The sequence below is a fragment of the Flavobacterium poyangense genome, assembly GCF_011751075.1.
GTDB classification, from domain to species: domain Bacteria; phylum Bacteroidota; class Bacteroidia; order Flavobacteriales; family Flavobacteriaceae; genus Flavobacterium; species Flavobacterium poyangense.
The window spans coordinates 288,357-346,027 of record NZ_JAALLN010000002.1 but is presented as its reverse complement, the minus strand read 5'-3'; the positions used below and the strand labels follow the sequence as shown (position 1 = coordinate 346,027).

Genomic DNA, 57,671 nt, shown 5'->3' with positions numbered 1-57,671 from the left:
ATCTAAACGGTTAATCAGTTGCTCTGATTTGATATGTTCTAACTGCTCCGCAATATCGTGAACTTCATCCCAGCTGAAATTTAGCTTTTCAACCAGAAAGACTTCCCACAAACGGTGTTTTCGAACAATCATTTTCGCAGCCAGTTTACCGTTTTCAGTCAAAGAAACACCTTGGTATTTTTTGTAATTTACTAAATCCTTTTCGGACAGCTTTTTAAGCATATCTGTAACCGATGAAGCTTTAGTTTCCATCATTTCGGCAATAGCATTGGTGCTTACTTCTGTTTCTGAGGAAGCAGTAAGATGGTATATCGCTTTTAAGTAGTTTTCTTCTGAGAAAGTCATTTTTTATTTTTTGAGGTTCAAAGCGACAAAGCGACAAAGGAGCAGAGGTTTTATTCTTTGTACTTTAATTGTTTAAAGACCTCTGCGCCTTTGTTACTTTGTGCCTCTGTACCTATTTTTTAACAATCAACAAAGGTATCGAAATTTTATGACGCAGTTTGTCTACTGTAGTGCCAAAAAGAATATCCTTTAGACCGGTGTGCCCGTGGGTTCCCATGACCAATATATCAAAGTTGCCCTCATTTATAATTTTTGCAATAACACTATTAGGTTTTCCAAAACCAAGCTCCGTTTTGATCTTTAATCCTTTGGCGGAAAGCATTTCTTTATATTCTAATAGTAGTTTCTCATCAATAGTAGTTTCATGATCTTGTATTTCAACGCCGTACATCAAAGCACCAACCGTTTCTACAATGTGAATTAAGGTATATTGCGTATCAATGCCACCCAACTCAAAGGCTTTGTTTAATGCAGGCTCATCAGCGTTAGAAAAATCGACTGAAATAGCGATGTTCTTAATCGTTTGACTTTCTTTTGGAGAAAACTGTAATTTTAAATGATGAGGGGAATGGTTAACAATCTTATTTTTAACCTTAGCAATAAATGGTCCGACAACAATATAAAGCAACAAAGCAAGGAATGCAAAAGCCAATGGCACAACGGTAAGCCATAGTACTATTGGATTACTGGAGTTCTCCAACCAGGAAGTAATTTCGTCATATACTAATTTTGCATTCAGAGAAACGATGATTGAGGCAATAATCCAGGAAATGATCTGTGTTGTTCTGGATATATGAAAGCCTTTCATTTTTGATTTGTCGCTTACAAAATGTATTAACGGTATAATGGCAAAACCTAATTGTAAACTTAAAATAACCTGGCTTAGAATCAACAGCTTTCCTGTAACACTTTCTCCGTATATTAAAATAACGATCACTGCAGGAACAATGGCAATCAAACGCGTAAGTATGCGTCGAACCCATGGCTGAATGCGCAAGTGAAGGTAACCTTCCATTACAATTTGTCCGGCGAGTGTTCCCGTGACAGTAGAACTTTGTCCGGCAGCAATTAACGCAACGGCAAATAAAATCGGAGCCCATTTGGTTCCTAAAAGAGGTTCTAAGAATTGATGCGCATCCTGAATTTCGGCCACTTCAAACATACCATTTTTGTGAAAAGTCGCTGCGGCAAGAATCAGAATTGCTGCATTTACAAAAAACGCCAGATTTAAGGCGATTGTAGAATCGATGAAATTGTATTTTAAAGCCTGTTTAATTCCGGCCGGAGTTCTGTCAAATTTTCTGGTTTGTACCAAAGAAGAGTGTAAGTATAAATTGTGAGGCATCACCGTTGCACCGATAATCCCAATGGCAATATACAAAGCGGCAGAATTGGGAATAGAAGGGATAAGACCTTCGAAAACTTTATGTATCTCCGGTTCTGCAAAAATCATTTCAAAAATAAAAGAGAAGCCGATTATAGCAACCAAAGCGATAATGAAGGCTTCCATTTTGCGAATACCTTTATTGATCAGGAAAAGCAATAAAAAGGTGTCTAAAACGGTAATTAAAACAGCTTCGAGTAGCGGAATCCCAAATAAGAGGTTAATTCCGATTGCCATTCCGAGAACTTCTGCCAGATCACAGGCGGCAATAGCAATTTCTGCCAGAAAGTATAAAATGTAATTGATGTATTTAGAATAGGTTTCTCTTGAAGCCTGTGCCAAATCGCGCTGTGTTACAATCCCAAGACGGGCACTTAGGCTTTGAAGCAATAAAGCCATTAGATTACTCATAAGTAAAACCCAAACCAAAGTGTAACCAAACTGACTTCCGCCAGCGATATCGGTTGCCCAGTTTCCGGGATCCATATATCCTACACTTACCAGGTAGGCCGGACCTAAAAAGGCTAATATTTTTCTGAATCCTGTTTTTTTATGCTCGGTGGGTACCGATTGGTTTACTTCTTCTAAAGATTTGGTCATTGTCAAAATATTGATTTTCCAAATATATAGAAAAATTACATTCGCTCAACAATATTTTTAGACAAGTCTAAAAGTTAAATGTTAGAATTTAAACAATTAGGGCATAAACCTGATAATGTAAAGTTTATATCATTTACCTTATAGTTGTGTGGGATGATATAACTAGGTTTTACATTTTCAAGACAAGTCACTTCATGGCAATTTTCACAGCTAAAGTGGGCATGATTATGAATTTGTACTGGATGCGAATGATGGCACTTGGCATACTTTACTGTTCCGTCAAGATTTACAATTTTATGAACAATATCATCATTTACGAGGCGATCCAGTATTCTGTAGATGGTAACACGATCACATAAATCTTCTGTCAATTTATGAATTTCTGTGTGTGACAATGCCGTTTTTGATGTGGTAAGTATCTCAGTAACGGCGGTCTTTGCGGTGGTATTTCGGGTATTTTTCATTATAAATCAATTAAATACATTAATGCAACATAGTTGCGTATTGAATTTTCTTGTATATTTGCAACTCAATTGCATTAACAAAGATACAAGAAATGAAGAAAACGACGACATCTATTTACGATATTTTAGGAATTTCAAGCGCAACCGTTTGTTTGGTACATTGTCTCATTTTTCCATTGCTTGCGATTATGCCATTGGGATTAAGCCATGATCCTTTTATTGATTTGGTTTTTGTTGTAATCGGACTTTATGCTGTCTTAAAAATAATAAAAAAAACTAGTCTTTTGGTTTCAGCTATTCTAATTGTTTCACTGACCTTGATTTGGATCAATGTTTTAACTGAAATTTTTCTCGAAATTCATCTTAATGTCATTTTTATTGGAGGAGTAGGAATGATTATCGGGCATTTTTTAAATTATAGAGCACATAAAAATTAGAAATTATGACAGAAAGGAAACATTTTGAAGTAATTGTTGTAGGCGGGAGTTACAGCGGACTCTCGGCTGCTATGAGCTTGGGACGTTCTTTGCGGCATGTTTTAGTTATCGACAGTGGTTGGCCTTGTAACAGACAAACGCCCCATTCGCACAATTTTATAACACAGGATGGAGAAAAACCGGCAGTTATTTCAGCTTTAGCCAAAGAACAAGTAGCGCTTTACGAAACAGTTCAGTTTTATAATGGTCTTGTAGTGCAGGTTTTGGAGAAGGAAAGTAAATTTGAAGTAAAAACAGAAGTAGGGACAGTTTTTACAGCTAAAAAAATACTTTTTGCAACAGGAGTAAAAGATTTAATTCCGGCTATTGATGGTTTTGCGGAATGCTGGGGAATCTCCGTTTTACATTGTCCGTATTGTCATGGTTACGAAGTGAAAGGAGAAAAAACAGCCGTTATTGCCAATGGCGATCTGGGCTTTGAATATGTAAAGTTGATTTCAAATTGGACTAGCGAGCTTAGTTTGCTGACAAATGGAGAATCTACTTTAAGTGCAGCACAAAATGAATTGCTTCAAAAGCATGAAATTAAGGTGATTGATGATGAAATTGATTTATTCCTTCATGTAAATGGAAGTATTCGGGAAATTGTTTTCAAAAACAAATCAAAAATGGAGGTGAAAGCAGTCTATTCTAAAGTTCCTGTTGTGCAGCATTGCCTTTTGCCTGAGGCTCTGGGATGCGAATTGACGGAGCAAGGTTTGCTAAAAGTAGATCTGTTTCAGCGAACCAACGTTCCCGGAATTTATGCCAGTGGAGATAACACCATTCAGGCGCGATCTGTTGCAATGGCAGTTTCTTCGGGTTCTTTTGCAGGAGCTTCGATTAATAGAGAGCTTATCGACGAAAGTTTTGTTTAAGTATCTCCTTATCTTTTAACGCATGGAATCATAATTTCCTTTAATTTATTTAAAAGGGGTTTTGTTTTTTAAAGGTTACAGAGTTAAATATACCAAATGATTAGGTTTAGCTCCGTTTTTTTTATGATTCTATGTGTTTTTTTGTCATTAAAAGTGCCATAAAAGATTTCATTATGAAGTTTTTAATGTGTAAAACTTTGTTTGTCAAATTTAATTTTTAGATTTGTCTAAAATTTAATTTATACGAAATGAAATATTTATTTTTAGTACTGTTCCTGTTTTCCGCTAAAGAGGCCTGTTCACAATCTATTTCCGGAAAAGTAAATAAGGATAGTGACACCCAATTGATTAAAATTGTATTGTTGAATACTACTTTTAAAACCGAAGCAGATAGTTTAGGGTATTATAAATTGGAGCAAATTCCTCAGGGAGAGTATAAAATTCAGGTTACTTCGAACGGATTTAAATCTATAACACAAAAAATCCTGGTTAGAGAGAATGAAAAGTTGAATCTTGATTTTGAATTAAAAGATACCGATAACGAACTTAATGAAGTGGTAGTTTCCGGAACTCTAAAGGCTGTTAAACGATTAGAAAGTGCCGTTCCTGTTGAGGTGTATTCCACCGTTTTCTTTAAGAAAAATCCAACTCCCAGTATTTATGAGGCACTTCAGAATATAAATGGCGTTCGGCCTCAGCTCAATTGCGGGGTTTGCAATACGGGAGATATACATATTAATGGTCTTGAAGGGCCGTACACTTTGATTCTTATTGACGGTATGCCTATTGTCAGTAGCCTTTCAACGGTTTATGGTTTATCTGGAATTCCGAATTCGTTGGTTGAACGAATTGAAATTGTAAAGGGTCCCGCTTCATCCCTGTATGGCAGTGAGGCAGTGGGAGGCTTGATTAATATTATTACCAAAAATCCGGTTAATGCGCCTTTGTTCTCCGCAGATGTTTTTACGACTTCTTATCTGGAAACCAATGTCGATTTAGGAATGAAATTCAATCCGTCAAAAAAAACAACATCACTTTTGGGGATAAATTACTTCAATTACAATCAGATTATCGATAAGGATCGTGATAATTTTACCGATGTTACTTTGTCAGAACGAATTTCGGTTTTTAATAAGTGGAGCTTTTTACGAGATAATAATCGTTTGTTTACTATTGCTGCAAGAGGAATGTACGAGGACCGCTGGGGTGGTGATGTACGTTGGGAGAAGAAGTTTCGCGGGGGCGATGAAATTTATGGAGAAAGTATTTACACCAAAAGAGGCGAATTAATAGGGAGTTATCAATTGCCTTTTGAAGAAAAACTGATGCTGTCTTTCTCCGGAAATGTACATTATCAGGACAGCCGTTACGGAACCACTTCATATATCGCCAATCAGAAAATTGGATTCCTGCAATTGACCTGGGACAAAAAGATCGGAAGAAATGATTTTTTGGCCGGAATTGCCAGTAGATATTCCTATTACGACGATAATACAACTGCAACAAAAGAAGCCGAAAGCACCTGGTTACCCGGAATTTTTGTTCAGGATGAAATTACACTTTCTCCAAAAAGTCAGGTTTTGCTGGGAATGCGATACGATTACAATTCGATTCACGGTTCTATTTATACACCCAGAGTAGCCTATCGATGGAAAAAGAATGAAAACACTATTTTTAGATTCAACGCCGGGACCGGATTTCGTGTGGTGAATTTGTTCACAGAAGACCATGCAGCTCTTACGGGTTCCAGAGATGTTATTATTAAAAACGACTTAAAACCCGAACGATCAGTAAATGCCAATCTGAATTACATTCAAAAGATAAATTTTAACAACGGAACTTTTATGGGTATTGAAACAACGGCATTTTATACCCGATTCAGCAATAAAATTGTTTCAGATTACGAAACAAATCCAAATGAAATTATTTACGATAATATTGATGGTTATGCATTAAGTCAGGGAATCAGCACTAATGTCGATCTTAATTTTCCTTCCGGATTAAAGTTTATTGTTGGCGCCACGCTTTTAGATAATAAGAATGTAGAAAATGGAGTTTCGGCAACGCCTTTTCTTACCGAAAAATTTACAGGTACGTGGAGTGTTTCGTATAAAATAGATTCACTAAATTTATTGTTAGATTATACAGGTAATGTGTACAGCCCAATGAAGTTACCTTTGTTGAGTGATACAGATCCCAGAAGTCCGGAATCGCCTTGGTACAGTATTCAGAACATACAGTTTACCTATTTTGGATGGAAGAATTTCGAAGTTTATGGTGGTATAAAAAATCTTTTGAATTTTACACCAAAACGAAATAACCCTTTTTTGATTTCGAGAACAAACGATCCATTTGATAAAAATGTGCAATATGATGCTGCCGGTAAAGTATTGGTAACACCGGATAACCCGTACGGATTGACTTTTGATACCACTTACGTTTACGGTCAAAACCAAACTATCCGTGGGTTTTTGGGATTGCGATATACTTTGAGATAATGGTTAACACAAATTGCACGAATTTGCACAAATTAATTCTGGGTAAGTTTTTGCCACGAATTGCACGAATTAACACAAATTAAATCGTGATAATTTGCACAATTCGCGACAAACAAAAAGCCACAGATTATGGGATTCAAGAGATTAAAAATCAGTGCAAATCATTCTAATCTGTGGCAAAAAAATCAATTCGTGTAAATTAGTGTAATTCGTGGCAAGTTTCTACGGTAAACTAAAACAAATGAAAAAGCTAGTCCTAATCATCTTCTTTTTAGGTTTGACTTCAACGGGGTACTGTCAGTTGAAAGACATTACGTTTGAGGCAATTGACAGTTTACAGCAAGTTCAAAAAAGAAATATAATTGTATTTATTCATACCGATTGGTGCCAGTTTTGCCAACGGATGAAAAGCACGACTTTCAAAAATCAGGAAATTATTGATAGGCTGAATTCCGATTTTTATTTTGTGGACTTAAATGCGGAAGAAAAAAGAGATATCTTGTTTAATAATCAGATTTTTAAATACCGCCCCACTGGGAATAATGTTGGTGTAAATGAGTTGGCGATTCAGTTAGGAACGATTAATAAACAAATCGCCTATCCGGTTATGTGTATTTTAAATGCTGATAATGAAATTATTATGCAATACAACAACTACTTAAGTGTGGCTGATTTTAAACTGCTTTTAGAAATAGCGAAAGAATAAAATTTCTTATTTTTGAATATGCATTCTTCACAAATCAAACACTTCGATTACATTTTTACCGGAACAGGTTTGTCGGCTTTAATGACGGTTTACAAAATGATTTTGTCGGGCAAATTTAACGATAAATCGATTTTGTTATTAGACGCAAATACAAAGCAAACCAATGACAGAACCTGGTGTTTTTGGTCGGAGAAGGAAACGATTTGGGATTCTATTGTTTCAAAAAAGTGGGATTCTGCTTTGTTTGCAGATCAGGATTTTAAACGAGATTTAGACATCCGGCCGTACCAATACAATCAAATTAAGGGATTGGATTTTTATCGTTTTGTTTTGAAAGCGCTTTTAAAACATTCAAATATTACTTTTTTAACAGATAAGGTAACTGATATCAATGAACTCGATACGCATGTCTACGTTGGTACAGAAGATAACAGGTACACTTGCAGTTACTTATTCAATAGTATTTACACTAAAGCTTTCGCTGAAAATCAATTCAGATATCCTGTTTTACAACAGCATTTTGTAGGTTGGTTGGTAAAGAGCAGAGTAGAGATTTTCAATCAGAACCAAGCAACTTTCATGGATTTTTCGGTGGAACAAAAGGGGAATACGCGTTTTATGTATGTGTTGCCAATGTCTAAAACGGAAGCATTGGTAGAGTATACGTTGTTTTCCGAAAAAGTTCTTCCAAATGATGTTTATGAAACGGAGATTCAGAATTATTTAAAGAACTTGGGCGCAACCGATTATGAGATTCTGGAAAAGGAGCAAGGAAGTATTCCAATGAGCTGTTTTCCTTTTTGGAAGCGAAATACCAAAAGGGTCCTGAATATTGGTACTGCCGGTGGATGGACAAAAGCAAGTACAGGTTATACGTTTAAAAATGCGGATAAAAAATCAACCAAGTTGGTAGCGTTTCTGCTGGAGAATCCTTCGACTTTATTGAAAATGAAAGATTTTCATAAAAAGAGCAGGTTTTGGTTTTACGATTTGTTGCTTCTGGATATTCTCTATCGCCACAACGAATCGGGGAATCGTATTTTTTCTTCTTTATTCCGAAAAGGAAACCCGGCATTGATTTTTAAATTTTTGGATGAAGAGACAACAGTTTTGCAAGATGTTAAAGTTGTTTTAAAATGCCCGAAAATTCCATTTTTAAACGCTTTGTTTGGAAGGGTTTTTCTTTCAAATAAATAAGCACTAACAAATTTGGCTTCATTTTTGAGAAGTCAAAGTGCGGCATAATTTTAACCAATAGATTTACGGTATTGATCATTTTGTTCATTATTGAGCAGGAAATGTTTTTTGGTCTGAAAAAATGAAAGAGAGAAATATTGTTAAAAAACCGTCAATTCAAATAGTCAATTCAAAAAAATAGAAGTATTCAAATGCAAATCTGTGTTTTAGGGTATTGTTCAATTAATTAAGTAGTAAATGAAAATTAAATTATGTATGTTAACTCTTGGGTTATGCCTTGGAGTAACAAATTTTGTAAATGCGCAGCGACTAGAAATAGAGAAAATCAAGAAAGAAGACTATATTGCCGATCTTAAATTGATAAAAGAAATTATAGAAACACAACATCCCGATCCATTTCGATTTGTAAGTAAGAAGCAATGGGATAATAATTTCAATACCAGTATTAAAAATCTTGAGAAGAAATATAGTTATTTAGATTTTTTAAATAATCTCCCTAAAATTAATGACGGTCACTTATCCGTTAGCGCTCCTGAAGAGTTTTACACGACTTATATTAAAGAAAAGTTATTGTACTTTCCTATCCCATTACTTTTGGAAGGAAATCGCCTTTTTGTTAATGTGAAATGTGCTGAAATTCCATATTTAAGTGAGGTAACAGCCATTAATGGTAAGATAACTTCTGATATTATAAAACAAATTTCCAGCCATTTTCAAGGGGAAGGAACAATAAAAACAGGAATTGAAAACCTCATATCAGATGATTTTGGTTCCTATTACTGTTTTTATATGGAGCCTTATGCAAATAAATTTGATGTAGAGTTTAAAGATCCATCGGGGCAGAAATCAGAGAAGGTAACCTTAAAGGCTTCAAATTACTATGATTTCTCGTATAAAAACTCACAAAAATCAAGTCCTGTTAATAGAGCTGAGATTAATAGTACAATTGATTATCAGTTTTATAAAGAGCAATTTACAGGAAAACTTACAATTAATACTTTTGATTTATCAGAGGATATAGTTTATCAGAATATTAGTGTTTTTTTTAAAAGGATTAATAAAGAGGGATATAAAAACGTGATCATTGATATTCGGAATAATGGTGGTGGAGATCCAAGAATGGCAGCAATATTGTATTCCTTTATTTCAAAGAATAATTTTGAAAATAAATTTAATTACAAAGCAAAATCAATTACTTTGACACATCCGGAGGCTTTGGTACGTAATGACGGAACCCGAATAAATGAAGGGGAAATTCGGGATTATGAGAATTTCTTATATCAAAGATTCAATGTCAGTGGTACTATGTTTGTTGGTAATGAAAGACTAAATGAAGGGGTGATTGCAAATTTTCCTGCAGATAAAGATACATTTTCAGGAAATGTTTACATTATAACTAGTGGAAAAACATATTCTGCTGCTGTTTATTTTGCCAAATTGGTGCAGGATAATAAAAGAGGCGTAATTATTGGCAAAGAAACGGGCGGTAATGCCAACAATACTTTTGCAGGTTATTTTTTAAATTATAAACTTCCTAATACAAAAGCAATTTTACGATTTTCGTTTACTGATCTTTATTTTGGTGACAACCCACCAAAAGTCGCTACCGGGATTCTTCCTGATATAGAACTTACTTCAGATCAAAGACTTGATTATTTTAGGCAGGAGAAAGATCCGGATGTAACTTATATTCTGGAGAAGCTGATAGGAAGTAAATAACAATCGAACTATAACAAAACTTTATACAACAAATTAAGTAGTTGCGAGTAAACTTCGTAACTTTGCATTTCAAAAGTTAAATTAAAAAGAAACAATATGTATCCAGAAGAAATGGTAAAACCAATGCAGGCAGAACTTACTGCTGCAGGTTTTCAAGATTTACATAGTGCTGAAGCTGTAGATAATGCTATCAAAGCTGAAGGTACCACTTTAGTTGTTGTAAACTCGGTTTGTGGTTGTGCTGCAAGAAATGCACGTCCGGGAGCAAAAATGAGTTTAGAAGGAGCTAAAAAACCAGATCATTTAATCACTGTTTTTGCTGGTGTTGACAAAGAAGCGGTTGATGCTGCGAGGCAACATATGTTTCCTTTTCCTCCATCATCGCCAAGTATGGCTTTGTTCAAAAACGGAGAATTGGTTCACATGTTAGAGCGTCACCACATTGAAGGTCGTCCGGCTGAGCTAATCGCTGAGAATCTGAAAGATGCTTTTAACGAATATTGTTAATTTTAGAGGCTGAGGTTCTTAGATTCTAAGGTTCTAAGATTTTATAAAAAGAGTCTGTTTCAAAATGAAACAGACTCTTTTTTTGTCTTAAAAGTTGCCGTGGCGCAAAGTTTTTTCACGCAGATTTTGCAGATTTTTTTGTTTTTAATGATGTCATTAAAAACGTTGCGTTTTTGAGATAAAACAATTCAAACAGTTCTGCATAATCTGCAAAATCTGCGTGAAAAACGGTTTTTTACAACACGCAACAATGTTGCGTTAATGTTGTTTTTTGCTATAAGATGTGTTTAATGAGTGTTTTAGGTAGTATTGTTTATTAAAACATTTCACATTTCACACCCCACATCTCACACCTCACATCCCACAACTTCTCAAAAAACAACATCTCAATTCCACCCGCCACCAAGTGCTTTGTACAATAAAATCATAGAGCTTAATTGTTTTTGGGTTAATTGAGAAAGGCTTAGTTGCGCTTCAAACAAGGAACGTTGGGCGTCCAGAACTTCAAGGTACGAAACATATCCGTTGTAATATCTGGCGTTAGATAAGTCGTAATTTTTTTGTGCGGCAAGGACTTGTCGGTTTCGTGCTGTCCATTCTTCTTTGTACATGGCTACATTTTGCAATGCATTCTCTACTTCGGAGATGGCAATTAAATATGTTTTCTGAAAAACAAGTTTGTTTTCTTCTGCTATTTGGCGGTTTACTTCAACGCGGCGTTTGTTTTTCCCAAAGTTAAAAAGTGGTCCGCCAACGTTTGCTCCAATATTCTGAAGGTAAGAAGCATCATTAAACAAATCACTAACGGTTGGACTTACAAAACCGGCAAGTGCTGCAATATTAAACGAGGGGTAGCGCATGGCTTGTGCAACACCAATCCGTTCGTTGGATGCGCGGTATAAAAGTTCTGTTCTTTTTACATCGGGACGGTTTTCCAATAAAGCTGAGGGTACCGAAGTTGGAAATGTCGACAAAATCAATAAATCATTGTTGGTTTTGCCTCTTTCGATAGGAGCAGGAACCTGACCGATTAATATGGAAATAGAGTTCTCCAGAGCCGTTATCTGTCTTTTGATTAATGGAATATTTGCTTCGGCGATGGTAACCTGTTGTTCGATTTGTACTTTGTCTAACTCCGCAACATAACCACTTTTGAATCTTTCGTTAATAATGTCATAGGCTTTTTGTCTGGTTTCTAAAGTATGTTGTGTGATTTCCAGCTGATTGTCGAAATCACGCAATTCAAAATACGAAACAGCAATAGTGCTGACAATATTAGAAAGTACTACTTTCCGGGCTTCATCGGTTGCCAAAAGTTCGCTTTGAAGTGCTTTGTTCTGATGGCGGAATTTTCCCCAAAAATCCAATTCCCAGGACATATTGGCGGTCAAAGAAGTTTGTTGCAGGAAAGTCTGAGCGCTGTTTACCTGACCTGAATATTGAAAGGAGGGGTACAAATCGGCTTTGGCTATGCCCAGATTAGCTTTTGCCTGCTCCAGACGCGTTAAAGCTATTTTTAAATCGAAATTATTCTGAATCCCTTTCTGAATCAATCCGATCAGGACCTCATCATTAAAAATCGTGGACCATTTTATGGTGGTTACATTGGCTGTAGTGTCTGTTGTTTTAGTTCCGAATTGAAAACTGTCAGCTTTGGGTTGTTCCGGTTTTGAATATTTCGGGCCCACCATACAGCTATAAGGAAAAACAGCTATTACAAGTAATACGAGTACTAATTTTAGATTTTTCATCATTCTTCCTTTTTAGTTTCATCAATTTCCTCCGAAGGTTTTTTACCAAAACTTTCAATAAATACAAATAAGACAGGAATCAAACAAACTCCCAAAATCGTGGCGACCAGCATTCCGCTGAAAACGGTTAGTCCCATTACCTTTCTGGCCTGAGCTCCGGCGCCGCTTGCTGTTAGAAGAGGCACAACACCTAAGATAAAAGCAAAGGCGGTCATTAGTATAGGGCGGAAACGTAATTTGGCCGCATATAATGCTGCTTCTTTTACCGGCATTCCTTTTTCATATTCTTCTTTGGCAAATTCTACAATCAAAATAGCATTTTTCGCTGCCAAACCAATTAACATTACTAAACCAATCTGGGCAAAAACATTATTGACATAATCGGGACTGATTAATCGGCAGAGGAATAATCCCAGGAAAGCACCAAAAACAGCAAAAGGAGTTCCTAAAAGCACACTAAACGGCAGTTTCCAGCTTTCGTATTGTGCCGCTAAAATTAAGAACACAAAAAGTAACGCCATCAGGAATACGGTATTCCCTTTTCCTTCGGCTTGTTTTTCCTGATAACTCATATTAGACCATTGATACCCCATTCCCTGTGGTAATACTTTGTCGGCAGTTTCCTGTAATGCATCCATAGCCTCCGCTGAGGTATATCCCGGTGCGGGAGTCCCGCCAACTTCGGCAGCACGGTATAAATTAAAACGAGTTGTAAATTCAGGGCCACTTTCTTTTCGGATCGTGGCGATACTCGAGATCGGAATCATTTTGTTGTCTTTGCTACGAACAAAAATCTTATTGATGTCTTCCGGATTTACGGTGTAATCCGGTGCCGCCTGAAGTAAAACAATATACTGTCGGCCAAACTTGTTGAACTCATTGATGTATTGTCCTCCCAAACTTGCTCCAATGGCAAGATTAACATCGGATAACGAAAGATTAAGCTCGCTGACTTTTTCGCGATCTATATCCAGACTAATCTGTGGCACATTTGGATTAAAAGTGGTTCGGATGGTTCCAATCTCGGGACGTTTTTTAGCTTCGGCCATAAAACGTTGTGAGTTTTCGTAGAGATATTGAGGTGTTTGTCCTTCTTTGTCCTGCAGCATAATGGTAAATCCGGCTGCGTTTCCAATTCCGGAAATCGGGGGAGGTCCGAAGGCAAAAACGGTAGCTTCGGGAATTCCGAAGACAACTTTTCCGTTTACCTCTTTCAGTATTTGAAAAACATCCTGCTCGCGTTCTTTCCATTCTTTTAGCGAAACAAAGAAGAATCCGTTATTGGTAGCGACGGAGTTTTTGATTAAACTAAATCCGGCAACGGAAGTATAGGAATCAATCCCTTCGTTTTTAGAAAGAATGTTTTCTACCTTTTCGATAACTTTATTGGTCCTGTCTAAGGAGGATGCACCGGGAAGTTCAATATTCACAAACATATACCCCTGATCTTCTTCGGGTACAAATCCACCCGGAATTCTTCCGCCTAAAAGGATAATGGCAACAATTAAAATTCCGATGAAGATAAAACTTCGTGCCATTTTTTTGATGAGATAGCCTGAGAAACCGGTGTATTTATCAGTAAATGCGCCAAATTTTTGGTTAAAGGCTTTAAAGAACCGACCCAACCATCCTTTTGATTCCTGATTCGGTTTTAATAGAATGGAACATAAAGCCGGACTTAAAGTCAAAGCGCTTAAAGCAGAGAAAATCACCGATATAGCAATCGTAATCGCAAATTGTTGGTACAATCGTCCCGTTATTCCGGGGGTCAAAGCTACGGGAATAAATACGGCCGTTAGTACTATTGCAATGGCAATTACGGGACCGGAAACTTCTTTCATGGCTTGGTTTGTGGCATCTCTTGGTGACAATCCATGCTCGATGTGATGCATAACGGCTTCGACGACGACAATGGCATCATCGACTACGATCCCGATCGCTAATACCAATCCTAAAAGAGAAAGCACGTTGACCGAAAACCCTAAAAGTGGAAACAGCATAAAGACACCAACCAGAGAAACCGGAACAGTTAACAGCGGAATCAAAGTGGCACGCCAGTTTTGCAAAAAGATAAAAACAACCAGAATTACCAAGATAATGGCTTCAAACAAAGTATGCAGGATCTCGTCGATTCCTTCTGAGATGGCAAGAGTTGTGTCTAAAGAAACTTTGTATTTTAAATCCTGAGGGAATCTTTTGCTTAATCCTTCGATCGTTTTTTTGACATTTTCGGCAACTTCCAAGGCATTTGAACCGGGCATTTGTTTGATTCCAATAGTCCCGGCAGGACTTCCGTTTAATTTGGCTACCGAGGCATAACTTTCAGTTCCTAACGAAACAGTAGCAACATCTTTTAATCGAACTTGCTGATTGCTTAGGTTAGATTTTAAAATGATATTTTCAAAATCTTCCGGATTTACCAAACGATCTTTAAGGGTTACATTATAAGTAAAATCGTTTTTGCCTTTTGCAGGCGGTGCTCCAAATTTTCCTCCCGGAGCAATCGCATTTTGTTCCTGAATTGATCGGACAATATCGGGAACAGTCAGATTGTATTTGGACATGATATCGGGTTTGACCCAAATTCGCATCGCATAACTGCTTCCTCCATAAAGCGTAACTTCTCCAACTCCTTTAATACGAGCCAATGCATCGACAATATTAATGTTGGCGTAATTGGTCAGGAAGTTATTGTCAAAGGTTTTGTTGGGCGAATACAAGGACAAAATCAACAGTGGCATGGCCAGTGATTTTTTGGTAGTTACCCCCGTGGTTTTTACATCTTGCGGAAGTTTGTTAGTGGCTTCGGCAACTCTGTTTTGGGTTAACATCGTGGCGATATCCAGATCGGTTCCCATATCGAAGGTGATTGAGAGGGACATGCTTCCGTCTCCGGTATTAGTCGATTGCATGTAAAGCATGTTTTCAACACCATTTACTTTCTGCTCAATTGGTGTCGCTACGGCTTGCTCAACATTTAAAGCATTGGCGCCACGATAACTTGTGGATACTTGTACCAAAGGCGGTGCAATTTCCGGATACTGAGCAATAGGGGTCGAGAGTATGGAGAGTCCACCAATTAGAACAATAAAAATGGACAATACTATAGCGACTATCGGTCTTCGTACAAAAAAATTATCCATAGTTTAGTTTTTTTGAGTTGAAGTAATCTGTTTAGGATCCGGCACATATGGAACCGGCGCTACAGTTGCTCCGGGTTGAATAAACTGATTTCCAATTATGGCTACTTTTTCATTTGCTTTTAGTCCTTTTTTAATGACCCAGTCAGTGCCGGTTTTTGGTCCAACTTCAACCACTCGTGTTTCGATTTTATTTTGTGCATCTATCACAGAAACCTGAAAAAGACCTTGAAGTTCTGTAACGGCTCTTTGCGGTATTACAATGGCATCTTTTTCGGTTCTGACCAGAACACGGACTTTGCCAAATTGCCCGGAACGCAAAGTTCCGTCGGGATTTGGAAATTGTGCTTCAATGGTCACGGTTCCGGTGGTTGGGTCTATTTTGGTATCAGAAAAGTTGAGTGTTCCTTTTTGAGGATGAAAACTTCCATCGGAAAGGATCAATTGAAGATCAGTGATTTCTTCACCCTGCTTTGTTTGTTTTTGATATCTGAGATAATCGGCCTCGCTTACCGTAAATTGCACTCTGACTTTTTCGAGTTTCGAAACCGTATTCAATCGGGAGGCATTGCCTAATTTTGTAATGTAATCTCCTAATCTCGCATTGGAAAGACCTATAACACCATCTATGGGAGATTTAATATTGCAATAACTTCTTTCGAGTTCCTGATTTTTTAAGCTTGCTTGTACGCTGGCATAATTAGATTTTGCTGCTTTGTCTTTGGCAACCGCAGCATCTAATTCTCTTTTACTTACCGCATTCATATCAGCAAGCGGTTTGATTCTTTTTAGCTCTTCATTAGCATTTACTAAACCACTCTGTGCAACGGCAACCTGTCCGCGAGCCTGCTCGACTTTGGTTTCGTACTCCAACGGATCTATCGTGTAGAGGAGTTGCCCTTTTTTAACTTTTTGACCTTCTTTAAAATGAATTCCGGTTAAGATTCCATCTACTCTGGCGATCAGTTCAATGTCTAAATCTCCAAAAGTCTGTCCGGCAAAATCTTTGTAGATTGGAACATCTTCACTTTTTACCGTTACAAAAGGCGCTTGCATGGGTGGAGGGGCTTTTGGCTGTTCTTTTTTACAAGAACTTAAAATGGTTAGAAGGATAAAGATTGGGAATAGGATTTTTGGAAGTTTTAAAGCATTCATAAGTCATAAATGTTAAAATTATTAACATAAATATAGTGAAAAAAGCTAAGTCTTTGATTTTTTGAGGTTTATATTTCGGTATTTTTGCTGGTTTCTCTTAATTTTAAGATAAGAGAGAAACAAGGATTTTAAAATTGTAAATAAAGTTCTACCTTTGCAACCGAATTCAAAATAGGAGTTCGTTATAATATTTATTTCTCAACTTAAATCTGTTTATAGCATGCAACTGTATAACACTTTGAGCGCAGAAGAAAGAGCCATCATGATTGATGATGCCGGTAAACAACGATTAACGTTGTCTTTCTATGCGTATGCCAAAATTCAAGACCCTAAAAAATTTCGCGATGATTTATTTGTAGCATGGAACGCACTCGATGCGCTTGGCCGTATTTACGTTGCTACAGAAGGAATAAATGCTCAAATGAGTATTCCGGCTGAAAATTTGGAAGCTTTTAGAGCAACTCTGGAAGTTTACGATTTTATGAAAGGCATACGATTGAACGAAGCGGTTGAACACGACGATCATTCTTTTTTAAAATTAACGATCAAAGTTCGGGAAAAAATTGTTGCAGACGGTCTTAATGACAGTACTTTTGATGTTACCAATATAGGTGTTCATTTAAAAGCTAAAGAGTTTAATGACATTCTTGAAGATCCAAATACTATTGTAGTCGATTTTAGAAATCATTATGAAAGCGAAGTTGGATATTTTAAAGGGGCTATTACTCCTGATGTTGAAACTTTTAGAGAGAGTTTGCCGATAATCAATGAACAGCTTCAAAATCATAAAGAAGACAAAAAACTTGTAATGTATTGCACAGGTGGAATTCGTTGCGAGAAAGCCAGTGCTTATTTTAAGCATCAAGGGTTTAAAAACGTTTATCAATTAGAAGGAGGGATAATTAATTATGCCAAACAAATTGCAGAAGAAGGTTTAGAAAGTAAATTCATTGGTAAAAACTTCGTGTTTGACCATCGTTTGGGTGAAAGAATTACAGACGATATTGTTTCGCAATGTCACCAATGCGGAAAACCTTGCGATGTACATACGAATTGCGCGAATGAAGGTTGTCACTTACTTTTTATTCAGTGTGAAGAATGTGCTCAGGCAATGGAAGGTTGCTGTTCTACCGATTGCGTTTCCGTAATTCACTTACCGGAAGAAGAACAAAAAGCAATCAGAAGAGGAATCAAAAACGGAAATATGATTTTCAAAAAAGGGAAATCAGCTGTTTTGACTTTCAAAAACAATTTAGATCCGTTGGCAGCTGTTCCTAACCTTACTGACTTGGTGAAAACTAAAACAGTTACTAAAAAACAGCCAAAAATAAAGAAACAATATATCGGAAAAGGAACTCACTTTTTCCCTAAACCTTCTATTGGTCAGTTTTTAATTGAAGAAAACGAAATCAAAATTGGAGATACTGTTTTAATCAAAGGTTCAACAACCGGAGAGCAAAAAGTGGTAATTGAAAAGATGTTTGTTAATGGTATTGAATCAGAAAAAGCTGTTTCGGGTGATAACTGTACATTTCAATTGCCATTTAGAATAAGATTATCAGATAAGATCTATAAAGTTTTGAACTAATAGTAGACTTGCTTAGGAAAGATTATTAGTGAAGAAGACTTTACTGTCTACGCTTAGCTATATGAAAAAAGGCCACTTCTTTTGAAGTGGCCTTATTAGTTTGTAATTACTCGATTTCAAAACCCGATTCTACCCGAATACATTCTTTTTTGGTGTCGTCAACTAAAAAGACAACATAATTATTAAGATATTCTGCAAGTTCATAGTCATTTAGTTTTTGCGTTTTGTCTTTATTATAAAACCTGGATGTCTGAACAAATTTTTCAAGAGACCGTATTTCTTTGGGTTTTAAATGGTTTGCAAATTCAATTGTTTTGAAAAAGAAGCTGCCATTATTTGCCCCACTGCTGTCATTCAAATAAATATGATTAGGAATTTGAGCATGTGTTCGGATGTATTTAGTGTCCATATTGAAATAAAGAGTATCTTTTACTTTGTTATAGATTCTTTCCTCTTTATTTCGAATTGGGTAATAAGAACGATATTCTAATACTCGTGGCTGTATAAATTCAGTGCCACTAACAAAAAATATAGTGTATTTGTTGGTTAACGAATCTTTTAACTTCCATTTATCCACTATTTTATTAGAGACTCCGTCAAAATAGAATTTTCTGTTTTCTATATAGTCTTTTAGAGAATATACTTTTCGGGGTTTTAGATTTTTTGTCAGATAACCATCACCAACAAAATAGATATACCCATTTGTCTTGGTGTGTTTCATCTGTTCTTTGTGTGCTTCTTGTAACTGCGAATAGGTTATTTTTGACATATTTGCAGTGATCGTAGGCGATATCGTATAGTATTTATCTATAGCAAAAAAAAGCGTGTCCTTTTCCTGAGCTTTTAGGGCAATTGTGGAGAAGAAACAGAATAATAGAATTGATAAATATCTTTTCATGCTGATAAACGTTTAAATTTTATTGGCAAGGTACGGATTTGCTTAACATGCGGGTTCTACTGGCAAGATTTTCGATTTCTGCTTTTTTAGCCGGTGAGAGATTGTTCCATTCCTTAACATTACTGTCTTTTAGGCCTCCCCATGACATGGCTTCATAAAAGGCATCGCTAGGTTCTTCTCCGAAATAGTCTTTGTATGCCTTATAATCATTAGGCAGTTGGTTTTTATGAAATTCTTTCAGTGCTTCTTTCATCGTTTGCAAGTATAGTGCAGCCATCGTTCCGTGTTGGCTTCCGTAAAGATCATACAAAGTTTTGAAATCTTCTCTTTCTGCCTTTGTGCCGGTTAAGGTGTACAATTTTCTTAGAATATCAGCATGTATGTATTCATGAAGAATAACTCTTGTAGTTTCAAGTGCTCCGTTTTGATCTGCGCGGGAAGTACTGATTTCAATGGTTATAAAATTATCACCGGGAGTATAGGAAGTCTCCCCGTTAATTTCCTGATTTGTAGTGTTGGATAAAACTTTGTCTTTAGATCCGATTCTGATATCAAATTCAGATTTTCCTTTAAAATTAGCCAACAGTTTTTGTGTAGAAGCGTTACCGTTTTTTTCTAATAAGGCATTAAGACATTTTGCTTTTCCGGTAAGCGCATCGATAATTTGTTTTGGAGAAGGGGCTGAAATACCGCCACCGCCAAAAATTGGTCCTGTCGGAGGGAATGTTGGGTTTGTGATCGGATTTGGCCATGGACTTCCTCCGGGACCGGTTACGACTACTTCTTTTAGTTTAATTGCTCCTTCATCTCCTGCAGAGTGGCAATTATTGCAAACTCCCGCTCCCGCTGTTTTTGAAAAAAGAATGTTATTGTTTGCTTTTCCTTGTTTGTAGATCTCTTTTCGGGTCTCCATGGTTTCTAGATCAGTGATTTTTAATTCACCGGTAAAAGATTCCAGTATTTTGTGTGTTGATACCGATTGTAGTTCAGATAAGGTTTGTGCTTCTTTGAAATTAAAAGACCATAATTTTCCGGTGATATTGTAATTGTTGATCTCCAGAACTATTTTTTGCAATTGAAGATCAGTAGAAGATTCCACCGGAATTATAGCTGCAAAAGAAGATCCTGTATTTCGCTGATAGAAAGTGGCGGAATTCCATTTTACATCATTGTTGTTTACAACATGTTTCGCATTTAACCATTCTTGCGAACGAGTTAATAAGGTTGATTCTTGTTTTTCAATACTGGTGTAATCATCATTGTGGGAGCAGGAAACGATTAGACTACTCAAAATGGCGATTGCCAGCACTTTAAAGGTGTGTTTTTGTAACATATTATTTTTATTAAAACTAAATAGATTTTGCGCGAAAGTATTTAGAATATTTTTTATAAGAAAAAAAATACTATTTGAAGTTTTAGAAATAAAATTGTAAAGAAAAGTCTTTATAATCGGGGGCTGAATTGTGGAGATATTGGCCTTTTATTTGTCAAATAAAGTCTTTTTGCTTAAAAAAGAACTATTTGTTGATTTAACAAGCCTTTAGTCTTAATCGATAAAAAGCAAACTAAAAAAAATACTATCTTTACCGATCGAATGTTTATGAACTTAAGTTGCTTTTGTGCAACACTACATATATAATTATGGCATGTACAAGTTGTTCAACCTCAGATGGCGGTGCGCCAAAAGGTTGTAAAAATAATGGGACTTGCGGCACCGATAGCTGCAATAAATTGACGGTTTTTGATTGGCTCGCAAACATGAGTCCGTCTAATGGAGAAGCGATTTTTGATTGTGTTGAGGTTCGTTTTAAAAACGGACGTAAGGAATTTTTTAGAAATTCAGAGAAATTAACTTTAAGTATGGGCGATATTGTAGCTACTGTTGCATCGCCGGGTCACGATATCGGAATTGTTACTTTGACAGGAGAATTGGTAAAAATTCAAATGAAGAAAAAAGGAGTTAATCCGAGTAGTAACGAAGTTCCAAAAATTTATAGAAAAGCATCTCAGAAAGATATTGATATTTGGTCAGTAGCACGTGAACGTGAGGAACCAATGAAGGTTCGTGCTCGTGAATTGGCAATTCAGCACAAATTGGAGATGAAAATTTCGGATATTGAGTTTCAGGGTGACGGATCAAAAGCTACTTTTTACTACACGGCAAACGACAGAGTTGATTTTAGACTTTTGATTAAAGATTTTGCCAAAGAATTCAGTACAAGAGTCGAGATGAAACAAGTTGGTTTCCGTCAGGAAGCAGCTCGTTTAGGTGGGATTGGTTCTTGCGGAAGAGAGCTTTGCTGTTCGACCTGGTTAACAGATTTTAGAAGTGTAAATACAGCGGCAGCGCGATATCAGCAACTTTCGTTAAATCCTCAAAAACTGGCAGGACAATGTGGTAAGTTAAAATGCTGTCTGAACTATGAGTTAGATACTTATATGGATGCATTGAAGGATTTTCCGGATTACGATACTAAATTAGTAACCGAAAAAGGGGATGCTATCTGCCAGAAACAAGATATTTTTAAAGGGTTAATGTGGTTTGCTTACACAAATAATTTTGCAAACTGGCATGTTTTAAAAATTGATCAGGTTAAAGAAATTATTGCCGAGAACAAACAGAAAAATAAAGTGTCTTCGCTTGAAGATTTTGCAATTGAAGTAACGCAGGAGCCTGAAAAGGATTTCAATAACGCAATGGGTCAGGAAAGTTTAACGCGCTTTGATCAGCCTAAAAGAAAGAAAAAGCCGGCTCGAAAACGTAAACCAAATGCTGAGAATGCCGTTGTTGCAACTCCTGAGAAACCAAAGCAAGGGAATAACAACAATAATAACAATAATAAAAACGTTAAGCCAGCGGGTGGAAACCAAAACAGAGGGAATAAGCCAAATAACAATAATAGGTCAAATCAGTCGAATAAGCCCAAATCGAATGATGGTAAACCTGCTGAGCCAAGAAAACCTATAATTATTACTAAAAATGAGAATAAAAAATAGCGGGATTCTACTTTTGGTTGCCATTCTTCTTTTTTCCTGTGATAAAAAAAGAGTATTTGATGAGTATAAATCTGTTGGTAGTGCATGGCATAAAGACAGTGTAGTTACCTTCGATTTACCGGTTTTAGATTCAACCAAAAAATACAATCTGTTTGTAAATTTGAGAGACAATAACAATTATCCTTTCAATAATTTGTTTTTAATTGTCGCTATAGAAACCCCAAGCGGATTCACAAAAGTGGATACCTTAGAGTATCAAATGGCAAATCCGGACGGGAGTTTGTTAGGAAACGGTTTTACGGACATAAAAGAAAGTAAACTGTACTACAAAGAGGATGTAAAGTTTAGAGGAAAATACAAAGTACATATCAAACAAGCGGTTAGAGAATCGGGTAAAATCCCTGGAGTTCAGGCTTTAGAAGGTATTACAGACGTAGGTTTTAGAATAGAACAAAAAGATTAGACGAATATATTTATGGCTACTAAAAAAAACAATTCAACCAACAACACTAAGGACATTAACTACTATAAAAAGAAATTCTGGCGAGTTTTTGCTTATAGTTTATTAGGTGTTTTGGCTTTTTTCCTATTTGCTTCATGGGGGTTATTTGGTTCAATGCCTTCTTTTGAAGATTTAGAGAATCCCGATTCTAATCTGGCGACAGAAATCATTTCGTCTGACGGAGTGGTGATCGGTAAGTATTTTAAAACCAACAGATCACAGCTTAAGTACTCTGATTTGCCAAAAAGTTTGGTAGAAGCTTTAGTGGCTACCGAAGATGCTCGTTTTTATGAGCACTCCGGGATTGACGGACGCGGAACTTTAAGAGCCGTTTTTAGTTTAGGAACAAACGGTGGGGCAAGTACATTAACACAACAATTGGCTAAACAATTGTTTCATGGTGAAGGGTCTAAGTTTTTGCCTTTCAGGATAGTACAAAAAATAAAAGAGTGGATTATCGCCATTCGTCTGGAAAGACAATATACCAAAAACGAAATTTTGGCAATGTATTGTAACGTTTATGACTTTGGAAATTATTCGGTTGGAGTAAGTTCTGCGGCACAAACCTATTTTTCTAAAGACCCTAAAGATTTAACGATGGACGAGTCGGCTATTTTGGTCGGAATGTTCAAAAACTCAGGGCTTTACAATCCGGTTAGAAACCCGGAAGGAGTAAAGAATCGTCGTAATGTGGTGCTTTCTCAGATGGAAAAAGCAAAGATGATTTCTTCTGCAGAAAAGGTAAGATTGCAGGCTTTACCAATTGCATTAAAATTTAAACTGGAAAGTCACCGCGAAGGAACGGCTACTTATTTTAGAGAATATCTTCGTGATTATATGAAGAAATGGGTTGCTGATAATAAAAAACCGGACGGATCAGATTATGATATTTACAAAGATGGTTTGAAAATTTACACGACTATTGATTCCAGAATGCAACAATATGCGGAAGAGGCAGTTTCGGCACATATGAAAAACCTTCAGGAGCAGTTTTTTATTGATATGAAAAACAATAAAAATGCGCCTTTTTTAAATATTACACAGGCCGAAACAGATCGAATTATGATGCAGGCCATGAAGAATTCAACACGTTGGGCGTTGCTGAAAGAGTTGGATAAAAGTGATGAGGATATTATCAGCTCATTCAAAGTAAAAACAAAAATGCGCGTATTTACCTGGAAAGGGGAGCGTGATACGATCATGACTCCGCTGGATTCTATTCGTTATTACAAGCATTTCTTGCAAGCCGGGGTAATGGCGATGGAGCCTCAAACCGGAAATATTAAAGCATGGGTTGGTGGAATTAATTATAAATATTTCCAATACGATCACGTAGGACAGGGAGCGAGACAAGTTGGGTCTACTTTTAAACCTTTTGTTTATGCTACCGCTATTGAGCAATTAAATATGTCTCCTTGTGATTCTATTCTTGATGGACCATTTATGATTCATAAAGGTCGTCATCACGTGACTGCAGACTGGGAACCAAGAAACTCAGACAACAGATACCGTGGAATGGTTACCTTAAAACAAGGTTTAGCAAATTCTATCAATACGGTTTCTGCAAAACTAATTGACAGAACCGGACCGGAAGCAGTTGTAGAATTGACAAAGAAACTGGGGGTAAAAACAGAGATTCCTGTACAGCCTTCAATCGCCTTAGGAGCGGTAGATATTACAGTTGAAGATATGGTTGCTGCTTACAGCACATTTGCCAATCAGGGAGTTTATGTAAAACCACAATTCTTAAGTCGTATTGAAAATAAAAGCGGAGAGGTTATTTATGAGCCGATTCCGGAATCACACGATGTTTTAAATAAAGATATTGCTTTTGCCGTAATCAAATTGCTTCAAGGGGTTACCGAAACCGGTTCTGGTGCACGTTTGCGTACAGAAGGAGGTGGAAGTGGTGATAACCGTTGGACAGGTTACCCATACATGTTCAGAAATGCCATTGCGGGTAAAACCGGAACAACGCAAAATCAGTCTGATGGTTGGTTTATGGGAATGGTTCCAAACTTAGTAACAGGAGTTTGGGTAGGTTGTGAAGACCGTTCGGCACGTTTTAAAAGTCTGACTTATGGACAAGGAGCGACAGCTGCATTGCCTGTTTGGGGTTATTTTATGAAACTTTGTTACGCTGATCCGACATTGCAGGTTTCTAAATCTGATTTTGAACGCCCGGCCAATCTTTCTATAAAAGTAGATTGTTATAGCGCTCCAAAAGTAAAAGATACTACACAAACAGAACAAAACACGGAGGAATTCGAATTGTAATCCGGTTTTTTCTTAAAATAAAAAGATCCTTTTGTGCTTTCCAAACCGGAAAGATTACAAAAGGATTTTTTTTGTTCTGTGGTTTTATTTTTTTACGAAATCGATATAATATGATTTGAAAATAGTATTTTTATCAAAATTATTTGTCAATAAAAGACTAATTATTATGATTACAAAAAAAGTAAATAATGTTCAGGAAGCGATAAAAGGAATCGAGAGCAGCATGACAATTATGTTTGGTGGTTTCGGTCTTTGCGGTATCCCTGAAAATACGATCGCCGCTTTGGTTGATACCACAATTTCTGATTTAACCTGTATTTCAAACAATGCAGGAGTTGATGATTTTGGCTTAGGATTGCTTTTGCAGAAAAAGCAAATCAAAAAAATGATTTCCTCTTATGTTGGAGAAAATGCAGAGTTCGAACGTCAGATGCTTTCGGGTGAATTAGACGTAGAGCTTATCCCACAAGGAACTCTTGCAGAGCGTTCTCGTGCAGCACAAGCCGGAATCCCTGCTTTTTTTACACCTGCCGGTTATGGAACAGAAGTAGCGGAAGGAAAAGAAGTTCGTGAGTTCAATGGTAAAATGCATATCATGGAAGAGGCTTTCAAAGCTGATTTTTCTATTGTAAAAGCCTGGAAAGGTGACGAAGCCGGAAATCTGATCTTCAAAGGAACAGCCAGAAACTTTAATGCCTGTATGGCCGGTGCCGGAAAAATTACCATTGCAGAGGTTGAAGAGCTAGTTCCAGTGGGGACTTTAGATCCAAATCAAATTCACATTCCGGGAATTATGGTCCAACGCATCTTTCAGGGAGAGAAATTTGAAAAGAGAATCGAGCAGAGAACAGTGAGACAAAGAGGGTAATTAGATAATTAGAAAATGGGATAATTAATTAAATGAAGGTATGCCATTATCTAATTGATGCATTTTCTAATTGACACATTAACAAATTGACACATTTAAGAGATATGTTAACAAAAGAAGATATAGCGAAGCGAATTGCTAAAGAAGTAAAAGACAGGTATTTTGTCAATCTTGGTATCGGGATTCCGACTTTGGTTGCCAATTATGTCAGAGAAGATATTGCAGTTGAGTTTCAGAGTGAAAACGGAGTGCTGGGTATGGGGCCTTTTCCTTTTGCAGGAGAGGAAGATGCTGATATTATCAATGCAGGAAAACAAACGATTACAACACTACCGGGAGCAAGTTTCTTTGATTCGGCTTTTAGTTTTGGAATGATTCGCAGCCAAAAAGTTGATTTAACTATTTTAGGAGCGATGGAAGTTTCTGAGAACGGAGATATTGCTAATTGGAAAATTCCGGGCAAGATGGTAAAAGGTATGGGAGGCGCTATGGACTTGGTAGCTTCTGCCGAGAATATCATTGTTGCCATGATGCATGTGAACAAAGCCGGAGAGTCTAAAATCTTAAAAAAATGTACTTTGCCATTAACGGGCGTAGGATGCGTTAAAAAGGTGGTTACAGAGCTCGCGGTTCTCGAAGTAACTCCAAATGGTTTTAAGCTCTTAGAACGCGCGCCAGGTGTCTCTGTGGAGCGTATCATTGCTTCAACCGAAGCAGAATTGATCATCGAGGGAGATATTCCCGAAATGGCGATTTAGTTTGGGTTTTAACCGCGAGGGGCGCAAAGATTTTATACGAAGCGTTTTTATTTCCCGCAAAAGCAAGGAATCGTAAAGTTTTTTACACGCAGATTTTGCAGATTAAGCTGATGTTTTTGTTATGTGGTTATGAAAAAAAATCGAATAAATCTGCAAAATCTGCGTGTAAAAAAAATCTTTTGAAGTTGCGTTAGTAATAGTTTTTATACATAATAAACAAAGAAACCGTCCAATTGGACGGTTTCTTTGTTTTAGAAATATAAGACTTTGCGCTTTTGCGACTTTGCGAGAAACAAACACGGGAGCTCAATAAAAATCTTTGCGCCCCTTGCGTAACTCTTTGCGCACTTAGCGGTTAAAAAAAACTTACAGATTAAAAGAAGCTCCTAAACTAAAAGTAGTCTGGTTATTTAAGTTGTAAAACGGATCATTGTTATTACCGTATTTTGCAATAGGAAATCCAATTTCTGTAAATACTCCAAATCCGTCCGTGAAGAAATAACGTCCTCCAACATGACCTCCAAAATTATGTAAACCTAAACTTAGTCCAGGATAAACGTCTAATTGCTCTACACCAATTACACTTGATAAGTTAGCGTTGATTCTTGCTTTAGCATCAAAACGATCTGCGAAATCCGGTTTTGAATCGTTGTATAATTTTGTATTGTTATGGTAAAATCCTGTAAAGTTGTCTACTCCCAATAAATAATTAGCAACAAAACCAAATGAGAAATTCTCTCCCAATCCAAAATCTACAGAACCCTGAATTCCAGAACCACCATTTTGTAAATTAGCACCAACATTAACTTTTACATCGCCTTTTCCTTTAAATGCCTGTTGTGCCTGAGTGATTCCAAATGTTACCAGAAACAAAAGTGTAATTACCTTTTTCATAAATTTATATATTAATTATTTTAAAGTGCAAAAATAGCCTTTTACAAAATTAATTCCTACCCTTTTCGTTAGAATACAGTTCGTTTAACGGATCACTTTGCCAGAATTCCTTGGTGTCAACATCCATTATTGTCAGGGAGCCTTTGAAGGCGGCACCTGTATCAATGTTCCATACACAGGCTCTTTGTACCGGAACGGTTTCTCCAATTCGGGTCACGGGTGTATGACCGATGTATACTTCTTTGTAAACGGTTAATCGTTTAGGGTAGTATAAATCGTCGGGTTTTAAATTTGGATCTAGTGATAGTGCGGTTTCCCAAAGTGTCCTGTCCCAATAGAATAATTTGGAGAAAAATTCATAGGTCACGCCACTTAGATTGGTATATCCGGCATGTATAAACAAACGGTTTTCAGCATCGAGATAAAAATCCTGCAGTGATGCTAAAAAAGCGATATGCTCCTGTTTTTGTTCTTCAGAAAGAATGGCATATCCTTCAACAGTAGCTTTTCCACCATGTTTATACCACATTTCTTCATCAAAATCTTCATGTCTGTTTTCCAGCCAGTCTAATGCCAGCTGATCATGATTGCCTCTAATGCAGATGCATTTTTGTTTCTTTTTAAGGTCAATTAAAAAATCGATTACCTGAGTGGAATGACTCCAGCCATCTACATAATCGCCTAAAAATATAAGAGTATCATTTTGAGTAACCTTGGCTTTGCTCAGCACCTGTTCAAGTGCAAGTAAACCTCCGTGTATGTCACCAATAACAAATGTTCGCATTTTATTCTCTTTGGGTAAAAGAACAAAAATAAAGAAGATAAACCGATAATCATCAGTAGGAGGAATAATTTTCTTTAAAACTTATTTTTAAATCGGGCATAAAAATGCTATGAGGTTTTGCTAATATTTCTTAGAAATAGACCTGTTTTGAAATTCATTTGTAGGTTTTATCGCATGTAAACTAGGTGTGAAATAAAAATGAAGGGTTTTTATGCTAAAAAATGTGCGAAAAAATGGAATTGTTTATTTTTCTTACGTATAAATACCTGACAAAGTACGTAAATTTTTACAAATATTTGATTTTTAGCAAATTATGTAATTATGCCTTAAGGAGTTAGTTTTGCTGGGTTTTTTTGATTTTTCATACTGTTAAATAATTTTGTTTTGGTAATAAAAATAAAAATTTATGATTTAATTAACACTGCTTGTGTATTTTTATTAGGTAAACAAAGTATTTGCTTACATATTTTGTTTATAGATTTTTAACCAAATTCAAATAACCAAACTCAAAATGTGCTTATGAGAAGTATTTTACCCAAAGTTATGGCAACAACTGTTGTCGTATTTTCATTTTCATTATCTGCAGTGGCTCAGGAGACAGATAAAAGTATCAGTCAGAAAAGTTTATCTGAAAACGGAGCGCCAAGTTTAATTACTTTCAATGAGAAGTCAACTTATAAAAGTTATAATTATGAGAAAGTATTTAAAGAACAATTAGCATTGAAGGACAATCAGTCTTTTGCAAAAGTTAAAACCGAATCAGATCGCGAAGGTTACACACATGAGAAATTTCAGTTGTACGAACAGGGAATTAAAGTAGAATTTGCCAATTATACATTGCATTCCAAAAATGGAAAATTGGAAGTGATGAATGGTGAGTTTTATAAAATTGTAAATGCAAAAAGTAAACCGACCCTTTCTGCGAAGGAAGCTTTTAACAGAGCAGTTGCGCATATCGGAGCAAAAGAGTATTTGTGGGATTCTCCGCAGGATGCTGCTGTAATGGATTATAAGAAACCAGAAGGAGAGTTGGTTTTCTTGCCGGATATGGAAAATCAGGGGGTAGAAAGAACTACAGATAAAGTTCGTCTTGCCTATAAATTTGACATTTATGCAACAAATCCGCTAAGTCGTGGTGATCTTTATATCGATGCGGTAACCGGACAAGCTTTATTTTATAATGCAACAATAAAACACCTTGGTGAACATAGCCATGGAAAATCAAAAGGAGCTGTAAAAACGAAAAGTTCAAGTTCAAAAATGGCGGTTGTCTCTGGTAATGCGGCGACACGTTACAGCGGGACACAAACTATTGAGACCACCTTAAGTGGGGGGGCTTATATCTTGCTTGACAGAACACGCGGCAAAGGAATCCAGACGTATAACTCTGCCAGAACGGCGACTTTTCCAGTTACCAATTTTACAGATGCGGATAATAACTGGACAGCAATTGAATACGATAATATAAACAAAGACAATGGAGCGCTTGATGCCCATTGGGGTGTTGAAATGACTTACGATTACTGGTCAGCTGTTCACGGAAGAAATAGTTACGATGATGCCGGAGCAAAACTTAATAGTTATGTGCATTTTAACCTGATTGCTGCAGGTAAGGCTGACAATAATAACGCATTCTGGGACGGAAATGTTATGATTTATGGGGATGGTTCAGGAGCTGGAGGGCTTGATATATTGACTTCTCTTGACATTACGGCTCATGAAGTTGGTCATGCTGTTTGTGCTAATACGGCTGCTTTGGCCTATCAGAGAGAATCGGGTGCGATGAATGAAGGTTTCTCTGATATCTGGGGAGCTTGTGTTGAATATCATGCGGGGCGATCAAAAGGCATATGGTTAATTGGCGAAGATATTGAAAGAAGACCAGGCTATACCGCTTTGCGTTCAATGAGTGATCCAAAATCTGCAGGACAACCGGATACGTATGGAGGAATCAATTGGAAGAACATAAATTGTGGTACACCAAGCTACAGTAATGATTATTGTGGGGTACACACCAATTCGGGCGTATTAAATCACTGGTTTTATATTCTTGCTGTTGGGAAATCAGGGACTAATGATATTGGAAGTGTTTATAATGTGGCCGGAATAACCATAGATAAAGCGGAAAAAATCGCTTATCGTTTAGAAAGTATTTATTTAACAGCCAACTCTACTTTTGCAAATGCAAGAACTTACGGAATTCAATCCGCTATTGATTTGTACGGAGAGGGTTCTGCGGAGGTGATTGCAACAACAAATGCGTTTTATGCAGTTGGGGTTGGAGCAGCGTATGTGGGATCGGGAGATACGATTGCTCCTACAGCACCAACTTCTTTGGCAGCTTTAGGAACAACAGGATCTACAGCCAGCTTAACCTGGACCGCTGCTACAGATAATGTTGCCGTTACCGAATATGAAATTTATGAAGGAACTAGGCTAAAAGGAACAACTACCGCAACAAGTTATACTGTAACCGGACTTCTAGCGTTAAAGGCTTACACTTTTTCTGTAAAAGCCAGAGATGCAGCGGGAAATGCTTCTGCAGCCAGTAATATGGTAAACGTTACTACATTAGCTGCGACATATTGTGCCTCTACAGGAAACGACGCCGCTGATATAAAAATTGGTAAAGTTGTATTTGGCACTATTAATAATACTTCTACCGGAACAGCGGGTTACGAAAACTTAACAGCGATTTCTACCGATGTTACTCAGGGAAGTACTTATACCATCAGCATCACACCAGTACGGACTTCTGTACTTTATACCGCAGGTTACGCTATGTTTATTGATTACAATCAAAATGGAGATTTTTCTGATGCGGGAGAAATGATAGGGAAAAACCTTTCTATATTGAATCTTATATCAGGACCCATTACAATTCCTGCAACGGCAACTTTAGGAACAACCAGATTGAGAGTTTCTATGAAATACAATGCAATCCCAACTTCTTGTGAGACTTTTATTTATGGGCAAGTTGAAGATTATTCTGTAAACATTACAGCTGTCGCAGGACCTATTGCTAGTAGTGAATTGATTGAAGATGCAACTACGATAAGTTCTGAATTTGCACTGTATCCGAATCCGACTGATAAGGAACTAAATGTTTCTTCATTAGGAGAAAAGGGATCTGCTTTTAAAATTACAAATGCTTTAGGACAACAGGTTGACTCTGGTCAATTGTCTGATAATCCGATCGATGTAAGTAAATTAAATGCCGGCATCTATGTTATCGAATGGAACAACGGTCAAGAAAGAATTACTAAAAAGTTTATTAAAAAATAATTTCTGTTTTTAAGAGGGTTAAAAGCTTCGCAAGTGAGTAATGCCAGCTGTGTTGGTGGTTAATTATTCTATTTTGCACTTGCAGTTTTTAATCAAGGAATTTTATCATATTATAGTATAAGAAACAACAACCTTCGGGTTGTTGTTTTTGTTTCAGCATGTTTTAAATTGAAAAAAAACGGTTTTAAATCATCGTGGTTTCAGAGTCTTAATTTTAAGATTTGTTTTACAAAATGGAAATTTTGGGGCAAGCCTCGACTTTTTTAATCCAAAAAATCACTTGAAAAGGACTTATTTTGGTTTTCTTACATTAAAATAGATGAAAAAAGGTGTTATTTTTTATAAATTGTTAGTTTTCAAATGAATATGTAATTATTCTGTAAGGTATTGTTAATGCTGGGATTTCTTGTTGGTTTTAGGTGTTTTTATTTGTAAAAGTGTTGTATTTTATCGATAAAACGCAAAATTCATCGTTTAATTAACAAAATTTATATATTTTTATTAAATAAATAAAGTATTTACTTACATGTTTTATTTATGGATTTTTAACCAAATTTAACTAACCAAAATTAAAATTTGCTTATGAAAAGTATTTTACCCAAAGTTGTAGCAACGACCGTTGTTGCGTTTTCTTTTTCATTATCTGCAGTCGCTCAGGAGACAGATAAAAGAATCAGTCAGAAAAGTTTATCTGAAAACGGCGAACCTAGTTTAATCACTTTCAACGAAAAATCGACCTATACTGGTTCTGATTATGAGAAAGTATTTAAAGAGCAATTGGCATTAAAAGACAACCAGTCTTTTGCTAAAATTAAAACCGAATCAGATCGGGAGGGTTTCACACACGAAAAATTTCAGTTGTACGAACAAGGAATTAAAGTAGAATTTGCTAATTATACTTTACACTCTAAAAATGGAAAACTGCAATCTATGAATGGTGAATTTTACAAAATTGTAAATGCAAAAATTAAACCGTCACTTTCTGCACAGGAAGCTTTTAACAGAGCAGTTGCACATACCGGTGCAAAAAAGTATTTGTGGGATTCTCCACAGGATGCAGCCGCAATGGACTACAAAAAGCCAAAAGGAGAGTTGGTTTTCTTACCGGATATGGAAAATCAGGGGGTAGAAAGAACTACAGATAAAGTTCGTCTGGCCTATAAATTTGACATTTATGCGACAAATCCGCTAAGTCGTGGTGATCTGTATATCGATGCAGTAACCGGACAGGCTTTGTTTTACAACGCAACAATAAAACACCTTGGTGAACATAGCCATGGAAAATCAAAAGGGGCTGTAAAAGCGACAAGTTCAAATTCAAAAATGGCGACAGTTTCTGCCAATGCGGCAACACGTTACAGCGGGACACAAACTATTGAGACTACCTTAAGCGGATCTTCGTATATCTTACTTGACGGAACACGTGGTAACGGAATCCAGACTTACAATTCTGCAAGAACGGCGAGTTATCCGACAACCAATTTTACAGACGCTGATAATAACTGGACAGCGGCTGAGTACAATAATGCAAACAAAGACAATGGTGCTCTTGATGCACATTGGGGCGCTGAGATGACTTATGATTACTTTTCACTCGTTCATGGAAGAAATAGTTTTGATAATGCCGGAGCAAAAATTAAAAGTTATGTACATTATAATCTGGTTGCTGCCGGTTATCCTGACAATAATAATGCATTCTGGAACGGAAGTGTTATGACGTACGGTGATGGTACAGGAACAGGAGGATTTGATATATTGACAGCTATGGACGTTGCGGGTCACGAAATTGGTCATGCCGTTTGTACCTACACGGCTAATTTGGCTTATCAAAAAGAATCGGGGGCTATGAACGAAGGTTTCTCTGATATCTGGGGAGCTTGTATCGAATATCGTGCTGCACCTACAAAAGGAACCTGGTTGGTTGGAGAAGATATTGAAAGAAGATCGGGACATGCCGCTTTGCGTTCAATGAGTGATCCAAATTCTGAAGGACAGCCGGATACATATGGTGGAACTTACTGGAAAAACGTGAACTGTACACCAAGTAACAGTAATGATTATTGTGGGGTGCATACCAATTCGGGTGTATTAAACCACTGGTTTTATATCCTTGCTGTAGGTAAATCAGGAACAAATGATATCGGAAGTGTTTACAATGTGACCGGAATAACCATAGATAAGGCTGCAAAAATTGCGTATCGTTTAGAAAGTGTTTATTTAACTGCGAACTCTACTTTTGCAAATGCAAGAACTTCAGGGATTCAATCGGCTATTGATTTATACGGAGCAGGTTCTGCAGAGGTGATTGCAACAACAAATGCGTTTTATGCGGTTGGGGTTGGAGCAGCTTATGTGGGATCGGGAGATACGATTGCTCCTACAGCACCAACTTCTTTGGCAGCTTCAGGAACAACAGGATCAACAACCAACTTAACCTGGACAGCGGCTACAGATAATGTTGCCGTTACGGGATATGATATCTATCAAGGAGCTACGCTAAAAGGAAGTAGTACCACAACAAGTTATACCGTAACCGGACTTACAGCGCTAACGGCTTATACTTTTTCTGTAAAAGCCAAAGATGCGGCAGGAAATGTTTCTCCGGCCAGTAATACGGTAAACGTTACTACATTAGCCGGTACTGTAACTTATTGCGCCTCTAAAGGAAACAATACTGCTGATGAAAGAATCGGTAAAGTTGTATTTGGTACCATTAATAATACTTCTACAGGAACTGCGGGTTACGAAAACTTAACAGCGATTTCTACTAATGCTACTCAGGGAACAGCTTATACGATCACCATTACACCATCATGGACTTCTACAGTTTATACAGAAGGTTATGCAGTGTTTATTGATTACAATCAGGATGGGGATTTCTCTGATGCAGGAGAAACAGTATGGACAAAAGCCACTTCTAAAACAACTCCTGTTACAGGATCCATTACAATTCCGGCAACGGCAACTTTGGGAACAACCAGATTGAGAGTTTCGATGAAATACAACGGAATTCCAACGGCTTGTGAGACGTTCTCTTATGGACAGGTTGAAGATTATTCTGTAAACATTACAGCCTCAGGACCAGTTGCAATTAATGAATTGATTGGAGATGCAACTACAGTAAGTTCTGAATTTGCACTATATCCGAATCCTGCAGATAAGGAATTAAATATTTCTTCATTAGGGAAAAGCGGTTCTACTTTTAAAATTATCAATAGTTTAGGACAACAGGTTGGCTCAGGTCAATTATCCGATAATCCGATTGATGTAAGTAAATTAAATGCCGGCATCTATGTTATCGAATTGAACAGCGGTCAAAAAAGAGTTACTAAAAAGTTCATTAAGAAATAATTTCTGTTTTTTAAGGTGATTAAAAGCTTCGCAATTGCGAAGCTTTTTTTTGTGGCTATATGAATTTGAAACAATGTTTTTCTTTATTTATTTTCTTCGGAATTTTTTAAACACGAAATATAGTATTAAAATAATCGGTTGTTTATTTTTTTTTCTGCGCGTTGATTTTAGGTTATTTCCGGTGAAGGCCTTTGCCCTTTGCTCTTGTCTTATTATATATTGAAAGTACTTAAAAATTTAATTCATAGGAATGTGGAAAGACGTAATGATTTAACCGATGAGTTAATTAGATTCGCAGACCAAAGGCATTAAAAATAAATTTAAACCAAACATTTATGAAAAAAGTACTTTTTCGTTACTTCTATTAATGTACCTTTTGTATAGTTTCGAAAAGTGTTTTGGAAAAAAAACTGATTGTTAAAAACATATCAATGCTCTTTTTGAGCTAAATACAATGTATAACTAAGTATGATTTTGTTTGGACAGGGCCACTTTTATAAAATTAAACTAATTAAAACAGCATGAATACATTTTATCTTAACAACCGATTGAACTCTTTGTTTTTTTTGTTGCTCCTTTTTACCGCTTTGCAAGCTGTTGCACAGTCTGATGAAGGTAAGTTTTTGCCCAATATAACCCCACCGTCACCAACAGCGGGAGAGCTGGGGAAATTTGGTAATGTTCCTGTTGGACTCTTTACCGGGGCAGCAAACCTTTCGATCCCGCTGCTTAGTTTTAAAACGAAGGATTTAGAATCTTCGATATCGCTTTTTTATGGCTCAAACGGAATAAAAGTAGATGAAGTCTCCTCTAATGTGGGGCTGGGATGGAATCTTAATTTCGGAGGGGTAATTACCCGTACGGTGAGAGATAAAAATGATGAGACCACATTACGTCTTTATCCGCCAGATGATTTAGCGGGAGCAACAGAAGCACAAAGGGTAGCATTTTATAAAGCCGCTGGTCAGGAGAGTGCCGATACAGAAAACGATTTGTATTCTTTTAATTTCAATGGAAACTCCGGAAAGTTTGTTTATGATAAAAACAAACAACCTGTTTTAGTCAACAATCAGAAGATTAAAATTGAAAGAACAGGAACCAATAATGCCGATTTTTTACTCACGGATACCAAGGGGATTAAATACTTTTTTACGGAGAAAGAAACAACTACTTTCAGAAGTTCGGGATCAGGCCATTCTGTAATAGGCGCTAGTGTAACCGCTTGGTATTTAAGTAAAATGATACACCCGAATGGCTCTGAAATTAATCTTAGCTACGAAGATTACTACATGGAGTATGTTGCTTCTCAGTCTCAGTCAATGATGATGTCGTATCCCCAGATGCAATTTACCTGTAATAATGCGGTGTATTCTACGCTACCAACACTTAGCGGAATCACCGATTCGGATATGACGGTATTGGGGAAAAGAGTTACTAAAATATCCAGTAATAACCCTACAGACGGGTATATTACTTTTAGCTACTATGCTCCGACAATGTACGCAGATATAGACGGAAATAACAAAATAGAAAATATAACCTTGTTTGCGACTGCTAATGAAACTATTGAGAAAGTTAAGTTCAATTACCTGATGACGACAAACCAAAGAGTTTTTCTGCAGGAGATTATCTTTCGGGATCCTACTAAAAATTACAAATTTGAATATACCAGTCCAAACGAATTTCCCAAAAGACTATCCTACAGTCAGGATCATTGGGGATATTATAACGGAAAAGGAAATATAAATTTAGTTCCAAAAAACATACAGGAATACGATTTAAATGATATAAATTATGGTGGTGCGGATAAAGAACCCGATGGTAATTTTGCTCAAATTGGTTTATTGAAGAGAATCTTTTACCCAACAAAAGGATATACCGAATTTGATTATGAAAGTAATACCTTTTGGGGAGAAAAAACGACCTATCCTCCTAAAACGACTATACAATTTAAAAGAGTACGGGAAGATCACGATGAAATTTTAAAAGGAGGTGTTTTTACTTCGCCTATTGATCAAAGAATAGAATTTACGGGTTATGTTTCCTATGCAAAAGGCCCAGCACCCCCTTTAGGTCCTGATGGTGAGGAGCTTCCATACCCCGACGATACAGGCCATTACATAGCCTCTGCAAAAGTTAGTAATAGTACTTCTCCAAACGAATTCCTTGAGATTTATACCATTAGTGATCGCGGATTAACAATGAAGTATACGGATTATAGATTTACACCAAGAGTAACCAATAGATTTTTTTTCGATGCAAAAGCAGGTCAGACTTATAATTTTTGGCTTTATAAAGATGGTTTTTATACTGCCGCAAGTATAAATGTTAATTATTATGCCACCACTTCTACAACCGCCAATACCAATATAACAACCGGTGGAGTTCGAATTAAGTCAACCAAAGATTTTACGGCTACTGCTGCTGTTCCTGTTTATAAACGCTATTATTATGGGGATAAAAACGATATCAATCGCTCATCGGGAAATAAAGGCAGAACACCTCTTTATATAGATATTTCGATGCAAAGAATTCCTTGCCCTCCGGGAGATGGTGGATTGGGTGTAGCATGCTCGTATAGAGACTTGTCTAATCTTGTATTGAGTTCCAGTAGCATGATATCTTTGTTTGATACTGGTAGCAGCAATTGTTTTTACAAGTATGTTACCGTTAGTGAAGGAGGGGATGCTTTTGAAAATGGTGGAGAAATGAAAGAGTTCGTTATTCGCAGAGATAATTTTGGACAATCTCTTACCGGGACTATTGTTAAAAGCTCTCCTCTTACCAATTTGGGTTGGGATAACGGACTTGAGATAAAATCCCAGGTTTTTCAGAAGAAAGTGACCAATATGCCTTTTATTGTTATAGCGGAAACAGAAAACAAGTATAAGGTAGATCCAGCTTACAACACAGAGGTAAAATCATATAATGTGCGAAAAGACTATAATGAAACATGTCCTAATGCTCAGACAGTAGAGAATTTAAGTATAATGGAATATAAAACAAAAGGCTATTGGTTTTATCTGGAATCTACTGTGTCCAAAAACTACGACCTTAACGGACTCAATCCGGTAGAAAGTACTACAACCTACCAGTACAACAATCCCACTCACATTCAGCTGACCTCACAAAGCACGAAATCTTCTTTGGGAGAGGCTCTGGAATCTAAATTTTATTATCCTCAAGACCCAGCGATGTCCGCTGAACCTTTGGTTCAGACCATGATCGCAGAGAACAGACTGGACACCAAACTAAAAACAGAAACCTACAAAGCCGGAATTAAAACATCTGAGCAAAAAACGGTGTATGCAAAGGAGGCAACAACGAATAATCTATTGTTGCCAAAATTCATTTATACGGCTAAGTCACCAGCCAGTTTAGAGAAAAAAATCACTTTTGACAAATACGACGATCAGGGCAATATTCTTCAGTACACCTTAGAAAATGGTACAGTCGTAGCCATTATCTGGGGCTACAACAAAACCAAGCCTATTGCCAAAGTCGAAAATGCTACTTACGATCAGGCACTTGCCGCCTATGTTGCCAACGATGATACTTTTAGAGCCAATTTGCCCAATGCAATGATTACGACTTATACCTATAAACCTTTGGTGGGAGTAAGCACGGTCACCGACCCTAAAGGATTTACGACTTTTTACGAATACGACGATTTTAACCGACTCAAAGTGGTGAAAGACAATTTGGGTAATATTGTATCAGAGAATCAATATCAATATAAAAACTAAGGAAAGAAAAGATGAAAAGACAGCTATTTAGTTTTGTATTGATAGTATGGGCTGCTTTAGGATATGCCCAGGACAAAGGCGCTACTCCTATGGCTGCTCCTCCGGGTGGTGGCGGGGACGACAGGATGTATACCTGGTATGGCGATGAAGACGGTGATGGATTTGGAGATCCCAACAACAGCATTTTAAGAACGACTAAACCAAGCGGTTATGTATCTAACGATAATGATTGCGATGATACCAATGCCCTTATAAACCCCAATACGCTGTGGTATCAGGATATTGATGGCGATGGATTTGGTGCCGGAACAACAACTATAAAAGGCTGTATCAAACCGGCCGGTTATATCAACAACAACACCGATTGTAATGATGCCGATGTTGCTATAAAACCCACCACAATCTGGTACAGAGATGCCGATGGTGACGGGTTTGGTGCCACCACTCCAACCTTGATCCAGTGCGTGCAACCCGTAGGTTATGTGCGTAATGCTTCCGATTACAACGATACAACAGCTAATATTACCAACATTGCTCCGCAGACTTTTTACAGGGATGCCGACAATGATACCTTTGGGAATGCAGCTATAAGTGTTTCTTACAGCGTAAAACCGGCGGGTTATGTGACCAATAAAACCGATTGTAACGATGCCGATAATACAATTCACCCCAACACCAAATGGTATGCTGATACTGATCTTGATGGACTGGGTGATCCCGCAGTTTTTGTAACCCAATGTGCCACTCCGGCAGGGAATTATGTGCGAAACAATACCGACAATTGTCCTTTGTTAAAAGGAACAAACCCGGATTGTTCTCTCATACTCGCACCCTCTAATGAAAACTACATCATTACCAAAACCTATAAAGAAGCCACAACTACCGCTATAGAATTCCCTACTGTCGATCAGGCGCAGACCAATATTACCTATTTTGACGGACTGGGACGACCAATACAGCAAATTGCCAACAAACAATCGGCATTTGGAAAAGATATAGTAACCCATATCGCTTATGATGGTTTTGGAAGGCAGGTTAAAGAGTATCTGCCTTATGAGGCTGCTACTGTTAATATGGCTCTTGTGGGCAATGCAGAAGCCGCTACAGTCGCTTTTTACAATACGGCTGCTTATGAGAATACGGCAAACCCTTTTTCGGAAAAACAGCTTGAATCTTCTCCTTTAAACAGAGTTTTAAAACAGGCGGCACCGGGAACTTCCTGGGCCATGAATAGTGGTCATGAAATTAAATTTGGTTACCAGACCAACACCGCCACTGAAGTGAAACTTTACAAAGCTTCAACCAATTGGGAAACTGCATCAGGTTTGTATGCCACTACTTTTTCTGATGCAGGAAATTATCCGGCGAACAGCTTACTCAAAACCGTTACTTACGATGAGAACACAGCCGCTACTCCAAGCGAAACTGCAGGCTCTACCGTAGAGTTTAAAGACAAAGAAGGCAGAGTCGTTTTAAAGAGAACCTATGAATCCGGAACAAAACACGATACTTATTACGTATACGATATCTACGGAAATCTCACCTATGTGATTCCGCCAAAAGCAGATGGAGCTATTACAGCTGAGGTATTAAACGGGTTGTGTTACCAATACAAGTACGATTACCGCAATCGTCTGGCCGAAAAGAAACTACCGGGCAAACAATGGGAATTTATTGTGTATGATAAACTGGACCGCCCTGTAGCCACAGGTCCCGCTTTATCTCCTTTTACGGATATTTCGACCTCAGGCTGGCTCATTACCAAATACGATGTTTTTGGTCGTCCGGTGTATACAGGATGGAATAATGTGAGTACTACCTCTGCAGCTAGAAAAACATTGCAGGATGCCCAAAATGCTGCTACAACTTTGTTTGAGAAGAAACAGACTTCGGGAACGATAGATGGTATAGCGGTTAATTACACTAATACCATAGCACCTACAACTTTTAAGTTGTTGACTGTTAATTACTACGATAACTATGTTTTTCCAAATGCTCCGGCAGTACCAACCAGCATAGAAGGACAGACCGTGTTGACTAAGCTAAAAACACTCCCTACGGGCAGCTGGACCAGAGTCCCTACAACGGCTGTGGCTATACTGGCGGAAATAAATGCGACTTTTTACGATTCGAAAGCGATACCAATAAGTACTTATACTTTAAACCATTTGGGAGGATCTACCACTACCGACAGTAAAGTGGATTTTACCGGAAAACCGGTTTATACCATAACCAAACACAAACGTACCTCTGGTGGGACACTATATACCACAAGAGAAGATTTTACGTATACTGCTCAGGAGCGTTTGCTTACCCATACTCATCAGATTGGAGGGACAACTCAGTTGTTGGCTCAGAATTCCTATAATGCTTTAGGACAACTCAATAGTAAAAAGATTGGTAACAGCGCAGCTGCTCCTCTGCAAAAGGTAGACTTTAATTACAATGTCAGAGGCTGGCTTACCGAAATTAACAAAACAGCAAACCTGCAGCAAAGTACCGATCCGAAAGATTTATTTGCCTTTAAGATCAATTACAATATCGTTAGTACCGGTATCACTGATGTTGATGCCTTGTACAACGGAAATATTGCCGAGACCTTTTGGAAAACGGGTTCTGATAATATCGAACGGGGTTATAGCTATCAATATGATAACCTAAACCGATTAAAAAATGCTATTTACGAGAAAAATGGTCTGGCCACCAATGCCTACGACGAAAACTTAACCTACGATAAAAACGGAAACATCCTCTCCCTTAAACGAAATGGTGATCTGGATCCACAGATACAGACCATAGAGACCGACAATCTGAGCTATACGTATCTGACCAATTCCAACCAACTTTCTAAGGTAGTTGATAACTCAAACAACACCAGTGGTTTTAACGATTTTAACAAAACCGGGGATGATTATACGTATGATGTAAACGGTAATATGATTATCGATAAGAACAAAAACATTACGGCAATTACGTATAACCAGTTAAATTTGCCAACTAAAATTACTTTTGCTACCACAGGAAATATTATTTACATTTACAATGCAGCGGGGCAAAAAGTACAGAAAATTGTAAGTGAGACAGGGAAATCTGCGGTAATAACAGATTATTTGGGAGGTTACCAATACGAGAATACAATTTTAAAATTCTTTCCAACAACTGATGGGTATGTAAAGAATACCAGCGGGGCGCTTTCGTATGTGTTTCAGTACAAAGACCATTTAGGGAATATTAGAGTAAGCTATGCCAAAAACCCAGTAACAAACGTTCTTGAAATTATTGAAGAAGACAATTATTATCCTTTTGGGTTGAAACATAAAGGATATAATTCTCTAGTTGTGGCGTCAAGCAATAAGTATAAGTACAACGGGAAAGAGTTTCAAGACGAGCTAGGACTTGGACTTTATGACTATGGCTGGAGAAATTACGACCCAGCAATTGGTAGATGGATTAATCCTGACCCGCTATTAAACGATTTGAAGTTTAATTTTGATGACAGCCAAGTTGACGAAGACGACGATGATGAAGTTTTAGAAGCAATAGTTACAAAAATAGATACTGGAGGAGGAATTTACAATCCAGATAATCTAAATCCTTATGGATATGGTTATGATAATCCTGTAAGCTTTGCTGACCCAGATGGTAGATGTCCAATTTGTCCATTTATTCCAATAGCAATTATGCTACTTGCATCCGAACCAGCTATGGCTCCTACTAAAGACCATGCAGGAGATTCAAGAAAGATGTCTGAAGCAAAAGAAGCAAAAGGAGCGATGATATTATCAACGATTCCAATAGCTAGAGGTGCTTCTGCACTTAATAGACTTTCTAATGCTACAAAAGGTAAATCAACGATAAAAGAAAACGCAGAGAAAGGTAAAAAATGGGAAAAAGAAGTGACAAAACAACTGAAAGAAGAAGGTCATGAAAATGTTGGAGAGCAAATTACCGTAAGTCCGAACGATGGAAAAGGTGGGACAACACCAAATGTCCGATTGGATAACATGAGTAAAAAAGATGGTAAAATTAAGCTTACAGATGCGAAATCATCAAAAACTGCGGGTAATACAAAAAATCAAAAGGTCGGTTATCCTGCAATTGAAGCTCATGGCGGTACTGTAGTCGGAAATAAAGGAGCTGCTCACGGTTACCCAGCAGGTACTAAAATACCGCCAACAAAAGTAGATATTATAAGACCTAAGTAAAGAGATATGAGAAATTACGAAATAAAAGAGAAATTACTTTCTAAATTAGAAGGTGAATTATCGCAATACAATTACAAACTCAAGAAAAGTGCCGATGAGTTTATCCATAAAAATAAAGACGGCTGGTTTAAGTTTCAACTTATTTTTTTAGAGAGAGATGATGATTGGGAAATAAATTTGGGAATGCTTATTAGAATAGATAATATTGAAAATATTTATCATAAAGCCTCGTATTTTGAACCAAAATATCATAAAACTACACCTACAATTGGAATCACAGTTGAAAATTACATTAATGATGGAAATGAATATCGTTTTGATTTAATAAAATCTCAGGATGTAGAGACTTGTTTCAACGGTATATTTAAGCTTTTTAAAGAAGTCGCAATACCATTTTTTGAGAAATATAAAAGTATAAATGAAATTGAGAAAGCAATAAATGTAAAAGAAGGAAACAGTATTTTTTCTGGGATAAAATATGAAGGTAACCTTGGAATAATACTAGCTAAACTTGTTAATAATCCTGATTATGAATTTTTCAAAGCAAAATATTTGAAATATTACACAGAAGATTATGACGGATTTTATTTGGAAGAATATCTAAATATCATCAAGGTTTTAGATACTATAGTCCTTCAATAAGTTTTCACATGTAAATAAAACAAAAAGCCATTCCTAACTGAGTGGCTTTTTGCTTTTATAGTGCTTTAAGATGTACCAAACTGTTAAAATAGAATCCAAGTTATCCTGCATCTGCTAGGGAATCTCAATTGACTTGAAAAATAACGTTCAGAACATCCTCCCTCTCTGTATCGACTGTTTTGATACCAACGACCGTGATTTTAAGTGTCAAATTACCTCCCCGTACTGTGAAATGATGTACCTGTTCCAACCGATACCATCGAGGCTTTACGTGAAAATTCCGCAACTTTTTGAAACTTCCCAGACTAGTGTGTCATTTTGGAACACATATTTTCCCATCCAGAAAAATATTTTTGAAAAAAAAGTGCCAAAAAGCTACACTTTTCGAGATTCGTTAGTATTTATTGTAAAGATGCTTGACTAACCTCCTTGTATGGACTTCCTGTATCTAACCAATAACGAGATACTAACGAACCTAAGAAATGAAATATGAAAACCTAAAGAAATTTATAATCAGCACAAAAGCAAGCAAAAGCACCATTTACAGATTCTACAAAAAGAATGAAGACCTATTTGCTGAAACTGACCTAAGAAGCGGAAAGAGAATGTTCCCTGCTGACCATGCCAGATACTTTGACAGTGAAATCATGTTCGACGAGAACAAAGTCTTAAGACAGGAAAACCAATCGATGAGAAACCTCATTGACTGTCTGGCAGATAAACAGAGCCTGCAACATACCTTCTGGCAGATGGATTGGAGTTTCTTCTTCACGGTAGCGTACAGAGCAGACCGCAATAAGACCAGCTGTTTTAAGCAGATGCACGGTCTGTATGATTATCTGAATCAAAAATACGGAGCATCAACAGAAATCAGAGTGTTCTTTACAACTGAACAGTTCCCAAACAGAAAAGGCTGTCACAATCATTTTGTGGTCAACATTGCTGATAAGAAACTTCATGAGCAGATTGTAACAGATATTCAGGACTACTTCAACTACGACAGAACCGATGTAAGTGTTTATGACCGATACAAAGCTGGATTGTTCTATATGTCCAAAGAAGGTCTGAGCGGAGAAGATTGGGATTTTATCAGCAACAGCACAAATATTACAGACGATGAGAATTAAGCTTAAACTTTCTCAGCTCAAAAAGGTATTGCAGTCACAACCGCTCAAACTGCCAATCAGTTTTAAAAGGGAAAATTTTTCCGACAAAGAGTTTTCAGAATTTACACGATTAATACAATCCAAAGAACGAGGCTAACGACCTCGTTTTTTTGTGCTCTGAAATGACCAAAAAATCCGTGAGCCCAGGAAATCCAGGATTTTTCTTGCACAATCCAAAATAGACCTGGACATTTGTTTCACTTTTTGAAAGAAGTGAAAGTAGTCATGTAAACCCAATGAAATCAATAGTTTACAGAACATGAAGAATAGACCGCTTTCAGATACATATATTAAGGTAGAAAAGTGAAACTAAAATCAAGAATTATGGCACTAAAAGGACAAAAGACAACAAGTGATTTTTTAGAGTGGGAAAAGATGCAGAGCATCGTTTTGAAGCTGGAGCGAGATAATGACCTGAAATTTGCGCTACTCATTGCAACTGGTTCTTATATTGGTCTGAGAATTTCTGACCTGCTCCAGCTTCGTTGGAATCAGGTTTTGAATCAGGATTACTTCACGATAACCGAGAAGAAGACCAAAAAGACCAGAAAAGTGACCATCAACCCAGAGTTGCAGACCATCCTGAGCCGTCTGTTTGTCCAGCTCAAAGCCAGCGAAAGCGATTTGATGTTTGCCAACCGCACTGGAGATAAGCCGTTCAGCATCCAATACGTGAACAGCAAGCTGAAAGATATTTTCGCCAAATACAAGGTCAGAGGTCAGTATTCAAGCCACTTTATGAGAAAAACCTTAGGCAGGAGAGTCTGGGAGGTCAACAAGTACAGTGACCAAGCTTTGCTGTTGCTATCACAATTATTCAACCATTCGAATGTTTCGACCACTAAAATCTATCTTGGAATTAGAGAACAGGAGATAAGTAACCTATATTTAAGCGTATAGCCAAAAAAATATTCGTAAAAATTCAATCCCTTTTTTATTGTTTTTTAAGAATTATTCAAGAAAAAGCAAGATATATAAGTAAATTAAGTTATGTATCGATGTTAAAATATTGATTGTTAACTGTTTACTCTCAATTTTAGGCTTTACCTAACGTAATTGGGTTAGCAAAATGAGAAATCAATATCTGTAGGTTTTCACTTATTTTTGAGTTACATTTTAATCACTTAACTTTGTCAAACAAAACAAAAGGAAAAGATTATTGCAAGAATCTTTTCGCCATTCTGACAGCTAAAGAATGGAATAAGAGCAAGCTGTAAAGCTGAACAGCAAGCTCTAAAAATCACAAACATGTTTCAATTGAATATTCGACCTAATAATCGAAGCGGGATTTTTATGCCCAAAAATTACCTAAAAAACTAAAAGAGAAAGCTTATGAAAAATACATTAGAAACACTTTTCCAGTCATTTGAAACTGGCATCAGAAGCACCAAAGCGATAAAACCGAAAGAATACCTAAAAAGCATCGGTCTGGATTACGCAGAACTCAGAATCGGCTTCAATTCAGGACAATTCCATCATGGAGAAACCCAAGAATCGAAAGATGAATTTGAAGCGTTAGGAATGCTTAAAAAGAGTGATGCAGGCGTAAGACAGCAAGACCTGACAGCCTACACGGCATTTGGAAGATACGGAGTGATTTTTCCGCTGTTGGACAGAGAGAACAGAATCGTAAACTACTTTGCCATACGCTTCAACCTCGAAACGCCTAAGCAAGAATACCTCAACAGCGAAGGAATCTATCCAGCCTATCCGAGTGCAAACACCAAAAGGCTCTATCTCGCTCCAACGGTCATCGACTGCGCCAGCCTCATGCAGTCCAAAGCACTCCAGAACAGGGATGCCGTCATGGCGATGCACAACGGAGAGCTTTTGCCACAGCATATAGAAGCTTTAAAATCAATGTACGAACTAGAAGAAATCATAATCATAAAAAACTAAGACAATGAGCAACAGCATAAGAACCCAGATACAGAACATCAGACCAGAACTGCCAGTAAGCATGATTCAGCTCCCAGACGGGCACAGCATGAACGATATGTGGCTGAATTACGGAACAAGCGGAATTGCTGATATGTTGCAGAATCCAGTAAAGGAAAAGACAATCCCAGCACTGGAGATTCTAAGCGACTACAAAATCAGCTTCAAAGGAAAGACAGGAACTTTCTTTGTGATTGGAAGCCTGCCGATGGATTTAGGAAACTTGAGGCTTACCATCCAGATAATTCCTGCTGACAGCCAGAAAAGACTGCGTGTTAAGATTGATTTGTTTGACTTTACCAGCGTAGAGAGCCAGTGCAGGGAGCTGAGTGAGAAGCACGGATTTGACAGCACGCTTTTAGAGGCTGACCTCCTGCAGTTCACTGACCTTCTGGAAGACTACAGGGAAAAGCTCTTCAACGATGAAATGAGTCCCGTTACTGACCAGTATTCCGAAAAGGAACTCACACCGCAGGCAAGCGAAAAAGCAGTGCAGTTCCTTTCCAAACCGAAGCTTTTTGAGAATATCGACAAACTGCTCGGACAGAGTGGAATTGTAGGAGAAGAAGAAAACAGAATACTCATGTTCACACTCGCTTCAAGCTATAAAATGCCAAATCCCCTGCACGGACTCATACAGGGAAGTTCTGGAGAAGGCAAAAGCCACCTCATCAACGGAATAGCGCAGTGCATGCCTCAGGAAGACGTTCTTAACATGACCCGAATTACCAGTAAATCCCTGTACCACTACAGAGAGAAAGAACTTATCAATAAACTGATACTGATACAGGACTTTGACGGACTGGATGAAGATGCACAGTTTGCGTTCAGGGAAATGCAGTCTGCTGGATTTCTGAACAGCTCCACAGTGGTCAAAGACCCGCTGGGTAATAACAGGTCAAAGATGAAAAAGGTTGAAGCCCATTTTGCAAGCCTGACCGCCACGACCAAAGCAGAGGTCTACTATGACAACATGAGCCGTTCGGTAGTCTTGGGAGTGGATGAAAGCCTTGAACAGACTCTGAGAATCATACAAGTGCAGAACCAGAAAAATGCAGGCATCAGCAACGCAGAACGTGAACAGGAAGCCAGACAGCTCCTGAGAAACTGCATGAGAGTCTTAAAGAGCTACGACGTAGTAAATCCGTTTGCCAATAAACTTATGCTCCCGCTGGAAGCCAAAATGCTCAGAAGGCTCAACGCCCATTTTCAGAATTTTGTTGCTCAGATTGCAATCCTGAACCAGTACCAGAGAAAAATGGATGATAAAGGAAGACTGATAGCCACCGAAGAAGATGTGAGAAAAGCTGTTGAGATTTTCTTTAGTTCCATCATTATCAAAGTTGATGAACTGGACAAGAGCACAAGACAGTTCTTTGAAAAGCTGAAAGGATATGTAAAAAGCCAAACCAACGGAACAACGCACCGATTTACGACTCGTGAGATAAGACAGGAATTGAATATCAGCAAGACCTCAGCTTTTAAGTATATGCAGACCTTGCAGGAGCTCGAGTACATTCAGGCAGTTGAAGGCTCGCCCAACAAAGGATTCAAGTATGTAATCAGCTATTGGGACAATCTGGAGAAGATGAAAGCGAAAATTAAGGAAGATATGAGCAGACAGTTAGACCAGCTGAAAACCGCCTAAAAGAACACGCCAGTACCTGCAATTACAGGCAATATAACGCTGGTGTTCTTAAAACTCGAAAATGCGCATAAGGAAAGTTTTCAAATGATGATTAAAAAAGCAACAGACAAATGATAAAAACGATAAAAAATACAGCATTTCAGAATCTTCTGAATGATTTTGACAGCTATGTAAAAGTGAAGAACTACAGGCAGGGAAAAGGCACAATGTACCAGAAAGCCGTATCTGAATTTCTTATCTGGCTTGAAGATGCAGGAATTGCCAAGATAAAAAACGTAACAGGCAGAGAATCTGTAAGATATTACGAGCATCTGATAAGCAGACCCAAACACAGAGGAAGCGGAACACTGGCAGGAAAAACCATCAAATTCCATCTTTTTGCTCTTGGTCTTTTTGTTCTGAACCTTCTGGAGAATAGGCAGATTGAAAAAGCGTTCTACATTCCAAGCTATTCAGGCGACAGCGGAAATTCTAGAAATGCCCTGAGCGTAGAAGAAATCAGACTGCTTTACCAGCACTGCCAGAGCGATTTACAGCGGGCTCTGCTGTCAGTGGCTTACGGTTGCGGACTTCGAAGGTCTGAGATTGAAGCTCTGAATACCAGAGATATCCAACTCTCCAGAGGAATGCTGATTGTCAGGGAAGGAAAAGGAAGCAAAAGACGTGAAGTTCCTATGAGCGATATGGTTGCAGGTCACATCAAAAGATATATAGCCGAGCAACGTTATGAGAAGCTGAAAGGCACAAATCAAAGCGAAGATGCATTTTTTATCCATAACAGCGGTAAGCGGATGAATGGCGAATACCTCAACGACACCTTGAAGAAAATGACCGAACAGACCAGCAGTTATGAGCTAATCCAGAAAGACATCACGCTCCACTGCCTCAGACACAGCATTGCCAGCCATCTGATGGAAAATAATGCGGGCATCGATTTTATAAGAGGATTTCTAGGTCATTCACAAATCAACACCACCTACATCTATGCAGTCAAAAACAAGAAAAGAAAACCAGTAACCACATTTTAGACCAACAAGCCTATGAGTAAACCGACAATTGAAAATTTCCTGCTCCAAAGCTACAGCGGGCAGACCGTAAAGAGCTACATGTTTGCCATTAATCACTTTTTAACGATGAATCCCAAAGCCAAACGATACAGATATAAGAATATCGTTGAGTATATGGAAGAAATCGGAAAACAACAGCCCAATGCCAAATATAGGGTCGTTATCCTCTCGGCAATCAAGAAGTATTACGATTATCTGGTTATGAGCGGTTACAGGGAAGACCACCCGTGCAGAAAGCTCAATATCAAAGTCAACAGCAATCAGGCTGTGCAGGTTCAGGATTTGTTCAGCTCAGAAGAACTTCAACTGCTTTTGACCCGTGAGAACAGATATGAGAATCTGGACACCAGAAACAGCGTTCTTTTGAATCTGCTGATTTATCAGGGATTGACCAGCGATGAGATAATTCGGCTCAATGTTCGGGATATTGATTTGGATGCGGGAACAGTGTATGTCAAAGCATCCAGCAACCTCAACAGCAGAAAGCTCCAACTGCTGGCAAAACAGATACTGCTGTTCTCCAAGTACATAAACGAAGTTAGACCCAGAATGCTCAGAAGCGCAACCGATAAACTCATCATTACGAAGCTTGGAAAACCCATCGCAGTGAACAGCATCCATGCCATGATTGAGCCGTTAAAACCGTTGTTTCCAGATAAGAACCTCAACCCGAAGACCATTAGAATGAGCGTTATCTGCAACTGGCTAAATGAACAGGGACTGCCTTTGGAGGATGTTCAGGAACTTGCAGGACATAAGTGGCCTGGAACGACAGAGAAGTATTTCAAAGCAGACAGCCAGCAACAGAGAGAACTGATAAACAGATATTTTCCACTATGATAATGTGATAACCTGATTTAAGAGCATAAAAAAAGAGAGATAAATCCCTCTTTTTCAACAGAAAACGCTTTCTATTCAATTACAGCAGTCAATGTGCCTTTTGAAATGCTGAATGACTTCTCGGTTATCCTGCTTCCGTTGCAGAATCCAAAATCAGAGTACGGATTCTTGTTGGTCAGATTATCAATTGAAAATTCAGCTTTAAGAATAGTTCCGTCAAAGCTGGTTATCTTGATTTTTCCCGCTGTTCTAGTCCCTTCAAACAAATCGGTGCTGGTGTAGCAGACCGCTGGGTCATAAGCCAGAGGAATGTCATTTACGCCAGAGTTGAGATAAGTAAAAGAAATGTCGTATGTTTTTCCCGCAGTCAGTTTAGCATCAGAAGTCACGATTTGAAAATACATATCGCCAGAATCACGATTGTCATTCGATGCAGGATTTTTGATGATGAAACTGCCGTAAATGCTGTATTCGTTCTCAGTGCTGGCTGTCGATTCGCTTTTAGACCAAGTAACGTCAATTGCTGAACCAGAAACATCAGTAGCGGTCACATACTGTGTTTTATCGTTCAATGTGAAAGTGATGGATGATTTTGAATTATCCGCATTTCCCTGCTCAGAGTCATCAGACTGGCAGTTCGTGAATAAGACGCTTAGCAATGCAAAAAGTACAATTTTTTTCATGTTTTTAATTTAGTTGGATTAAGTAATTTCTTATTTTATCGGCATTTATCTATTTCCTTATCAACGTAGTGGAATAATTCGTCTGCATAGCTGTCTGGCAAATCATTATCCTCAATGACATTTCGAACCAACTGCGGTACATACAGATATCTGCTGTTATCGACACGGCTCAGCTCACGCTGGTGGCTTGTTTCATTGTTGATGGTTTTTACATAAGAATATCTTTTGCAGTAGTCCTGAATGATTTCTGTCTGCGCCCATGCTTTCAGGTCTTCTAGACTTTTTGTTTTCGGATGCTCTTTTACGTATTCATTGTGGACACGAAGACTGAACATGTAGCCTGCAAAGCAGAGAAGTGCAAAAACGATAGCGGAAACTCTCACGATAATTTTTAATGGATTGTTCATTTTTTGGTTTTTAAGATGTGTTAAAATTCAGGCAAATATATTAAAAATTCTATTTTATAGTGTACTAAATTATAGAGTACCACAAAAAAGACAAAATATTGAGATTTGGAGTATGAAAGATTCTACCCAAACCAACAATATGGAAGAACTTAATGCGATAGCGTTGAGACTTAAAGAACTGAGAAAAGCAAAAGGATTCTCCAACTATGAGCATATTGCGTTTGCTTTGGAGATGAGCCGTTCCGCTTACTGGAGATTAGAAACTGGAGCTAATTTTGAGTTGAAGACACTTATTAAAATATGTAGAGTACTGGAAATCAGTCTTGAAGAGTTTTTTAAAGGAATTGATGTTCCTAAATCGAAAGATTGAGTAAGTCAGATAATCTTAATTTTTAGTTTGCTCTATGAAACCATTTACCTTTAGTGGATGTTCTTGGAGTCCAGAACATAAAAAAACGAGAACCATTGAAAAATTTGTTAACGTTTAATGTTTAAAATAAATAAATTCTTTCAAATTTAATGACAGTATAATGTGTATTTTCGTTATACATAATTATAATAATTTATTTATGGAAATTGAGCAATTCGAAAAGAAAGTAGAAAAGATTAAAGAAGAAGCAGGTAAGAACATTCTAAGCCATTTTAATAGAATCCACGATAAGTTATTCACATCAAACAATATTTTTATAGCTGGTTATTTTGCATTGTCCCGTGTTCAACCAGATACAAGCATTTTAATAATAATTGTTCCATTATTAAACTTAATTTTTCTGATTCTAATAGAATATCTAATGATGGAAAAAAGCCGAAAAGAATACGGAATTGATGATTTTGATGAACTAATAAATTTTGTCAATAAAAAAGATTTAAGAACAAATCAATATTCATTACTTTCAATATTTTCTACTCTTTGTGTTTTCTTATTTTTCATGTACTTATTAATATTCTAAATAAAAGCTACAAAAAATATAAAACTGTCCTTACTTGTATCCCTTGTCAATACTGGGAATTCTAAAAATTACAGTAAAACTCTAAATCATAACTGTTTGATTTGGAGTTTTTTGGTTTTAAAATAACCCAAATTTACTGTCCTATTTTATTTCATCACACAAAATTACCTTCGCAAAGAAGAATGTTACCAATGATAACAACTATTTTAGAAAATCATTCTTCAATTTGTAAATGATTAACATGATGCCTTTTATTGTGAAAATGTAGTGTCCTATTTTATTTCGGACCTCGAAATTACCTCCGCAAAGAAAGTTACATGTTGTAACTATCAATCAAGAAATCATTATTTCAATTTGTAAACGAAAATATAAAATCAAGACCTATGGATAACCTAATAATTGTTTTGGCATTTTTTCTTATAAGACATGCAATGAATATGACTTTTCCAAAAAGAGGCAGAAAAGCTACTAAATGCGATACTCTATTGTTAGGTTCTCTACCGATGAGTAAAGCTTTTAACGCAATGACAGCTTATTTCAATCAAAAAAAGAATGATTTAAAATGAAAAATATTACATTTGAATCTCTAGGAAATATAGAAATGTACGTTCTTACTACATAATAGCAGTTTTGTAAATCCTTATAAGTATAAGTATAACGGGCAGGAGTTGCAAGACGAACTGGGGCTTAACATGTACGCTATGGATTTCAGACAATATGACCCTGCAATTGGTAGATGGGTGGTACAAGACCCTGTAATGCATCATAATTTCTCTCCTTATAATGCCTTTGACAATAATCCAGTTTTTTGGAAGGACCCTAGTGGAGCGGATTCAATATATAATGATGCTACGGGTAAATATGTAATAAATGGTAAAGAAGTTTCATTTGAGGACGCTTTGTCATATGCTAATTCTGGAGGAAATAGTGACGGTAAGAATAATAATGAAAGTGGGGAAGACCCACCTGCAAAAAAAGGAAAAGCGGAAACACCTATAAATTGGTTTAAAAAAGGAAAAGACGGCTCATTATTTGAAGTAGCAAAAAAGGATAAAAAAGCTTTAAAAGGTGTAGTAGTTCTCTATGCTCATTCAACAAACACATGGATTAAAGGTCCGAATGGAGAGCAAATTAATAATGTAGAAGAATTAAATGTAATTTTAAGTAAATACAGTTCTCAATGGAGAGATTTTTATAAAAGTAAAAATGGGAAATTGACATTAGTAATAAAAGGTTGCAATGCGGGATTAGAAGGAGTAACGGATGGTGGAATGAAGGTAAGAAATATAGCAGACAATATTTCATATGACACAAAAGGTCTTACAGTTATTGCGCCTAATGGTTTTTATTTAACGACACCTAATTTTTTAAGCCCATTAGGCATTAATGCTGAAGTTGGAGTAGATAACCCAGATTTTTTTGGTGATGACGTTTGGAATGTATATTACAATGGTACTTTAATAAATAAATTTAATGATTAATTAAAATGAAAATAAAAAACTTATTTAGTTATGTTTTACTGATTGCATTACTTAGCTCATGTAATGATGGAATCTTGAAGGATTCTGAAGTTAAAGAAACAAAAGCAATTATTATAAAATCTGGAGATAAAGATTTGTACGCAAGATTATGCATTTACTATTATGAGAAAGGAGAATATGAATCGACACTACCTTATTCGATGATTATGGCTTATAAATATAATGATAAGGATGCATACTATAATATTTATAAAGCTATTGTCCAAATTAATAGTAATGGAAATTCAGATTATAAAGCTGTTAAAAAATTAGATAAAAACAGTAAAGAGTTTGCATTGGAGAATTTGACTAAAAGCGCTAGTTTAGGTAGTATTAGTGCAAAAAAGGATTTAGAAAAGTACAATTTAGAAGAAAATATTAAACAATAGAAATTTAATAAAAATACCTAACAGCCACTTCATTACGGAGTGGCTTTTGTTTTTATAGTACTTTAAAGTTTTAATGTTGGCAGACGAACTAATAAAACATTAAGTCGTGTTCTGGATACTTTAAAATTATCAGAAGCGCAAAAGATATTTACCGACAGATTAAAAAACTATAGGTATCTGATAGAACAGAAATTACATTCAGTAAAACGTTTTGGTGCAAATCATATTGAAAGGAAGAATCTAACGCTAAGAACTCATCTCAAAAGATTGAATAGTCGAACAATTTGTTTTAGTAAAAGTCTGATAATTTTAGTTTCAAGTTTAAAGATTTACTTTTGGATTTGAATTATAAAATAGTAAGTTTATCCTTTAAATTACGTTCCCGTTGGATGAATATTGATGTGATGTCTGAGAAATATTATCCGGCAGTACCGATCAGCATAGAAGGACAGACCGTGTTGACTAATCTAAAAACAGTCTCTACGGGCAGCTGGACCAGAGTCCCTACAACTGCTGCAGCCATTCTGGGAGAAGTAAATGCAACTTTTTATGATCTGAGAGCACGACCAATAGAGTCTTATAGTTTAAACCATTTGGGAGGGTCTACCATCACAGACAGCAAATTGGATTTTACAGGGAAACCGGTTTATACTCTCACCAAACACAAACGCACCTCTACTGGGACATTATATACCATAAGAGAAGATTTTACCTATACGGCACAGGAGCGTTTGCTCACACACACGCATCAGATCAATGGGGGAGCGGTTCAGTTGTTGGCTCAGAATTCCTATGATGCCTTAGGACAATTACAAAGTAAAAAGATAGGAAACAGTGCGGTTGCTCCTCTGCAAAAAGTAGATTTTAGTTATAATATCAGGGGCTGGCTTACGGGAATTAATAAAACAACAGATCTGCAGCAAAGTACAGATCCTAAAGATTTATTTGCTTTTAAGATCAATTACAATACAGTTGGTGCTGGCATTCCGGGAGTCAATGCCTTGTATAATGGTAATATAGCCGAGACTTTCTGGAAAACAAGTTCTGATAATGTCGAACGAGCTTACGGTTACCAATATGATCATTTGAATCGTTTGAAAAATGCGATTTATGAAAAGAGCCTGATCACCACCAATGCCTACAATGAGAGTTTGTCGTACGACAAAAATGGCAATATCATGACTTTGGTACGAAATGGTGATAGCGATACGCAACCGCAACCTGCACAGATTGATAATTTAGGGTATAGTTATCTAACCAATTCCAACCAGCTTTCTAAGGTGGTTGACAGTTCGAATAATACCAGTGGTTTTAATGATTTAAATAAAACCACAGATGATTATACCTATGATCTAAACGGTAATATGATTACCGACAAAAACAAAAGCATTACGGCAATTACTTATAATCACTTAAATTTACCTACAAAAATAACCTTTGCTACCACAGGAAATATTGTATACATTTACAATGCAGCAGGACAAAAAGTACAGAAAATTGTAAATGAAACAGGAAAATCTGCTATCATAACAGATTATTTAGGAGGTTACCAATATGAGAATACAACTTTAAAGTTTTTCCCAACGACAGAGGGCTATGTAAGAAATACCAGTGGGGCACTTTCATACGTATTTCAATACAAAGACCATTTAGGCAATATTCGAGTAAGTTACGCTAAAAATCCAGTAACAAACGTTCTTGAGATTTTGGAAGAAGATAATTATTATCCTTTTGGGTTGAAGCATAATGGGTATAATTCTCTAGTTGTAGGATCAAGTAATAAGTATAAGTACAACGGAAAGGAACTGCAAGACGAGCTGGGGCTTAACTTCTACGATTATGGTGCAAGAAATTATGACCCTGCGCTTGGTCGCTGGATGAATATTGACCCGTTGGCTGAGAAAATGCGAAGACATAGTCCTTATAATTACGCTTTTGATAATCCTGTTTATTTTATTGATCCAGATGGAATGGCACCAAGTGATATTATAACTCTTTCTTACGGTAATAATGAAAATACGGGATCGAGTGGAGTACATAGATGGGGACATCAAGCAATTTTAGTTGGTGATGAGAAGAAAGGTTGGACGTATATATCTTTAGACGGTGACTGGGCAGGTACAAAGGATGATGGTTCAGAGAATGATAGTTATACAATAAAGCAATTTGATAGCCTTGAAGAGTTTACAAATTCAGAATACAATACTTTTAAACATGATTATGATGATGGAGAAGGTACTAAAAACTCTGAAAGAGATGATAATGGAGAAATTAAGCAAAGATATAGAGAAGGGTTTTTGATAAAGACTACAGATAAGCAAGATAATGATATGATTAGTGCTGCTGAAAAAACAGCGAAAAAAGGACATAATATGATGACAAACAACTGTACAGCTATACCTGAGGTTGCTTTAGATGCTGCAGGTCTTAAAAATGGAGAATGGACATCGGGACAAGTAATAGGAAGTCCAGCTTTTCCTAATTTTACACCGAATGCAAAACAAGCTTCAATTGAGCAAAGAAATCAAGGAAAAGATGTAGACAATAAATTAAAAAGAAAAAAATGAGGAAAGTGATAATTTTTGTTATAATTTCGATTATATTTTATTATTTTTTTAGTGTATTTTTTTCTAAAAATGGACAGTTTATACAATATTTTTTTTCTTATTCGGATAGTAAAAAGGAATCCATTAAAAAAGAAATTTTTCTTACTGATAAGCTAAATGTTTTAGTTATTAAAGATTCAGCTAATATTATAAAGAATAATTTTAACATATGGTTGGATAAAAGTATTATTACAAAACAATATGGTTTTTTACCAATTAGATTTCAATCAGAAAATAATAATTTTAATTCGATTAATATTAACCTCAAACCCGATGTTAATGATGATTTTAAAAAGAGAATTTCTTATAAAATTAACGGTGATTCATATAAACAATATGAAATGAGAAGTATAAATGTTAAAAGAGGTGAAAAAGTTAAGGTAGAGTTCTATTTTAATAAAAATCTAATTTCTATAATTAAAATTGTTATTCCTTTAGCTGATCCCGATCTTACAGATTAGTAGGGTAATGCATCAGATGTATTGGTGTTTAATAATTCCATTTCACATTCGCAGAGAATCAAAGTTTTATATTAATATCGCATAAAAATTAAAACAACCTTAGGGTTGTTTTTTTATTTTATAATGTCTTAAATCGAAAAAAATGGCTTCAAACCCGACTTGGTGTTGCAGATGGGTTGGTGAATTTACTGACCGATTAAAGAATTACAGATATCTGATTGACGAGAGATTACATTCTGTAAAACGTTTCGGGACAAACCATATTGAGAGGAAAAATTTGACGCTCAGAACTCATCTAAAAAGATTGAATCGACGGACAATCTGCTTCAGCAAAAGTTTGGTGGTTTTTATGGCAGTTTTAAAGATTTATTATTGGATCTG

General features: G+C 36.9%; 42 protein-coding genes and 3 pseudogenes (2 of these 45 cut by a window edge). 33 read left to right on the top strand and 12 right to left on the bottom strand.

What is annotated here, in order from left to right:
• The 3 genes from G3A47_RS06365 to G3A47_RS06355 all read right to left on the bottom strand — a co-directional run.
• On the bottom strand, positions 1–345 hold the 5' portion of the coding sequence (locus G3A47_RS06365; RefSeq protein WP_166921346.1) for a metal-dependent transcriptional regulator. Its footprint begins 309 nt before the window's first position; only the first 345 of its 654 coding nucleotides appear in the window; it begins with the start codon at positions 343–345; the stop codon falls past the left edge of the window.
• Positions 346–457: 112 nt separating this feature from the next.
• Positions 458–2,329, bottom strand: coding sequence for an Nramp family divalent metal transporter (locus G3A47_RS06360; RefSeq protein WP_166921345.1), 1,872 nt, complete (start codon positions 2,327–2,329; stop codon positions 458–460).
• A gap of 74 nt (positions 2,330–2,403) precedes the next feature.
• Complete coding sequence (locus G3A47_RS06355; RefSeq protein ID WP_166921344.1) at positions 2,404–2,793, bottom strand: Fur family transcriptional regulator; 390 nt, start codon at positions 2,791–2,793, stop codon at positions 2,404–2,406.
• 92 nt (positions 2,794–2,885) lie between these two features.
• Between G3A47_RS06355 and G3A47_RS06350 the strand changes: the two genes are divergently transcribed.
• From G3A47_RS06350 to G3A47_RS06320, 7 genes are all read left to right on the top strand, one after another.
• Positions 2,886–3,230, top strand: coding sequence for a MerC domain-containing protein (locus tag G3A47_RS06350; RefSeq protein WP_166921343.1), 345 nt, complete (start codon positions 2,886–2,888; stop codon positions 3,228–3,230).
• A gap of 5 nt (positions 3,231–3,235) precedes the next feature.
• Positions 3,236–4,147, top strand: coding sequence for an NAD(P)/FAD-dependent oxidoreductase (locus tag G3A47_RS06345; RefSeq protein WP_166921342.1), 912 nt, complete (start codon positions 3,236–3,238; stop codon positions 4,145–4,147).
• Positions 4,148–4,395: 248 nt separating this feature from the next.
• The gene (locus tag G3A47_RS06340; protein WP_166921341.1) at positions 4,396–6,645 is read left to right on the top strand and encodes a TonB-dependent receptor; all 2,250 of its coding nucleotides are present in this window, start codon (positions 4,396–4,398) and stop codon (positions 6,643–6,645) included.
• A gap of 241 nt (positions 6,646–6,886) precedes the next feature.
• Positions 6,887–7,351: a thioredoxin family protein gene (locus tag G3A47_RS06335; RefSeq protein WP_166921340.1), complete on the top strand. Its 465-nt coding sequence runs from the start codon at positions 6,887–6,889 to the stop codon at positions 7,349–7,351.
• An 18-nt stretch (positions 7,352–7,369) separates the two neighbouring features.
• Positions 7,370–8,548 carry a lycopene cyclase family protein gene (locus G3A47_RS06330; protein WP_166921635.1) on the top strand — a complete coding sequence of 393 codons (1,179 nt, stop codon included), beginning with the start codon at positions 7,370–7,372 and terminating at the stop codon, positions 8,546–8,548.
• A 237-nt stretch (positions 8,549–8,785) separates the two neighbouring features.
• Positions 8,786–10,267, top strand: a complete 1,482-nt coding sequence (locus G3A47_RS06325) for a S41 family peptidase (protein WP_166921339.1) — start codon at positions 8,786–8,788, stop codon at positions 10,265–10,267.
• A 96-nt stretch (positions 10,268–10,363) separates the two neighbouring features.
• Positions 10,364–10,774 carry a BrxA/BrxB family bacilliredoxin gene (locus G3A47_RS06320; RefSeq protein ID WP_166921338.1) on the top strand — a complete coding sequence of 137 codons (411 nt, stop codon included), beginning with the start codon at positions 10,364–10,366 and terminating at the stop codon, positions 10,772–10,774.
• 386 nt (positions 10,775–11,160) lie between these two features.
• Here the strand turns inward: G3A47_RS06320 and G3A47_RS06315 are convergent, their stop codons facing one another.
• From G3A47_RS06315 to G3A47_RS06305, 3 genes are read right to left on the bottom strand one after another with little or no spacing between them, the layout of a single operon-like run.
• Positions 11,161–12,528: an efflux transporter outer membrane subunit gene (locus G3A47_RS06315; protein WP_243860392.1), complete on the bottom strand. Its 1,368-nt coding sequence runs from the start codon at positions 12,526–12,528 to the stop codon at positions 11,161–11,163.
• Positions 12,525–15,668, bottom strand: coding sequence for an efflux RND transporter permease subunit (locus tag G3A47_RS06310; RefSeq protein ID WP_166921337.1), 3,144 nt, complete (start codon positions 15,666–15,668; stop codon positions 12,525–12,527). The genes G3A47_RS06315 and G3A47_RS06310 overlap by 4 nt, the downstream gene beginning before the upstream one ends.
• 3 nt (positions 15,669–15,671) lie before the next feature.
• A complete protein-coding gene (locus tag G3A47_RS06305) occupies positions 15,672–16,820 on the bottom strand; it encodes an efflux RND transporter periplasmic adaptor subunit (protein ID WP_166921336.1) in 1,149 nt (382 codons plus the stop codon).
• A 220-nt stretch (positions 16,821–17,040) separates the two neighbouring features.
• On the opposite strand from G3A47_RS06305, the gene trhO reads away from it, so the two are divergent.
• Positions 17,041–18,408: an oxygen-dependent tRNA uridine(34) hydroxylase TrhO gene (trhO, locus tag G3A47_RS06300; RefSeq protein ID WP_166921335.1), complete on the top strand. Its 1,368-nt coding sequence runs from the start codon at positions 17,041–17,043 to the stop codon at positions 18,406–18,408.
• A 106-nt stretch (positions 18,409–18,514) separates the two neighbouring features.
• Here the strand turns inward: trhO and G3A47_RS06295 are convergent, their stop codons facing one another.
• The gene (locus G3A47_RS06295; protein ID WP_166921334.1) at positions 18,515–19,306 is read right to left on the bottom strand and encodes a hypothetical protein; all 792 of its coding nucleotides are present in this window, start codon (positions 19,304–19,306) and stop codon (positions 18,515–18,517) included.
• 19 nt (positions 19,307–19,325) lie between these two features.
• A complete protein-coding gene (locus G3A47_RS06290; protein WP_166921333.1) occupies positions 19,326–20,639 on the bottom strand; it encodes a hypothetical protein in 1,314 nt (437 codons plus the stop codon).
• Positions 20,640–20,947: 308 nt separating this feature from the next.
• Here G3A47_RS06290 and G3A47_RS06285 point away from each other — a divergent pair, with 308 nt between their 5' ends.
• The 5 genes from G3A47_RS06285 to G3A47_RS06265 all read left to right on the top strand — a co-directional run bounded on the left by G3A47_RS06285 (position 20,948) and on the right by G3A47_RS06265 (position 26,708).
• The gene (locus G3A47_RS06285) at positions 20,948–22,303 is read left to right on the top strand and encodes a PSP1 domain-containing protein (RefSeq protein WP_166921332.1); all 1,356 of its coding nucleotides are present in this window, start codon (positions 20,948–20,950) and stop codon (positions 22,301–22,303) included.
• Entirely contained in the window at positions 22,287–22,766 is a 480-nt protein-coding gene (locus G3A47_RS06280; protein ID WP_166921331.1) for a gliding motility lipoprotein GldH, read from the top strand. The genes G3A47_RS06285 and G3A47_RS06280 overlap by 17 nt, the downstream gene beginning before the upstream one ends.
• A 12-nt stretch (positions 22,767–22,778) precedes the next feature.
• The gene (locus tag G3A47_RS06275; protein WP_166921330.1) at positions 22,779–25,082 is read left to right on the top strand and encodes a penicillin-binding protein 1A; all 2,304 of its coding nucleotides are present in this window, start codon (positions 22,779–22,781) and stop codon (positions 25,080–25,082) included.
• A gap of 166 nt (positions 25,083–25,248) precedes the next feature.
• Positions 25,249–25,950, top strand: a complete 702-nt coding sequence (locus G3A47_RS06270; protein WP_166921329.1) for a CoA transferase subunit A — start codon at positions 25,249–25,251, stop codon at positions 25,948–25,950.
• Positions 25,951–26,054: 104 nt separating this feature from the next.
• Positions 26,055–26,708, top strand: coding sequence for a 3-oxoacid CoA-transferase subunit B (locus G3A47_RS06265; RefSeq protein ID WP_166921328.1), 654 nt, complete (start codon positions 26,055–26,057; stop codon positions 26,706–26,708).
• A gap of 366 nt (positions 26,709–27,074) precedes the next feature.
• On the opposite strand, the gene G3A47_RS06260 is transcribed toward G3A47_RS06265, so the two are convergent.
• Positions 27,075–27,602, bottom strand: coding sequence for a DUF6646 family protein (locus tag G3A47_RS06260; protein WP_166921327.1), 528 nt, complete (start codon positions 27,600–27,602; stop codon positions 27,075–27,077).
• Positions 27,603–27,651: 49 nt separating this feature from the next.
• Positions 27,652–28,386, bottom strand: coding sequence for a metallophosphoesterase family protein (locus G3A47_RS06255; protein ID WP_166921326.1), 735 nt, complete (start codon positions 28,384–28,386; stop codon positions 27,652–27,654).
• A gap of 519 nt (positions 28,387–28,905) precedes the next feature.
• Between G3A47_RS06255 and G3A47_RS06250 the strand changes: the two genes are divergently transcribed.
• From G3A47_RS06250 to G3A47_RS06200, 11 genes are all read left to right on the top strand, one after another.
• The gene (locus G3A47_RS06250; RefSeq protein ID WP_166921325.1) at positions 28,906–31,671 is read left to right on the top strand and encodes a M4 family metallopeptidase; all 2,766 of its coding nucleotides are present in this window, start codon (positions 28,906–28,908) and stop codon (positions 31,669–31,671) included.
• 582 nt (positions 31,672–32,253) lie between these two features.
• Entirely contained in the window at positions 32,254–35,022 is a 2,769-nt protein-coding gene (locus tag G3A47_RS06245) for a M4 family metallopeptidase (RefSeq protein WP_166921324.1), read from the top strand.
• A 521-nt stretch (positions 35,023–35,543) separates the two neighbouring features.
• Entirely contained in the window at positions 35,544–38,768 is a 3,225-nt protein-coding gene (locus G3A47_RS06240) for a hypothetical protein (protein ID WP_166921323.1), read from the top strand.
• Positions 38,769–38,779: 11 nt separating this feature from the next.
• Positions 38,780–42,973: a DUF6443 domain-containing protein gene (locus G3A47_RS06235; protein ID WP_166921322.1), complete on the top strand. Its 4,194-nt coding sequence runs from the start codon at positions 38,780–38,782 to the stop codon at positions 42,971–42,973.
• 6 nt (positions 42,974–42,979) lie between these two features.
• Positions 42,980–43,615 carry a hypothetical protein gene (locus G3A47_RS06230; RefSeq protein ID WP_166921321.1) on the top strand — a complete coding sequence of 212 codons (636 nt, stop codon included), beginning with the start codon at positions 42,980–42,982 and terminating at the stop codon, positions 43,613–43,615.
• A gap of 482 nt (positions 43,616–44,097) precedes the next feature.
• Entirely contained in the window at positions 44,098–44,742 is a 645-nt protein-coding gene (locus tag G3A47_RS06225) for a hypothetical protein (protein ID WP_166921320.1), read from the top strand.
• Positions 44,743–45,105: 363 nt separating this feature from the next.
• Positions 45,106–45,681, top strand: coding sequence for a tyrosine-type recombinase/integrase (locus G3A47_RS06220; RefSeq protein ID WP_166921319.1), 576 nt, complete (start codon positions 45,106–45,108; stop codon positions 45,679–45,681).
• Positions 45,682–46,113: 432 nt separating this feature from the next.
• A complete protein-coding gene (locus tag G3A47_RS06215; protein ID WP_166921318.1) occupies positions 46,114–46,680 on the top strand; it encodes a hypothetical protein in 567 nt (188 codons plus the stop codon).
• Positions 46,681–46,684: 4 nt separating this feature from the next.
• Entirely contained in the window at positions 46,685–48,367 is a 1,683-nt protein-coding gene (locus G3A47_RS06210) for a hypothetical protein (protein ID WP_166921317.1), read from the top strand.
• A gap of 110 nt (positions 48,368–48,477) precedes the next feature.
• A complete protein-coding gene (locus G3A47_RS06205; protein ID WP_166921316.1) occupies positions 48,478–49,395 on the top strand; it encodes a tyrosine-type recombinase/integrase in 918 nt (305 codons plus the stop codon).
• A 12-nt stretch (positions 49,396–49,407) separates the two neighbouring features.
• The gene (locus G3A47_RS06200; protein WP_166921315.1) at positions 49,408–50,274 is read left to right on the top strand and encodes a tyrosine-type recombinase/integrase; all 867 of its coding nucleotides are present in this window, start codon (positions 49,408–49,410) and stop codon (positions 50,272–50,274) included.
• 71 nt (positions 50,275–50,345) lie between these two features.
• Here G3A47_RS06200 and G3A47_RS06195 read toward each other — a convergent pair whose 3' ends face one another.
• On the bottom strand, positions 50,346–50,957 hold the full coding sequence (locus G3A47_RS06195) for a hypothetical protein (RefSeq protein WP_166921314.1): 612 nt from the start codon (positions 50,955–50,957) through the stop codon (positions 50,346–50,348).
• Positions 50,958–50,992: 35 nt separating this feature from the next.
• Positions 50,993–51,364, bottom strand: a complete 372-nt coding sequence (locus G3A47_RS06190) for a hypothetical protein (RefSeq protein WP_166921313.1) — start codon at positions 51,362–51,364, stop codon at positions 50,993–50,995.
• Between the two features lie 112 nt (positions 51,365–51,476).
• Here G3A47_RS06190 and G3A47_RS06185 point away from each other — a divergent pair, with 112 nt between their 5' ends.
• The 9 genes and pseudogenes from G3A47_RS06185 to G3A47_RS23850 form a co-directional block, all read left to right on the top strand.
• Positions 51,477–51,734 (top strand): helix-turn-helix domain-containing protein, encoded by a 258-nt coding sequence (locus G3A47_RS06185; protein WP_166921312.1) that lies wholly within the window; start codon positions 51,477–51,479, stop codon positions 51,732–51,734.
• Positions 51,735–51,933: 199 nt separating this feature from the next.
• Positions 51,934–52,314, top strand: coding sequence for a hypothetical protein (locus tag G3A47_RS06180; protein ID WP_166921311.1), 381 nt, complete (start codon positions 51,934–51,936; stop codon positions 52,312–52,314).
• Between the two features lie 383 nt (positions 52,315–52,697).
• The gene (locus G3A47_RS06175) at positions 52,698–52,880 is read left to right on the top strand and encodes a hypothetical protein (protein ID WP_166921310.1); all 183 of its coding nucleotides are present in this window, start codon (positions 52,698–52,700) and stop codon (positions 52,878–52,880) included.
• 84 nt (positions 52,881–52,964) lie between these two features.
• Positions 52,965–53,795: pseudogene (locus G3A47_RS06170) on the top strand (RHS repeat domain-containing protein); the annotation flags it as partial.
• A gap of 5 nt (positions 53,796–53,800) precedes the next feature.
• Positions 53,801–54,223, top strand: a complete 423-nt coding sequence (locus tag G3A47_RS06165) for a hypothetical protein (RefSeq protein ID WP_166921308.1) — start codon at positions 53,801–53,803, stop codon at positions 54,221–54,223.
• A 66-nt stretch (positions 54,224–54,289) separates the two neighbouring features.
• Positions 54,290–54,568 (top strand): annotated as a pseudogene (locus G3A47_RS23655) (IS1 family transposase); the annotation flags it as partial.
• Positions 54,565–56,790, top strand: coding sequence for an RHS repeat domain-containing protein (locus G3A47_RS06155; protein WP_243860391.1), 2,226 nt, complete (start codon positions 54,565–54,567; stop codon positions 56,788–56,790). The pseudogene G3A47_RS23655 and the gene G3A47_RS06155, both read left to right, overlap by 4 nt.
• A complete protein-coding gene (locus G3A47_RS06150) occupies positions 56,787–57,290 on the top strand; it encodes a hypothetical protein (RefSeq protein ID WP_166921307.1) in 504 nt (167 codons plus the stop codon). Before G3A47_RS06155 ends, G3A47_RS06150 begins: the two co-directional genes overlap by 4 nt.
• Before the next feature lie 187 nt (positions 57,291–57,477).
• Positions 57,478–57,671, top strand: a pseudogene (locus G3A47_RS23850) (IS1 family transposase); its annotated part runs 1 nt beyond the window's last position; the annotation flags it as partial.

Excerpts from the sequence above, each read along its gene's own strand:
- G3A47_RS06285 (WP_166921332.1), top strand. The coding sequence starts at position 20,948 with ATGGCATGTACAAGTTGTTCAACCTCAGATGGCGGTGCGCCAAAAGGT.
- G3A47_RS06295 (WP_166921334.1), bottom strand. The coding sequence starts at position 19,306 with ATGAAAAGATATTTATCAATTCTATTATTCTGTTTCTTCTCCACAATT.
- G3A47_RS06265 (WP_166921328.1), top strand. The coding sequence starts at position 26,055 with ATGTTAACAAAAGAAGATATAGCGAAGCGAATTGCTAAAGAAGTAAAA.
- G3A47_RS06290 (WP_166921333.1), bottom strand. The coding sequence starts at position 20,639 with ATGTTACAAAAACACACCTTTAAAGTGCTGGCAATCGCCATTTTGAGT.
- G3A47_RS06320 (WP_166921338.1), top strand. The coding sequence starts at position 10,364 with ATGTATCCAGAAGAAATGGTAAAACCAATGCAGGCAGAACTTACTGCT.
- G3A47_RS06340 (WP_166921341.1), top strand. The coding sequence starts at position 4,396 with ATGAAATATTTATTTTTAGTACTGTTCCTGTTTTCCGCTAAAGAGGCC.
- G3A47_RS06355 (WP_166921344.1), bottom strand. The coding sequence starts at position 2,793 with ATGAAAAATACCCGAAATACCACCGCAAAGACCGCCGTTACTGAGATA.
- G3A47_RS06235 (WP_166921322.1), top strand. The coding sequence starts at position 38,780 with ATGAAAAGACAGCTATTTAGTTTTGTATTGATAGTATGGGCTGCTTTA.
- G3A47_RS06185 (WP_166921312.1), top strand. The coding sequence starts at position 51,477 with ATGAAAGATTCTACCCAAACCAACAATATGGAAGAACTTAATGCGATA.
- G3A47_RS06325 (WP_166921339.1), top strand. The coding sequence starts at position 8,786 with ATGAAAATTAAATTATGTATGTTAACTCTTGGGTTATGCCTTGGAGTA.
- G3A47_RS06335 (WP_166921340.1), top strand. The coding sequence starts at position 6,887 with ATGAAAAAGCTAGTCCTAATCATCTTCTTTTTAGGTTTGACTTCAACG.
- G3A47_RS06270 (WP_166921329.1), top strand. The coding sequence starts at position 25,249 with ATGATTACAAAAAAAGTAAATAATGTTCAGGAAGCGATAAAAGGAATC.
- G3A47_RS06360 (WP_166921345.1), bottom strand. The coding sequence starts at position 2,329 with ATGACCAAATCTTTAGAAGAAGTAAACCAATCGGTACCCACCGAGCAT.
- G3A47_RS06240 (WP_166921323.1), top strand. The coding sequence starts at position 35,544 with ATGAATACATTTTATCTTAACAACCGATTGAACTCTTTGTTTTTTTTG.
- G3A47_RS06150 (WP_166921307.1), top strand. The coding sequence starts at position 56,787 with ATGAGGAAAGTGATAATTTTTGTTATAATTTCGATTATATTTTATTAT.
- G3A47_RS06260 (WP_166921327.1), bottom strand. The coding sequence starts at position 27,602 with ATGAAAAAGGTAATTACACTTTTGTTTCTGGTAACATTTGGAATCACT.
- G3A47_RS06175 (WP_166921310.1), top strand. The coding sequence starts at position 52,698 with ATGGATAACCTAATAATTGTTTTGGCATTTTTTCTTATAAGACATGCA.
- G3A47_RS06225 (WP_166921320.1), top strand. The coding sequence starts at position 44,098 with ATGAAATATGAAAACCTAAAGAAATTTATAATCAGCACAAAAGCAAGC.
- G3A47_RS06345 (WP_166921342.1), top strand. The coding sequence starts at position 3,236 with ATGACAGAAAGGAAACATTTTGAAGTAATTGTTGTAGGCGGGAGTTAC.
- G3A47_RS06215 (WP_166921318.1), top strand. The coding sequence starts at position 46,114 with ATGAAAAATACATTAGAAACACTTTTCCAGTCATTTGAAACTGGCATC.
- G3A47_RS06315 (WP_243860392.1), bottom strand. The coding sequence starts at position 12,528 with ATGATGAAAAATCTAAAATTAGTACTCGTATTACTTGTAATAGCTGTT.
- G3A47_RS06210 (WP_166921317.1), top strand. The coding sequence starts at position 46,685 with ATGAGCAACAGCATAAGAACCCAGATACAGAACATCAGACCAGAACTG.
- G3A47_RS06180 (WP_166921311.1), top strand. The coding sequence starts at position 51,934 with ATGGAAATTGAGCAATTCGAAAAGAAAGTAGAAAAGATTAAAGAAGAA.
- G3A47_RS06165 (WP_166921308.1), top strand. The coding sequence starts at position 53,801 with ATGAAAATAAAAAACTTATTTAGTTATGTTTTACTGATTGCATTACTT.
- G3A47_RS06245 (WP_166921324.1), top strand. The coding sequence starts at position 32,254 with ATGAAAAGTATTTTACCCAAAGTTGTAGCAACGACCGTTGTTGCGTTT.
- G3A47_RS06275 (WP_166921330.1), top strand. The coding sequence starts at position 22,779 with ATGGCTACTAAAAAAAACAATTCAACCAACAACACTAAGGACATTAAC.
- G3A47_RS06305 (WP_166921336.1), bottom strand. The coding sequence starts at position 16,820 with ATGAATGCTTTAAAACTTCCAAAAATCCTATTCCCAATCTTTATCCTT.
- G3A47_RS06255 (WP_166921326.1), bottom strand. The coding sequence starts at position 28,386 with ATGCGAACATTTGTTATTGGTGACATACACGGAGGTTTACTTGCACTT.
- G3A47_RS06330 (WP_166921635.1), top strand. The coding sequence starts at position 7,370 with ATGCATTCTTCACAAATCAAACACTTCGATTACATTTTTACCGGAACA.
- trhO (WP_166921335.1), top strand. The coding sequence starts at position 17,041 with ATGCAACTGTATAACACTTTGAGCGCAGAAGAAAGAGCCATCATGATT.
- G3A47_RS06280 (WP_166921331.1), top strand. The coding sequence starts at position 22,287 with ATGAGAATAAAAAATAGCGGGATTCTACTTTTGGTTGCCATTCTTCTT.
- G3A47_RS06250 (WP_166921325.1), top strand. The coding sequence starts at position 28,906 with ATGAGAAGTATTTTACCCAAAGTTATGGCAACAACTGTTGTCGTATTT.
- G3A47_RS06190 (WP_166921313.1), bottom strand. The coding sequence starts at position 51,364 with ATGAACAATCCATTAAAAATTATCGTGAGAGTTTCCGCTATCGTTTTT.
- G3A47_RS06230 (WP_166921321.1), top strand. The coding sequence starts at position 42,980 with ATGAGAAATTACGAAATAAAAGAGAAATTACTTTCTAAATTAGAAGGT.
- G3A47_RS06205 (WP_166921316.1), top strand. The coding sequence starts at position 48,478 with ATGATAAAAACGATAAAAAATACAGCATTTCAGAATCTTCTGAATGAT.
- G3A47_RS06220 (WP_166921319.1), top strand. The coding sequence starts at position 45,106 with ATGGCACTAAAAGGACAAAAGACAACAAGTGATTTTTTAGAGTGGGAA.
- G3A47_RS06310 (WP_166921337.1), bottom strand. The coding sequence starts at position 15,668 with ATGGATAATTTTTTTGTACGAAGACCGATAGTCGCTATAGTATTGTCC.
- G3A47_RS06350 (WP_166921343.1), top strand. The coding sequence starts at position 2,886 with ATGAAGAAAACGACGACATCTATTTACGATATTTTAGGAATTTCAAGC.
- G3A47_RS06200 (WP_166921315.1), top strand. The coding sequence starts at position 49,408 with ATGAGTAAACCGACAATTGAAAATTTCCTGCTCCAAAGCTACAGCGGG.
- G3A47_RS06195 (WP_166921314.1), bottom strand. The coding sequence starts at position 50,957 with ATGAAAAAAATTGTACTTTTTGCATTGCTAAGCGTCTTATTCACGAAC.